We start from the raw sequence: 55,375 nt of genomic DNA, 5'->3' as shown, positions 1-55,375 counted from the left end.
TTCAGCTGTGGCACTGAGGATGGCTCGCACGGCTTGGAGGTTGCGCCCTCCGCGCCCCAAAATCCGAGGCATGCTGGTGTCGGCTGCAGCCAAACGCAACAGAACCCGCTGGCCCGCTTGCGTCACTTCGCAATCCAAGCGCAACGACTCCCCCGGCTCTAAGAGAGGCTCTAGCAAATGGCGAACAAGCCCGACGTAGTCCGGTCGATCGGCAGAAGCCTGCGACAAAACCTTAGGCCTTCAGCTGTTCAAAAATTTGGGCTTTGGTCAAGATGCTGCGCACCGTCTCGGTGGGTTGAGCCCCTTGTTGCAGACGACGAACGATCGCCGGCACATCCAGACGAGTTTCGTTGGTGCGGGGGTTGTAGAAACCGAGTTCTTCCAAAGGTGCACCATCACGACGAGAGGTGCTGTTGGTCGCCACGATACGGTAGCTGACTTCCCGTTTCTTACCGAAGCGCTTGAGACGCAGTTTGATCATGCGAATGCTCTGATGAGTGACATCAACTGAGGATGGCTAGAGATAGCCGACAATCTCTCAAATTACCATGGCTGGCAACCAAGAGCCAAAGGACAATCGCGGACTACAGGCCAAAGCCCTTTTTCTTTTTGCCGCCTTTCTTTTGCTTTTTCGGAGGGCCATAGCCCCGGAAACCGGGCTGAGGTGCAGGCGCACCGCCACCCAATCCGGGCATGCCACCGCCAAAACCGGGCATTCCCATGCCACCGCCGGGGAAGCCGCCTTGGCTCATCTGCTGCATCATCGTACGCATCTGTTGGAATTGCTGGATGATTTGGCGGATTTCGGCTTCGGTTTGACCGCAACCTTTAGCAATGCGGTGGCGGCGGCTGGGGGAATTTGCCAACAGGTCTGGATCGCGACGCTCCTGCGGCGTCATCGAGCCGATCATCGCTTCAACGCGCTTGAGTTGACGCTCGCCCTGACGCAGTTGCTCGTCGTTGATTTTGCCGCCAAGACCCGGAATCAATTTGACGAAGCCCGCCAATGACCCCATGTTCTTCAGCAAGCGCATTTGCTTAAGGAAGTCAGTGAAGTCGAATTTGGCCGCCAGGATTTTCTCCTGCATTTTTTCGACATCGGCCAAGTCGATTTCTTCTTGGGCTTTTTCGACCAAGGTCAGCACGTCGCCCATGCCGAGGATGCGCGAGGCCATCCGCTCAGGATGGAAAGGCTGCAGGGCTTCAACTTTTTCGCCCAGACCGACAAATTTGATCGGCTGACCGGAAACGCGGCGAATCGAGAGGGCTGCCCCACCGCGGCTATCACCATCCAACTTGGTCAGGATGGCGCCGGTGATCCCAATCCGTTCGTGGAAGCTGCGGGTCAGGCTAGCGGCTTCTTGGCCAATCATCGAGTCGACGACCAGCAGCACTTCGTGGGGCGCGATCGCCTCTTTAACTTGGGCCAGCTCCTCCATCATTTCCGTGTCGATCTGGAGTCGGCCTGCCGTATCGACGATGACGGTGTCAATGCCCTCTTGCCGCGCTTTTTCGACACCTTGGCGAGCAATCTCAACCGGATTGGCGTCGCTGCCGAGTTCAAATACGGGCACATCGATCTGTTTGCCCAGTGTGATCAACTGGTCGATCGCTGCCGGACGATAGACGTCCGTGGCCACCAACAGGGTCGATCGCCCTTCCTTGCGCAGATGTAGTGCCAGCTTCGCCGTGGCGGTCGTTTTACCCGCACCCTGGAGACCGGCCATCAGAATGACGGTTGGGGCTTTGGCGGCTTGGGCCAGCGGGACATGGGTTTCGCCCATGACCTGCACCAGCTCGTCGTAGACGACCTTGATGAACTGTTGGTCGGGCCGAATCCCGCTGATGACCTGCGTCCCGACCGCTTTTTCTTGGACTTGAGCAATAAATTCTTTGACAACGCCGAGGTTGACGTCCGCTTCGAGCAGGGCGCGCCGGACTTCTTTGAGCGCCTCTTGGACGTTTGATTCGCTGATTTTGTCCTGGCCCCGGAGCTTAGTCCAGGCTTGTTCTAGGCGTTCGGCAAGAGCGTCAAACATGAATGAGCGATCGCGTGGCGGTAACCTTCCCATCTTACGGCGGGGCTGAAAAGCACGGCTGAGCGGTGTTAGACGGTAGCTTCAGCCGCCGATCGCTGCGGTTGGACTATGGCAAAGTGAACCCAAGCGTTTGCTAAGTTGCCCCAATGCGCAGCCAACTGCTCCTTGCTGGGGGGCTGATTTTAAGCCTCCAATCGGCCATTGCGGCAGAGACTCTCCTGGATCTGCCAGAAGAGGTACTGCGCCAAGAAATCATTTTGGACGGGCGATCGCCTCTCGATGGTCGCCCCCTGACGCCAGAGGAATACACCATCTTGCAGCAGCGCTTGCAGACTGACCCCGACCCCGTCAGAGGACTCAACCCATCAGTGCGAGAACTGGCGTTCTTCCTCGGGGTTCTCAAAGCGGCGAAAAGTCTGTTTCCGTTTCTGCCATTGCCCTAGCAAACAGAGACGTCAACGGCTGCAGACTGCCAGTCCAAACCTGAAATTGCTCATTGAGCATCTGCCGGAAAATCTCGAGCACCAGCTCAAAATCGCCGCTGATCGTCACCTCACGATCGCTGCTGTAGTCGGCATAAAAACACTCGGCGCTGTCGGGGCGATCGTCCACAGCATCCAACAGCAGGACGAACTCTGCTTCAGTCAGGGTGCGATCGCTTTCCAGCACAGCATGAATCCGAATTTGTTCGTCGTCTTGATAGCGCTGTACTTCCCAGCCCGGATAGTCGTAGGAGCGGAGTTCCTTCTCAATTTCCACTAGTCGGGCACGAAGAAGAGCAGACATCAGCGAACAGCCTTGGGATTAACGGCAGGAGGTGCAAACAGAACTTGGGACTGGGGACGGTGCTGAAGGTGCCAAGGTCCATCGGGAAGACGCTGCCCGAGGTACCAGAGCGGTTGGCTGGGATGTGCCTGGATTTGCAGCGGAGCCTCAACTTGCTGCCGAGTTGGCGATGGCCAAGGGTCTCCGGGCCGGCGCGATCGCTCGGTCTCCCAGTGACTGAGCCAGAAGCGGCGATCGCGCCCACAGGCGATCTGCAGTTGGGTGGTGCGCCAGCTCCACTGTTGCGAAGCGGTTTTTCCCTCTACCTGAAAGCGCTGCCCCAACCAAGACAACTTCAGCGCAGCTCTTACAGCTTCTGACTGCCAGGGATACTGGCGCCATTGCTGGTGTAAGCCTGCCATCGGTTGTGATAGTCCCAGCTTCAGGCTGCCCAGAAAGGGGCGATCGTCCACGAGGCCAACTGGAATTGAGCTGCTTGAAGCTCGCCTCAATTGTGCGATCGCGGTTTGCCAGTTGCTCCAGAGCTGCAACTCCTCGCAGAGCTGGCGATCGCTTCCCAATGGCAGCAGCAACCAAGGGCGATCGCTAGGCCAAACCATGAGAACCGCACTGACGGTTTCTGGATCCGTCGCTGTCACCAGCCCTTCGACTGCTGAGTGTGATCGGATTAGAGCTGAAATCTCGTGCGGCTCCCGACAGCGAGGCAGCAGCACTTCAAATCCTTGGGCCTGCAAAGCTTCGCGCACCTGTCGCCGCGATCGCGCGGCAATCAACGCACTGGGTAAGACCACCAAGAGACGGTGCAGCGTCACAGCCCAGCCGCCTCGGGATGTTCAAGGTTGGGGCGATCGCTTGGACTGAGGCAGGAGGTCAGGGAATGCAGATTTTCTAGAACTCCAGAGAAAAATATCGTCACAATGGGGGCACGATCGCCCCCCAGCCTTATGTCTTGGCTTGCCGACACCGCCACGCTCTCTCGATTGCAGTTTGCTGTCACCGCCATTTTTCACATGCTCTGGCCGGTATTGACGACAGGCTTGGCCATTTTTTTGGTGATTGTGGAGGGTCTGTGGCTACGGACGCGCAACCCGGATTATTACCATCACGCTCGTTTTTGGGCCAAACTCTACGTCCTCAACTTTGGGATTGGTGTTGCCTCGGGGCTGCCGATGGAATTTCAGTTTGGAACCAACTGGGCGCCCTTCTCAGAAGCGGTCGGTGATTTCTTCGGCAGCATTCTCGGCTTTGAAGGTGCGATGGCCTTCATGTTGGAAGCGGGCTTCTTGGGGATCATGCTGTTTGGCTGGAATCGCGTGCCGCCTGTGATCCACTACCTCGCCACGATCATGGTGGCGTTTGGGGCAAACCTCTCGACCTTCTGGATTTTGGCGGCCAACTCTTGGATGCAAACACCGGCTGGAACCGTGCTTCAGGATGGTCACTTCCAGGTGCTCGACTACTTCCGGATCATCTTCAATCCCTTCATGGCGGTCAGCGTCTCCCATATGTTCCTCGCAACTTTGGAGACTTCGCTGTTTATGGTCGGTGGCATCAGCGCTTGGTACCTGCTGCGCGATCGCGAAAGTGACTTTTTCCGTCGCTCCTTTGTGATCGTCCTTTCAGCATTGATCGCGATCGCCCCACTCCAAATCTGGGTCGGTCACCTCAGTGGCGAGCAAGTCTGGGAATATCAGCCGACAAAACTGGCAGCAATGGAAGCGCAGTGGGAAACGATCCCTGCCGGTGAAGCTGCACCGTGGAGCATCTTGGCTTGGCCGGATACCAAGGCTGAAACCAATCGCTGGTCACTAGAAGTTCCGCAGGCGTTAGGCTGGATTCTGGAATTTCAGCCACGCCTCAGCCGTCCGCTCAAGGGCTTATCAGAGTGGGAGCCGCGCGATCGCCCCAGCATGGTCGGCCTAGTTTTTTACGCCTTTCGGGCCATGGTCGGCATTGGCTTTGCCCTCGCTGGCTTGATGTTTCTGACCATTACCCAATGGTTGCGCGGCAATCTCACCAACCAACGCTGGCTGCTCTGGGGCTGGGTGTTGGCTGCGCCCTTGGGCTACATTGCTGTTGAATCGGGCTGGATTGTCCGTTGTGTGGGTCGTCAGCCTTGGCTCGTCTACGGCCAGTTGCGAACGCTGGATGCTGCCTCCAATGTTCCTGCCGGAGCCGTTGCCTCTTCTCTCGGAACCTTTTTGCTGCTCTACAGCGTGCTCTTTGTGACGGCGCTCTATTTCGGTCGCCGTATTTTGATCAAGGGACCAAACCGCCAATTACCGCTTCCTGAAACTGCAGCACCAGTGACGGCTGCCGCCGAGTCTTAGTTTTCAGTCATTTGCTGTTGGTTGTGAGCGATCGCCCATGGATGCCCTGCTGCATTTTCTTCCTCAGGTTTGGTTTGTCATTCTGGCGCTATTCCTGTTTCTCTATGTTGTTCTTGATGGCTTTGACCTAGGCGTTGGCATTCTCTCGCTGACGGCCAGCAGTGAGAACCGCCGCACAATTTTGATGACCAGTCTTGGCAACATCTGGGATGCCAATGAAACTTGGCTAGTTTTGATGGGCGGTGCCTTGTTTGGAGCTTTCCCGTTGGCCTATGGCACGATTCTCAACGCGCTTTATCTGCCGATTTTCCTAATGATTTTTGGCTTGATTCTGCGGGCGGTTGCCTTTGAATTTCGGGAAAATGCCGAGAATAAGCGCTTCTGGAATGTGGCCTTTGGGAGTGGTAGTTTTCTGGCTGCTCTTGCTCAAGGCTTCGCGCTGGGCAGTGTCTTGACAGGCATCCAAACAGATGTCAGTGGCCATTATATCGGTGGTCTTTGGGACTGGCTGAACTGGCATAGCTTGCTGGTTAGCCTGACGTTGATTCAAGCCTATGTACTGATTGGCTCGACCTACTTAATTATGCGAACAGCAGGCAGTCTACAGGAGACACACTTCAAGACAGCCAAGCTAGCTGCCATTACCACTCTTATCGGTGCGATCGCAATTACTGCGACTACACCATTTATCTCGGAAAGTGCCCGCGATCGCCTTTTTCAAGTGCCATTCATCTATGGCTTTACACTCATTCCCATTCTCGGTGTCCTTCTGATTATTGCGCTGTGGCAAAGTCTCCAAAAACGGAAAGAAGTCGCTCCCTTTGTTTGGACTGTTTTATTGTTTATCTTGACTTTTATTGGTCTGGGTTTGCTTGTTTTTCCCTATGTAATCCCGCCCAGTATCACTATCTATGAAGCAGCTGCTTCGCCGAGTGCTCTAGTCTTCATGATTGTTTTTATTGGTTTTTTGATTCCTATCATGTTGTTCTATAACATCTACAACTACGTTGTCTTTCGGGGCAAAGTAGAGGTTGAGCATTCAGAAGTAACCGGACTGCCCCAAGATGCTTAGCTGGTGGTTGCTTGTCGGATTGTCAAAGGTCGATTGAAGTGCTAGGCTCTTGCCCCATGTTGAATCATCACGCTCCCAGTCCACAGCCGAAGTCTGATGCTGGGGAGCGAGACTAGGCATAAAAGATGTCATTCATTTTGTTCGCTCAACTTTCCTAAGAGATTGGCTGTTATGACGCTGTTGCCTAACCGTCGGCAGCCCTCCATGCTGAGTCCTCGTCAAGCAATTAGCTGGGCGATCGCGATGATTGGGGCGGCGGCTCTGATGCTCCCTACGGTGCTGCGAATTCAGCAACAGGCTCAGATGGATCAAGCCATTTCAACCACTGAGCAAATACTGCGGATACTTCGACAAAGTGCTCAACTGCGCGATCGCGATTGCCGCTTTTCCCTGACGGGATCAGTAGTCACCATTCAGCCTAGCGATTGCTGGGCAGGCGGTTCCTTGAACTTTGCCACTATCTCCTCCGCACTGCGGATCGATCCCGATAGCACTTTGGTTGGCGACAACGTGGCGATTTTTCAGATCAGCGGCAATGTGGATCTGCAGAATGCGCCTCAAGGACGACGGGTGTTGATCCTAGAACATGCTCAGCTCCCTGGTCGTCGTTGTGTTGAGGTCATACACAGCGGCGGCATCAACAGCGGCACTTGGGATGGCCGCAAGTGTGATTAAGGGCTCTTGCGGACAGCGACTCAGTGAGGACAAAAACGGAAGCATTCCCTCCAAAGTCAGCCCTGTCTGCGATAGAACATGGCCATAAGTTCAGGACTGTGTGCAAAAATCCAGCTCGGTTAAGTGATCTGATCGCATGATTTTAGTTTTCAGCTTCTCTCATACAGTCCGCCTTTAGAGTTTTTGTATCTTTGCGTTGATAGCTATAAAAATAATTGGTTTGCAAGATTCTCAGTCAAAAATCGCTGATTTTTACCTTTATTCCTATCGCTATCGTTAATTTAATAGTGAATTCATCTGTAGTCATTATGCTTGAGAGACTTGGGTGAAGTCAGCGATTGCTATCAGTAGTGATGTTTAAACTGCTGAAACATTTTCAATTTTTTGGCGTCAGACGCATTGGAATCATCGTCACTCTTGTAGAAGTCTGCGATCGCAAGGTGGACGAGTGCACTGAGTGATGTGTGCTAGCGCACTTGCTTTGCTCCGACATCTGCTTGTCTCATGCAGACTGTAAAGAGATTTTGCAAGTCTGTGTCTCCCATCCTTCTCACCCTGTCCTCATGACCGTTTTTGCTCACTCCCGTTCTCGTCTTGGGCTGGCCTGCTTGCTGGTGGCCCTCACTACGTCAGGCTGTCGGCTACTGCCGCCGGGATCTGCACAAACCAGTCGGGATCAACTGCGATCGCCTGTGACAGCAGTGGATGCGGTGGTGGTGGAACGGCAGCCCTTGCAGGAGGCGACACGCTACACCGGGACGACGGAGCCTTTTCAGTCTGTGTCGCTGCGCGCGCAGGTGGAAGGACAGGTAATCGGTCTGTCGGTGGATGTGGGAGATGCTGTTCAAGCGGGACAGTTGCTGGCTCGCCTTGATGATCGCTTGCAGAGTACGGCGGTGGTCGCAGCGGCAGCAGAGGTAGCGGCTCGTCAATCAGAAGTTGCAAGTCAGCGAGCAGAAGTGATCGCTGCGAACGCAGCGGTTGAACAAGCTCGACTCCAGCTCCAGCAGGCCCGCTCGGATGCAGCCCGCCTGACGCGGCTCTTTCAGGCAGGTGCGATTTCGGCTCAGGAAGCAGAGACTGCCCAGACTGCAGTCCTAACTGCTGAACAAGCTGTCCGTACCGCGCAACAGCAGGTGCAAACTCGCCAGCAAGCCGTGGCAGCCGCAGAGCGGCGCGTGGTCGCGCAACAGGCGATCGCCAGCCAAGAGCAAGCCCGTCGCAACTTCACACAGCTGATCGCACCGGTGACGGGTTTGGTGCTGGAACGCAGCACAGAAACGGGAAACTTGGCTCGGGCGGGTGATGAAATTCTCACCATCGGCGACTTTAGCCGCATCAAAGTGGTGGTGCGGGTCTCGGAGCTAGAGCTGGCAAACCTGCGAGCTGGGCAGCCAGTGCAAGTGCGGCTGGATGCCTTCCCGAAACAGACTTTCACGGGGCAAATCAGCCGAATTGCGCCTGTCGCCGATCCGCGATCGCGCCTGATTCCGGTGGAAATCACCATGCCCAATCCCAACGGCCGGATCGGTAGCGGCCTGCTGGCACGGGTATCCCTCGCAACGACCGCTCCCGACCCAATCGTGGTGCCAGAAACGGCTCTTTCGACTGGTGAGGCTTCACCGACGGGCGATCGCGGCACGGTCTTTGTCCTCAAGAAGCAAGGCGATCGCACGACTACGGAAGCGCGATCGGTGCAGTTGGGGGCTCGTGCGGATGGCCGCATCGTGATTCAAAGCGGCTTACAAGCGGGTGAAACAATCGTTGTCCGCAGCGCCAATCCGCTCAAAGCGGGCCAGCCAGTGCGTCTCAGCATTCTGTCCAATCCCGGAGACCTCGACGGATGAGCCAAACTCCCCCTCCAAAGCTCAGCCTCAGCGGCCTCTCGATTCGTCGCCACATTGGCACCTTGATGCTGACCGTGGCCACCATTGTCGTGGCGCTCTTCTTGGTCAGCCGGCTGCAGGTAGATCTGCTGCCTTCAATCACCTATCCCCGCGTTGGGGTGCGTCTCAGTGCACCGGGTCTCGCACCGGAAATTGCTGTCGAGGAGGTCACCAAGCCCTTAGAAGAATCCCTCTCGGCTACTGAAGGCGTGGTGCAAATCTTTTCGCGCACGAGGGAAGGGGATGTCAGCATTGACCTCTTCTTTGAGCCGGGTGGCAATATTGACCAAGCCCTCAACGACGCGACGGCTACTTTTAACCGAGCGCGATCGCGCCTGCCTGAAGGCATTGAAGATGCGCGACTGTTCAAGTTCGATCCGTCCCAGTTGCCGGTTTATGAATTTGCGCTCTCTTCCACCGAGCGATCGCCGCAAGAGTTACGCCTCCTCGCTGAAGAAGAACTCGCGCGCGAGCTAACCTTAGTGCCCGGGGTGGCGGCGGTTGATGTTACCGGCGGTCTCGAAGAGGAAGTGCGGGTCTTGATCGATCCCGATCGCCTGCAAGCCTTAGGGTTGGGTCTTGATAACGTCCTCAATGAACTGCAAGAGAGTAACCAAGATGTTTCGGGTGGGCGACTGCTGGGCAGCGCGGAGCCTCTGACTCGGACGACGGGGCGCTTTCAAAATGCGCAAGACATTCTGGATCTGACTTTTGAACGGGCTGGCAGCGAAGCCGATCCGTCTCAACAGCTGCTGCTGCGTGATTTTGCGCGGGTGGTTGATGGCAGTGCCGAACAGCGTATTTTCGTCAGCTTGAATGGCGAGCCAGCCGTCAAAGTGAGCGTTCAGAAGCAGCCGGATGCCAACACGATCGCGGTGGTGGATGCAGTTAAGCAGCGCTTGAGTCAGCTCCAATCCAATCAAGTCCTCGGTCAAGGCATTCAGGTGTTACCGACGCTGGACGAGTCGATTTTTATTCAAAACGCGATCGGCAACGTCACCAGCTCTGGGTTAGCGGGTGCAGTCCTTGCAGCCCTCGCAGTCTTGCTGTTCCTCGGATCGTGGCGACAAACCCTGATCATCGTGATCTCGATCCCGCTGGCAACTCTGGCGGCGATCGTGATGATGCGCTTGGCGGGCTTTTCGCTCAACATCTTTAGCTTGGGTGGGTTAGCGCTGGGGGTCGGCATCGTCGTCGATAACTCGATCGTGATGCTGGAAACGATCGCAGACGGCGTTGGGATCACGCCAGGGCGAGATAGCCGCAGCCTGCTTTCACCACGTCAAGTGATTAAGCGGGCGATCGAGAGTAGCCAGAAGGTGGAATCGGCGCTGATTGCCTCGACGACAACCAACTTGGTGGCGGTGCTGCCCTTTTTGATGCTGGGCGGCTTCATCTCTTTGCTCTTCAGTGAACTAATTCTGACGATCAGTTTTGCGGTTGCTGCTTCGATTCTGGTGGCGCTGACCGTGGTGCCAGCGCTGGCCTCACGCCTCTTGGCGCGTAAGGAAACCAGCGGTCTCGATCGCTGGCCGCCGTTGTTGGCCTTTCAGCATCAGTTTGCGCGGCTCCAAACAGCCTATGGTCAGTTCCTCCGGCGGGTGATCGCCCGACCACTGCGTACGATCGCGATCGCCTTTCTGATCTTGGGGCTGAGTGGTGCTTCGTTGCTGGGGCAGCTCTCGCAGGAGATTTTGCCGCGAATCAATACAGGCCAAGCGCAACTGTTTGTGCAATTTCCACCCGGAACGCCGCTCGCGGATAACCAGCGGGTGATGACAGCGATCGAAGAGTTGCTCCTCGAACAACCAGAAACGGACTATGCCTTCACCACCATTGGTGGGTCGCTATTTGGTGCCAACACCACAACCAATGTCCTGCGTAGTTCCAGCACGATCACTTTGAAGCCGGGAAGCGATGTCGATCGCTTTGTGGAACGGCTGACCCCCGCTTTCAATCAACTCAATCTGGTTGATACGCTGGTGCGCGTCACGCCCGGCGCGGTACGGGGTCTGATCACTAACAACTCACCCCTGCGTGGGGCTGATATTGACATCATTCTCCAGAGTGATGACCGCGAGCAGCTGGCGATCGCAGGGGAACAAGTCATGCAGGCTCTGGGGCAATCGCAACTGGCCCGCTATCGTCCGGATAGCGATCGCCGCGAGCCAGAATTGCGCATCCAGCTCGATCGCGAACGAGCCGCAGCCTTGGGGCTTAATCCCAGTCGCGTCGGCAGCACGATTCAGACGGCGATCGAGGGGTCAATTCCCACACGCCTACAGCGAGGCGATCGCCTAGTGGATGTGCGGGTGGAAGTGGCTGACACGGCACTCAATACGCCAGCTCAGTTGCTGCAACTACCGCTATTTGGCAATACGGGCTCCTTGATTCGCCTGAATGATATTGCCCGCGTGGAAACGGGAACAGCGCCCGCGGAAATTCAGCGGATTAATCAGCGGCAGGTCTTCCAAATTGCCGGCAACCTTAGCCAAGGCGCTAGCCTGAGTGCTGCCCTTGCCGAAGCAGAACGCTTGATTGCCACAGTGGATCTGCCCGCGAATGTCAGTCTGTTACCCAGTAGTGCCGCCGAGAGCAACCGCCAGTTGCAGGCGAGTCTACCGATTCTGGGAGCGTTGGCGGCCTTCTTGGTCTATGTGGTCATGGCGGTGCAGTACAACTCCCTGATTGACCCGCTGGTGATTATGTTCACATTGCCCTTGGCCTTAGCTGGCGGGATTCTGGGACTGTATTTCACGAACACTGCGATCGGGGCGACCGTGGTAGTTGGGGTGGTGCTGCTGGTCGGGATCGTCGTCAACAACGCAATCATCTTGGTGGAACTGGCCAACCAACTACGGGAAGAGCAAGGTTGTGATCGCCGCTCAGCCATGCTGCAAGCCGCACCCCAACGGTTGCGCCCAGTGCTGATGACGACCTTGACGACGGTGCTGGGGATGCTGCCTTTGGCACTAGGCATGGGACAGGGCAGTGAGTTCCTGCAGCCCTTGGGCATTGTGGTCTTTTCGGGACTGTCACTGGCGACGGTGCTGACGCTGCTGATCATTCCCTGCTTCTACGTGCTGCTCCATGCGATCGCCGATCGTTGGACTGAGCAACACCCAGTCTGGCGGAGCTTGCCGCTCTTATCCGATCGCCAGTCACGGCCTTCTGTCGGGGCGACGCCTAACAAGTCCAAGGTAGATTCGTAGGAACTGACAATAACCTTGGCGATCGCTGGTTAGTGGTCCCTGCTCGTTGGTTCAAACGCCCACTGCTGAGCTGTTTTCCAGTAGCGGGAGAAGCGTTTGAGATCGACATAGCCCTCGATTGCAGCGAACTCAGGGCCATCGCAGATTTCTAGATCCAAGTCTGCTTCGATCGCATCGGCGATCTGGTTGAACCGCGGGCTGGGGCTATCGGTTGTGGCGAGGCGATCGGCCCCGTGCGTTTGGGCAAAGCGCTGGAGTTCTTGGACAGGATCACCGCGCCGAATGGTGACCGGCAGCTCCAGCAGGCACTCGTAGATGAAGACGATGCGTTTCAAGCTGATCTGCCACTCCTGGAGCAGCTGATCATCCCAGACCCACAAGGCTGGAGCTTGGGGATAGCGCAGAAGGGCAGGGTTTTGGGGACTGAGATCATCCCCATGGATCCAAACAATGGGCTGGCTCATGCTTTAGCGCTGGCGTGAGTGGGAGCGATCGCGGTGCCAACGTCCGCCTTGGCGGGGTTGGTCGCGGAATTCAGCATTAGGAAAGAGTTGGTCGGCAAGATCGTCATAGCTGCCATCAAAAGGACAGCGATCGCGACTCGGGCAATCCTGACAGTCGCGATCGCCGTTGTATCGTTGTAAGTTCTCGCGATTGAACCAGTAGGGCTTAGTGCTAAAGGTGCTGGCTACCCATTGCCAGGACAGGTTGTTGCTAGCCGGATCGCCATCGAGCAAATGCTGGAGAAACCAGCGCGCACCAGCCTGCCAGCGAATCCGTCGCCAATGAACCAGATAGGCCGCCAGCCACATGCGGGCATGGTTATGCAAGTAGCCGGTTGCTTGCAGTTCGCGACTGAAGCGATCCATGCAGGCTAAGCCTGTCGCAGCAGCTTGCAGATCAGTTGGCAGCGACTCGCCGTACTGTTCGAGATTCCATCCCGTCTTGTAGGGTTCGCGATCGCGCCAAATGCGATCGCCCCATTCCCAGTAGAGACGCTGCCAGTAGTCGCGCCAAGCCAGTTCGGTAATCAGTTTCTCGCCATCACTGCGCTGGCGAATTTGACTGAGGACGCGATCGCGCACTATTGCCAGGCTGAGGACACCGTGGCGGATGTAAGGTGACAGGCGCGTCACTGCTCCATCTAAAAAGTTGCGAGTTTTGCCATAGCGCAGTGGATTGATCGCGTCGAGCTGAGCGATCGCGGCCTGATAGCCGCCCCGCATGGTGCTGACCTGGGGGGCGACGGCCGCAGCCTCGGGGAATTGCTGACGCAGGTAGTCGATCAGCTCCTCGCGATCCCGAAACGATCGCCGCAGATCATGTCCGTCGCTGGACTCTGGGCTCATGCAAACAGCAGCTTTACAATTCTTCACTTTTAGCATGCTGGCCGAGCAGGACTCCGCGGCGTTGATTAAGTGATGCAGGTTTTTTTCATCAAAAAAAGGAGCCCCAATGACTGGAGCTCCAAATGCTTGCCTTAATCAATCGATTGAAGTTGTGAAGAGGAACCGTGCCAATTAGACAGCAGCGAAGAACTCTTTCGACTTGACAGGGTCGGGGTTCATCGTCGCGGCGCCAGGCTGCCAGTTAGCCGGGCAAACTTCATCGGGGTGGCTTTGAACGTACTGGATTGCTTGCAGCACGCGCAGGGTTTCATCCACGCTGCGACCAAATCCCAAGTTGTTGATGGTGGCGTGCTGGACAACACCGTCTTTGTCGATGATGAACAGGCCGCGCAGAGCAATGCCTTCAGCAGGATCAAGCACGTTGTAAGCGGTGCTGATTTCTTTCTTGAGATCAGCAACCAGTGGGTAAGCCAAGTCGCCCAGACCACCTTCTTTACGGCTGGTTTGAATCCAAGCCAAGTGGCTGAATTGGCTATCGACCGACACACCCAAGATTTCGGTGTTCAGGGCCGAAAATTCTGCGTAGCGATCGCTAAAGGCAGTGATTTCGGTCGGGCAAACAAAGGTGAAGTCGAGGGGATAGAAGAACAGAACGACGTATTTGCCCCGGTAATTGGACAGCTTGATCGTTTGGAATTCCTGATCAACGACTGCAGTCGCTTCAAAATCGGGGGCCAATTGGCCGACGCGCAGGGCTCCTTCGGTCATGAGTCTCACGGCTCCGGGTAAATATCAATGGGTACTCGTTCGATTGAGTTCCCTGTAAACATTTATATCATACTCATAACGACTGTGAGTAAGTGATCCCGTTATCTTGACTTTGGGGCTCGGGCTGGATCTGGCGATCGCGGCAAAAGGCGTCAATCACGCCAAATAGTTGTCGCACATGCTCATGGGTCGTGAAGGGATTGACCAGCACCGCCTTCAGCCACAGGCGATCGCGGAAGCGAGGTAGTGATAAGAAGAAGTGCTGATCCAATAGGGATTTCTGGAGTTCAGCCGTGAGACGATCGCTCTCCAATCGGAAGCAGAGGATGTTCAGATCCGGTGGGGTTGCCACTTGAATCTGAGGACGCTGGCGTAATTCAGCGACGAAGCTGCGACCCAGCCGCATCCCGTGGTCAACCAAGGCTTCACAGCCGCGATCGCCAAAATGTTGAAGCGTCAGCCAGAGCTTGAGAATGTCTGCTGGTCGAGTGCCTTGGACAGAAACTTCACCAAGGTTGATCAAGTCGTCCGCTTCGCCCATGTAGGGTGCCGCGATGCGGAAATGCTCCGTTAAGACTGACCAGTCGCGCAACAGAAGTGAAGCACTGGTTTTCGCGACACAGAGCCACTTCTGCGGGTTGAAAGTGACGGAATCGGCTTGCTCAATCCCCTGCAGCTTTTGGCGATATCGCGGCGAAAAGATCACAGCTCCGCCATAGGAGGCATCAACGTGGAACCAAAGCCCTTCAGCGCGGGCGATCGCGCCTAGTTCCGGTAACGGATCAATGCTGCCCGTCACTGTTGTTCCAGCTGTGGCAACCAAGCAGAAAGGACGCTGACTTTGACGGCGGGCAGAGGCGATCGCTTCTGTTAGGGCTGCAACCTGCATCCGACCGCGGCGATCGGTGGGGATTGGGATGACGGCTTGGCTCCCCAAACCCAGCAACATTGCCGCCTTTTGTAGCGAGGTATGAGCGGCTTCGGACGCAAACAGCACTGGCTTTTGAGCCAAACCAGCTAGCCCTGTTTCTTGCACTTGCAAGGCCCAGTTCCGTGCTAAGGCGATCGCCTGTAAATTGGCAAGGCTACCGCCACTCAGCAGCAATCCTCCAGCCTTATCCCCCAAGCCAAAGCGTTGGGCCAACTCCCGCAGAACTGTTGTTTCTAAGCGCGAGAGACTCGGCGACATCTCGACGCTGAGCAGATTGTTGTTGAGTAAGGCCGCGATCGCGTCGCCAATGACTGACGCAGTGCTGGCTGCCGGATCCATATGCCCCAAGTAGCCGGGGTTAGCCGGATTCATAGCCTGAGCCAACAGCGGTTCTAGCTGGCTGAGCAAGTCTGGCAGAGGTACAGACTGCGCTGAAATTCCCACATTCTGCTCAAGGCCCTGCCAAGTGGGGAGGGGCGATCGCTGAGCCGCTTGGCTACCGTGATTCAAAAGTTGGGTAAGCGCCTGTTGAGCCACAGCCGCGATCGCTTCGCGGTTACTCCCATCCGGGCGCAAAAAAGCCGTTTCCGGCAAAGGCGCAGAAGAATTCAAGCGTCGGCTCTCAAGTCGCAGAAAACTTCGCAGGCGTTGGGCAGTCTGCCAAGGACAAAACGTGGGCAGAGCCTCAAGTCAGCCACGGCTGCAAAGACAGCCTTATGATCTCACATCCGGCGATCGCTCCGGCGGCATCTCGGTAGCCAGCAGCTGCCTGAAACAAAAGCCTGCCTGAGACATTGCTCAGACAGGCTCTTGCGCGACGGGTTTGGAGGGATTCGAACCCCCGACCCTTTGATCCGTAGTCAAATGCTCTAATCCACTGAGCTACAAACCCGCGTCGATTTATTAATGTAGTTGAAGTGACAGCTTTTGTCAAACCCCTCTACACATTTCATCCGCTAGCGATTGGGACGGGTGCGATCAACTACTCGCAGGCGTTCGCTGACGACGGTGAGACCATCCCGACGGATGACCAACGCCGAAATCCAAAAGTTGCCGGGACGCTGGGGCGCCCGTGCTTGCTTGTAGACACCGCCTGCTGTTAGGGCTTGGAGCCGAAAGTCTGTTGGATTAAGCAGCCGTTGCAGTTCAATTGGGTCTTCAGTGACGCCACCGACGAGTAGGTCGTCATTGAGAGGTGCATCGACGTAGGCATCAAAGGAAAAGTTTTCGCCAGTCAGTACCGTGGCTGGCGCGTTCACCGTCAGCTCTGGCGGATTGCTACCACTGCTGAGGCGACTGCGCTCGCTCAAAATTTCCTCGCGCTGCAGGCGACCGTCCTGTAGCAGCCAACGACTCTTGATCTCCGAGGCCAAATTGAAGGTGCGATCGCCTTGCTTCCGTTGACCCTCAATCTTGGTTAGGGTTTCGACTTGCAAGCCAGAACCGCTGGGCTGGCTATTGAGGACTTGAACGGTGTAGCGAGCGCCCGGAAATTGCTTCCAAAAGCGCTGCATCGCGGAGTCGTAGCCAATGCGATCGAGACCGTCGGGCGGCTGAAAACTGGGGGAATAGAGGTTGGCGATCGCCTTCGCATCTTGGCGAGTTGCCGCTGCGGCCAAGCTTTGAAACACCGTATTGGCTGCGGCTGGGGTTTGGGCACGACCAGGAGTGAGTGTTGCTCCAAGCAAGAGTGTTGCGAAGAGTGCCAACGAGAACGGACGAATAGATCGCAGCATAGGAACCCTAGTCGCAAGGAGGGCAGTTGGCCTGACGGTATTCTAGTCGCTGATTCTCTGACGTCAGGGTGGCTTGTGTCTGTTGCTGAACCGCGCCTGCTCTTTGCTGCCAGTGGTACTGGTGGCCATGTCTTTCCAGCTTTGGCCGTGGCAGAAGCCTTACCTGAAGCCAAGATTGATTGGTTGGGGGTACCTGATCGCTTGGAGACGCAGTTGGTCGGCGATCGCTATCCGCTGCATACGATCCGCGTTGGTGGCTTTCAGGGCTCGTGGATTCAGCGACCTGTAACAGCGTTGCGCTTAATTGGCGCGATTTTTCAAGTACGACGACTGCTGAAGCAACAACAGATCGAAGCCGTCTTTACGACGGGTGGCTACATCGCGGGGCCTGCGATCGCCGCAGCTTGGAGTTTGGGAATTCCCGTGGTCCTGCATGAGTCCAATGCGCTGCCCGGGAAGACAACCCGTCTACTCAGCCGTTTTTGCCGACGCGTTGCCCTTGGCTTTGCGGAAGCAGGGAAATATCTGCCGGGGCGACCGCTGCAAGTCGTGGGAACGCCCCTGCGATCGCAGTTTTATCAGCCTAGTCAGCATGGCCTACCGATTCCGGATGATGTGCCCGTGGTGCTGGTGATGGGCGGTAGCCAAGGCGCGGTGGCAGTTAATCGTCTTGTTCGTGCAGCCGCTCCCGCTTGGTTTACAGCAGGTCTGTGGGTTGTGCATCTAACCGGCCAACAAGACCCCGATCGCGGTCAGCTGCAACATCCGCAATACATCGAACTACCGTTTGTCGATAACGTCGCGCCGCTCCTGAATCGAGCGGATTTTTCGATCAGTCGTGCCGGTGCTGGCAGCTTGGCGGAGCTAGCCGCCGCCGGACTGCCCAGCTTGCTGATTCCCTATCCATTTGCAGCCGAAGATCACCAAACCTTCAATGCCCGAATTTTTGCGGAGGCCGGAGCAGCAATCTTGGTGCCTCAGTCAGACCTGACGGTGGAGCAGCTTCAGCAGCAGGTCTTGGATCTTTTGCAGGCTCGCTTGGGGGCTGCGATCGCCAATCCCTTGCCGAAGATGGCAGCTGCCGCTGGCAAACTCCACGTTGCAGACAGTGCTGAACAGGTCGCCGATCTGTTGCGATCGCTGCTGTAACCAACAAGAAGCTCCCCAGAGCAAACCCTGAGGAGCGATCGCAAGCGGAGGAGAACCCTCCGCCTGTCTTAAAACTGGGAGACTTAGTAGTCGAAGTCGCCCATGCCGCCGCCAGCACCAGCCGGAGCTTTTTCCTTCGGTTCGGGCTTGTCGACCACGATGCACTCGGTGGTCAGCACCATAGCTGCGATCGAAGCCGCGTTTTGCAGGGCGCTACGGGTCACTTTGGCGGGGTCAACGATACCAGCCGTGAACATGTTCACGAATTGGTTGTTGGCCGCGTCGTAACCTTCATCGAAGGGCAGCGACTTGACGCGCTCAGCAATCACAGCGCCGTTGAGGCCAGCGTTTTCAGCAATCCGCTTCAGCGGAGCCGTCAGGGCACGAGCCACAATCTGAGCACCGGTCAGCTCTTCACCGCTGAGGTTGGCAGTTGCCCACTCTTCCAGTTGAGGAGCGAGGTGCGCCAAGGTGGTGCCGCCGCCAGGAACGATGCCTTCTTCAACCGCCGCTTTGGTGGCGTTGATCGCATCTTCCAGACGCAGTTTGCGGTCTTTCATTTCGGTTTCGGTTGCAGCGCCAACTTTGACGACAGCAACGCCACCGGAGAGCTTGGCAAGACGCTCTTGCAGCTTCTCTTTGTCGTAGGACGACTCAGTTTCTTCGATTTGGCGACGGATTTGGTCAACGCGTGCTTTGACAGCAGCTTCGTTGCCTTCAGCCACGATCGTGGTGTTGTCTTTGGTGATCGTGATCCGGCGGGCTTTACCCAGCTGGTCGATCTTGGTGGTGTCCAGTTTCAGACCTGCGTCTTCGGTGATCAGTTGACCGCCGGTCAAGACAGCGATGTCTTCCAGCATGGCTTTACGGCGATCGCCAAAACCAGGTGCTTTGACCGCAGCAACGTTCAGAACACCGCGCAGACGGTTGACGACCAAGGTTGCCAGCGCTTCTTTCTCGATGTCCTCAGCGATGATCACCAGCGGACGACCAGCGCGAGCGACTTGCTCGAGCACGGGCACCAAGTCTTGGACCAGACCGATTTTCTTATCGGTGATCAAGATGAAGGGCTCGTCGAAGACGGCTTCCATCCGCTCGGTGTCGGTGGCGAAGTAGGGCGAGATGTAGCCCTTGTCGAAACGCATCCCTTCGGTGACCTCCAGTTCGGTGGTCATCGATTTGCCTTCTTCCAAGGAGATGACACCTTCTTTGCCCACTTTGTCCATGGCATCGGCGATCATCTGGCCAACTTCAAAGTCGTTGCCAGCCGAGATTGCACCGACTTGGGCGATCGACTTGGAGTCTTCGACCGGACGAGCGTGGGACTTGATTTGGTCAACCAAGAAGTTGGTGGCTTTGTCGATCCCGCGCTTCAGCAGGATGGCGTTGGCGCCAGCTGCCACGTTGCGCAGACCTTCTTTGACCACAGCGTGAGCCAAGACGGTTGCGGTGGTGGTGCCGTCACCGGCTGCGTCGTTGGTTTTGGAAGCGGCTTGACGAATCAGCGCCACACCAGTGTTTTCGATGTGGTCTTCCAGTTCGATTTCTTTGGCGATCGTCACACCGTCATTGATGATTTGCGGTGCGCCGAATTTTTTCTCAAGAACGACGTTGCGACCTTTGGGGCCGAGGGTGACTGCAACGGCTTCCGCCAGAATGTCGATGCCTTTTTCAAGGGCGCGACGGGCGTTTTCGTTGTAAATGATCCGTTTAGCCATGGTGATCTCTTAAGGAATGTCCTGAAGGGCAGTGAAAGGAAGAAAGCCTAGGCAACAACGGCCAAGATGTCTTTCTCGGACAGCAACACATAGTCGTCGTTGCCGAGTTTGATGTCGGTACCGGCGTACTTGGAGTAGAGAACTTTGTCGCCGATTTTGACTTCAGGCGCTTGGCGGCTGCCGTCGTCGTTGCGTTTGCCAGGGCCAACTGCCACGATTTCGCCGACTTGGGGCTTCTCTTTAGCGTTGTCGGGCAGAATGATGCCGCCAGCGGTTTTTTCTTCAGCTTCAGCGACTTTCACGAAAACGCGATCGCCCAAGGGCGTCACGGTCGAAACACTCAGAGATACAGCTGCCATAGTTTTGGATAAACGTCATCACAGGGAGATGGCAACCGGGATAATCCGCATGGATTAGCACTCCCAGTGCCTGAGTGCTAATGTACGGGCCGCCTTCTAGGAAGAGCAACTTGGGCTCAGTACGGGTTCCCGAACTCAATCCCCAAAACAACCGCAAAGCAATGGGGATCTTGCTGCGGGAAGGTGCGACCTTCGGTGATACGCTGGACAGTGGCAAAATCGCCCTCCTGCAGTTGTCGCGCTCGCGAAGCACTCATCTGGAAACGCGCAAGCATGGTCACCACCACTGAGAAGACAAATATTGGCTACATCCGTCAGGTCATCGGCCCTGTCGTCGACGTAGAGTTCCCTGCGGGCAAACTGCCGCAGATTTACAACGCCCTCGTTATCAAGGGCAAAAATGAAGCCGGTCAAGAACTGTCGGTGACCTGCGAAGTGCAACAGCTTCTGGGCGATCGCAAGGTTCGTGCCGTTTCGATGAGCACCACTGACGGCTTGGTGCGTGGCTTGGAAGTGATCGACACTGGCGCTCCGATCAGCGTGCCGGTGGGTGAAGCCACCCTTGGCCGTATCTTCAACGTCCTCGGTGAGCCCGTTGACGAACTGGGTCCTGTCAACGCTTCGACAACCTCGCCGATTCACCGCGATGCTCCGAAGCTGACCGACTTGGAAACCAAGCCTAAGGTCTTCGAAACCGGTATTAAGGTGATCGACTTGCTGGCTCCCTATCGTCAGGGCGGCAAAATCGGTCTGTTCGGTGGTGCTGGTGTCGGCAAAACCGTCTTGATCCAAGAGTTGATCAATAACATTGCTAAAGAGCACGGCGGTGTGTCCGTGTTTGGCGGTGTGGGCGAGCGTACCCGCGAAGGGAACGACCTCTACCAAGAGTTCAAAGAGTCCGGCGTTATCGACGAGAAAAATATCGCCAACTCGAAAGTGGCCTTGGTCTACGGTCAGATGAACGAGCCGCCGGGTGCTCGGATGCGCGTCGGTCTGTCGGCGTTGACCATGGCGGAGCACTTCCGTGACGTCAACAAGCAAGACGTGTTGTTGTTCATCGACAACATCTTCCGCTTCGTGCAAGCCGGTTCAGAAGTGTCGGCACTGCTAGGCCGGATGCCTTCGGCAGTGGGCTATCAGCCGACCTTGGGTACCGACGTGGGTCAGCTGCAAGAGCGGATTACCTCGACCCTCGAAGGTTCGATCACCTCGATCCAAGCAGTCTACGTCCCTGCGGATGACTTGACTGACCCCGCGCCGGCGACCACCTTTGCTCACTTGGACGCCACCACTGTGTTGTCACGGGGTCTGGCTTCGAAAGGGATCTATCCGGCGGTTGACCCGTTGGATTCGACCTCGACGATGCTGCAACCCTCGATCGTCGGTGAAGAGCACTATCGGACGGCGCGGGCGGTTCAGTCGACCCTGCAACGCTACAAAGAGCTGCAAGACATCATCGCGATCTTGGGCTTGGATGAGCTGTCAGAAGAAGACCGTCAGACTGTGGCACGGGCTCGCAAAATCGAGAAGTTCTTGTCGCAACCCTTCTTCGTGGCGGAAGTGTTCACCGGTTCGCCCGGCAAATACGTGAAGCTGGAAGACACGATCAAAGGCTTCAATCGCATCCTCGACGGTGAGTTGGATGACCTGCCTGAGCAGGCCTTCTACTTGGTCGGCGATATCGAAGAAGCGATCCAAAAAGGCGCCAAGCTGAAAGCCGAAGCCTAATTGCTGACTGACAGAGTGGGGTTGCGATCGCAGCCCTACTCGCTGTTTTTGTCCCTAAATCTCCGCGACCATGAGCCTGACTGTCCGCGTCATTGCTCCCGACCGAACGGTTTGGGACGCGCCTGCACAAGAAGTCATTCTGCCTAGTACCACTGGGCAGCTCGGCATTTTGCCGGGTCACGCACCGTTGCTTTCTGCCCTAGACACTGGTGTGTTGCGGGTGCGCTCTGACAAAGAATGGCTTTCGATCGCTGTTCTGGGCGGCTTCGCTGAAGTTGAAAACAACGAAGTTACGGTGTTGGTCAACGCTGCTGAGCGGGGCGACAAGATCGACCTTGAAGAAGCTCGTGCTGCCTTCAGTCAGGCGGATGAGCGCTTGAAAGCGGTCAAAGAAGACGATCGCCAAGGGAAGTTTCAAGCCACGCAAGCCTATCGTCGGGCCCGTGCTCGGTTGCAAGCTGCTGGTGGTCTGGTCAGCGTTTGATCCTGAACGCCTCCTTAAGTTTGTAGAGGCCGCGATCGCCGGGCACCTAAGCTAGGCGAGCAATACCTCCTTACTGCGTCTAAAACCGCTGGTTTCTAAGGGACTGGCGGTTTTCCTTATGGAGCGATCGCAGTCTGGAACAGCAGTCATCCAGCAATCAGCAAGCTAGTTGGGAAGATTCGGCTTGGGATGGATTGGTTTAGGGTCAAAAGCCTCTGTCTGTGGGGGTGATTGCGCACCCCCACACCCACGCACTGGGGGACTCGACTCCCCCAGCCCCCCCCGCAACAAGATTTCGAGTAGGACTCATCGGTGGAGAAGCGATCGCAACGGGTAAAACTAGCTGGTGTTGACCTCTGGTGAGGGGCAAGTCAGAGCTAGAAACGTTCTGGGGGATTCAGGCAGAAACTGAATGGTTGAGCGATCGCCGGAACCAATAGCGCAGCAGCAGCGAGTTACTAACAACTGCGAGAGAGCTGACCGCCATGCAAGCCCCTGCGATCGCGGGCGTCAGTGCTAGCCCGTAGGCAGGCAGGAAAGCACCCGCTGCTAGGGGCAGCATCACCAAGTTGTAGCCCAGTGCCCAAGTCAGGTTTTGGCGAATCGTTCGCAGACCCATTTGGCTGAGTTCCCAAGCCACCAGCACACTGTCGAGGCGATCGCGGCTGAGCAGTAAGCCCGCGCTGTCCTGCGCAATGTCGCTGCCGGCTGCCAGACTAATCCCCACGGCAGCTGTTGCCAGAGCGGGTGCGTCGTTGATACCGTCACCGATCATCGCGACTGCATCACCATCTGCTTGGAGGGTCGCGATCGCTTCTGCCTTGGCTTCAGGTAAAACTTCCGCCACCACACTGTTAGCTTCCAGCCCAAGTTGTTGGGCTAGTGCCGCAGTTGTGGTCTGGCGATCGCCACTGAGAATTTGTACAGTCGCACCCCGCGATCGCAGGGCTTGGACAACTTCTGCCGCCTCGGGACGCGGTTGATCCTGTAGCCAGAAACAACCGAGCAGTTGCTGATCATCGGCCAGCAAAATTGGCGTTGCGGCAGTGGAACCAGTCGGTAACTTTTCAGCAGTGAGCTGCACCCAAGCAGGACTCCCTAAGCGCAGCGATCGCCCTTCGCAAATACCACTGACTCCTAGACCCGGAACTTGTTGGCGATCGCTAGCGGTCAGAGCGGGTAAATTTGCGGATCGGGCAGCGGCTTGCAGCGCGATCGCGAGAGGATGACGACTATCGGCTTCCAAAGCTGCTGCCCACTGCAAGAGGCGATTGGGCTCAACATCCGCTAGCGGTCGGATCTCGATCAGCTCAAATTGGCCTTGGGTCAGGGTTCCAGTCTTGTCAAAGACAAAGTGCTTGATCCGCGCCAACTGTTCCAGTACATCGCCACCGCGCACCAAAATGCCCTGTTCAGCGGCGAGTCCTGTGGCTACCAGAATTGCGGTGGGTGTGGCTAAACCCAGTGCACAGGGGCATGCCACCACCAATACACTGATTGCCAAAGTCAGCGCTAGCAACAAGGGAGAATGACTGTGGTTGTGGGCCATCTCCATGCCGTGATGCGGCGCATGGATCAGCAAACCTGGCAAAGGCTGCTGCAGAACTTGCGGCCACCAACGGCTACCCAGTGTCCACCAGAACCCAAAGGTCAGCGCCGCGATCGCACAGACCCCATAGACGAAGCGCCCCGCGATCGCATCAGCAAACCGCTGCACCGGCGCTTTTCGTTGTTGCGCCTCCGCCACACAGCGCACGATCGCCGCCAGTCGAGTTTGGCCGCCGGTTTGCTCTGCTCGAATCACCAAACGATGGCTGAGGTTGAGCGTCCCCGCGCAAACGCGATCGCTGATCTGACAAGCTTGGGGCAGCGATTCTCCAGTCAGCATCGCCGTATCCAGACTGCTCTGCCCCGCGACAACACAGCCATCAACCGGAATGCGATCGCCGGGCAGCACTTGCACGTAGTCGCCGCTGCGGAGTTGCGCCACCAGCCAAGTCTGAGCCGGTGCTTCAAGGAGATCATCCGGCGCGATCGAACTCGGAGCTGTCAGTAACTGCGTCGTTTCTGGTTGCAAAGCCAAGAGCTTTTGGAGAGCCGCCTGACTGCGAAACCGCGCCTGCTCTTCTAAGGTTCGCCCTAGCAAAATGAAGCCCAGCAGCATCACGGGCTCATCAAAAAAACAGACCCAGCCGAGCTGTGGCCAAATTAATGCCGTCAGACTTGCCAGATAAGCGCTGCCTGTCCCCAGCATCACCAAGCTATTCATATTGGGCGCGCCGCAGCGAAGCCCCTGCCAACCCGCTTGCAGAATGGCACGCCCGGGACCCAGCAAGGCCCAAGTCGCCAACAGCGCATGGAACCACAGCTGATCAGCGCCCGGTAGAGGATGGTCGAGCCAGTGACCGAGGTGCCCCCAACTCGAAACCACAAGCAGGAACGCCGCGATCGCCAGTTGTAAGCGCTGTTGTTGCAACGGCGGAATCTCAGCAACTGGCAAAGTCAGCGGGTTACCGTCTTGCCGCAACTGCGCCTTAAATCCCAGCCCTGCGATCGCCGTAGTCAACGCGTCTGGATCTGCGATCGCCGCATCGTAATCGACCTTGGCGAGCCGCGTGATCAGGTTGACGCTGATTGCTTCGACACCATCCACCTGCTGCAGGCGCTGCTCCACGGCAGCCACACAGCCCGCACATTTCATCCCCTCCACTTCCAGCAGAACAGAAGTCGGGCTAGCCTCAACGGGCTGGGCGATCGTGGCGGGCATAGGCTGGAAAGAAGGGGCTTTTCCCTAAGCATAGGGAGCCAGCCCAAACAGCGTCTATCGATCAATTCCCACGCTGCGAGGTTGCCGAATGTCGATGCACGTAAATACGGCCCGAACCTCAGCTGTGATTGTGCACCCTGTGCCGACCCCCTACGCGGACTGCTACTTGGCGTGGCAGCAAGCTATCACCGCGACCGCCGCTCAGTTTGAGGGCTACCAAGGCACGGATGTTTATCCCCCCGAGAGCGATCGCAATCCCAACTGGATCGCCGTTCTGCATTTTGCGGATCCGGAAGCACTACAGCGATGGCTCGATTCCCCCCAACGGGCTGAAATGCTGGCGAAACTACCGCCCGAAATTGCCAGCTACTCCAAAACAGTGCTGATTCAAGGCTTTGCGCCTTGGTTTACTCAACTCCTCCACAAACCACCGAGTTGGAAAATGGCCCTGACCGTTTTGCTAGCCCTTTACCCGACTTCGCTGCTGGTTAACCTCTTGATCACGCCGCATCTACAAGGCTTAGGACGGGCTAGCACGATTTTGATCGGGAACGCGATCGGCATCGCGCTACTGCAATGGGGAATCATCCCCCGATTGACGCGAGTGCTCAAACCTTGGCTATCTGCCAATAACAGTCACGATCGCCATATCTCGGTACTGGGTGGTGCTGCGATCGTCAGCATCTTGCTGTTCTTGGCCTATTGCTTCGATCGCTGGTTGTTTTAGAGCGATCGCACTCACTATCAGACAATGCAGACTGACGTAGCCCCTTCAACGACTTGGCCATGAGCGAATCCAGCGGCAAGGATCAGGAACATCCTCTCTGGCGATCGGATCGCACCACGGTCGATAGCCTGTTGGTCGGTGAAGCGACGGACTTCAATCTCTGTGAACTGGCGCGCCTCAAAATTCGCTATCAAGGCTTCCCCGGTGCTCGCGACATCCAGCGTGACCTTGAAAAGGCGCTGCAGCGCTGGCAGTTGGATGAGGCCAGCCTGTTTGAGCGCACCCGCGAAATCCATCAACGCGGTGGGATATATCAAGGCCGTAACAAGGATCAGGATGATTGGAGTTGAAGACTACACTGAGTAAGTCTTCGATGACCCGGGCACCATGCCGAGAACCCAGCGCAACGACAACTTCATCGACAAGTCTTTTACGGTGATGGCAGACCTGATTCTCAAGGTGTTGCCGACCAACCGGAAGTCTAAGGAAGCGTTTGCCTACTACCGTGATGGCATGTCGGCCCAAGCCGATGGCGAATACGCCGAGGCGCTGGAGAACTATCAAGAGGCGCTGACGCTCGAAGAAGATCCGATTGATCGCAGCTTTATCCTCTACAACATTGCGCTGGTGCATACCAGCAATGGCGATCACCAAACAGCGCTGGATCATTATCTGCAAGCCTTGGATTTGAATCCCAAGATGCCGCAGGCGCTCAACAACATTGCGGTCATTCACCACTTCCTCGGTCAGCGATCGGAGGAAGCAGGCAATGATGATGAAGCCGAACGCCACTACGATCAAGCGGCAGAGTATTGGACGCAGGCGATTCGCCTTGCCCCAAACAACTACATCGAAGCCCAGAACTGGCTGAAAACCACTGGCCGTTCTAAAGTTGACGTTTACTTCTAGCTGCCTGCCCATGTCGATCGATCTGGCTCAAGTCCAAAAAGTTGCCCACTTGGCTCGCTTGGCGCTCACTCCCGAAGAAGAGCAGCAGTTCACGACGCAGCTCAATAGCATCTTGGAGTACGTCGAGCAGCTAAGCGAACTGCCGACGGATGACGTGCAGCCGACCACGCGGGCAATCGAGGTGGTCAATGTGACGCGGCCTGATGAAACGCAACTGGCCGATAACCGCGAGGAATTGCTGAGCATTGCGCCGGAGCAAGAAGGCGACTTCTTCCGTGTGCCGCAGATCCTGCAAGAGTAGACCGCGATCGCTCAATCTTTGAGTTCTCCTTCGCCCCTGTGGATCGTGCGATCGCAGGGGTTTTGTTTTGCCTCGACCGGCGATCGCGTCACCACAGTGAAAGCAGGAGTGGCAGAATTACAGGCCGAAGTGCTTACGATCGCTGTAGTAAAGGATCTGCATCTGTGGCCAACGTCGAAATTTACACTTGGAGCGCTTGCCCCTTCTGCATTCGGGCGAAAGCGCTGCTGACCCGCAAGGGTGTGGCTTTTCAGGAATACGCGATCGATGGCGATGAAGCCGCGCGGGCAGTGATGGCTGAGCGGGCCAATGGTCGCCGCAGCCTGCCGCAAATTTTCATCGATGACCAGCACATCGGCGGTTGCGATGATCTGCATGCCCTCGATCGCCAAGGTGGCCTTGATCCCTTACTGGGTCTAACCGCGTGAAACTGGCATTTTTAATTGACCCGATCGCGGCACTCGATCCCACCCACGACAGTACGGTCGCGTTGATGGAAGCGGCGCAGCTGCGCGGCCACGAGGTCTGGTTCGGCGAAATTTCGGACCTGTCTGTGCATGTGGGCGATCCGCTGGGATTGCTGCGACCGCTCAAAATCGAGCCGGTGCAGTGGCTGGGCGATCGCTGGCAGGTGGCTAGCCCTTGGTATACGGCAGGAGAATCAGAACGGCGATCGCTGCATGACTTTGATGCCGTGTTCATGCGCAAAGATCCGCCGGTGACGACCGCCTATCTCTACGCCACCTATCTGCTGGATTTGGTCGACCCGCAAAAGACTCGTGTGGTCAATTCGCCCGAAGGACTGCGCCACGCCAACGAAAAGATGTACGCGCTGCAGTTCAAGTCTGTAGTGCCGCGTACTTTGGTCAGCAGCAATAAAGCGGAAATTCGTGCCTTCTTGGACGAGCTAAATGCCGCCGTGCTCAAGCCACTCGGGGGTAAAGCTGGGGAGGGGATTCTCTTCCTCGATCCGGGCGATCGCAACTTCAATTCCTTGGTAGAAATCAGTACCCAGCAGGGTCAACTGCCGGTGATGGTGCAGCAGTATCTCCCGGAAGCCAAGGATGGCGATAAGCGAATCATTCTGGTCAATGGAGAACCCCTCGGCGCCGTCAATCGTGTGCCGACGGGACGGGAGTTTCGCGGCAACATGGCTGTGGGCGGACGGGTCGAAGCCGTGCCGATCACCGATCGCGATCGCGAGATCTGTGCCGCAGTAGCGCCGCGGCTCCAACGAGATGGTCTGTTCTTCGTTGGCATTGATGTGATCGGTGGCTACCTGACCGAAGTTAACGTCACCAGCCCGACGGGGATTCGCGAAATCGATCGCCTCAATGGTGTCTCGATCGGGGATCAGACGATCGCGGCACTAGAATCGATGCTCAACCGAGGCTAGGACTCGGTCGCACGGAGCCCTCAAGGACGGCAGCCACCACATGATGGTTGTCGTCTTGGCGCAGGGTTTGCAGGGTTTCACGGGCTTGGTGTTGGTCAAAGCAGTGCAGGGCTCGCGCCAGATGAGCCCGCAACTGCCAATGTTCCGATCGCGCTAGCGGCAGTAGTTTATCGAGGGCAAAGGTCTGCATGGGGCTACCCGCAAAGGTTGCTAGTAGATCGATCGCCGCTTCCCGGACGCTCAGATCCGCATCACCCAGTGCTAAAACGGCGCTGTCAAATAAAATTTGCGGCTGATTGAGTGCTTGCAAGGCTGACAAAATACTCAGTCGCACCAGCCAATGTTGGTCTTCACGGAATGATCGCGTCAGGTCTGGTAGAGCCGTTTCCCCAAAAGCAGCGATTGCATTGGCCGACTCAGCCCGCACATTGGCGTCGGCATCGTCATGCAGCAGTCCTTGCAAGATGGCAAAACTCTCGGGCGTACGCTTGTGGCCTAGCGTCATAGCCGCCAGCGATCGCACCACAAACTCACTGTCTTGGCAGCAATTCTGCAATAAGGGCACCGCGATCGCGGGTTCATAGGCTCGTAGCGCCGTCATTGCCCGAATCCGTTCTTGGACATCACTGCTGCGCAGTTTTGCTTCAATTTGCCCGAGGTCCATGCTGGCGCAGCTGAGTCTTTCGTCCTTTACGCTACCGCAGGGCTAGACCATTGCTGGTACCGCAGGCAACGAGGCGATCGCGATCGAACCTTCATCGATGACTGCCAGACCCAAAAGCTCCAGCTGTTCTGGCGATTGCTCAGTGTCGATCGAGTCTTAAGGGAATGCGATGGTTCGCCCCAATCCCATCTGAGCTTTGAAGAATGAAGACAGCATGGGGTGTGAGCGATGACTGAAACTCGCCATTGGACTGATCGACTATTGCATCCGCATCACTTCGTGGTCGGTCTTACCATCTTGACCTTAGGGTTAGCTTGGACTGGCAATACGGTTGTCAGTAATCTACGCCGAGGTAGCGATCGCCTCACAGTCACGGGTGCGAGTACGCAACGCGTCACCTCCGATCGCGTCACTTGGCGGATTACCGTCAACCGGCAGGCAGCGACTTTGGCTGCCGCCTACGAGGCCCTTCAGCCCGATTTGGATCGCACCATCCGTTTCTTGCAGGCTAATGGCGTCGAAGCAGCGGAAATTCAGCGTGGCGTAATCAACTCCTTCCCGATCTATCAAACCCTGCCCAACGGCAGCACCACCAACGAAGTTGCAGCGTATCGAGCCAGCCAAGTACTGACAATTGAGAGCGCTGAAGTTGCCCGCATTCAGACGCTGTCGCAGGAGATTGGACAGCTGCTCACCGAGGGGGTCAACTTGGAAATTGCACCGCCGGCCTATACCTTCAGCAAACTGCCAGAATATCGGGTCGAATTGCTGGCTAAAGCGACAGAAGATGCTAGAAAACGCGCCGCAGCGATCGCTCAGCAAGGCGGCAGTAACCTAGCAGCGATCGCCAGTGCTGAAACAGGTGTGTTTCAAATTACCGCTCCTAATTCAACCGATGTGGGTGATGGTGGTAGTTACGATACCAGCACAATTGAGAAGGATATGACTGCAGTAATTTCGGTCAGCTTCCGCTTGAATTAAAGAGTTATCTCATAACTGAATCAGTTGTCTTTTCTAGGGATGAGGATTGCGAGGTGGAGCCGATCGCACAATCCAGTAGCTAATTGCTAGGGCGAGCACTGCAAATCCCAGTCCAAATAACTCGCCTGTAGAGATTTTGTTGACATCAAGAATGATAAGTTTCCGCGCGATCGCGATTAATGAAGTGGCAACAACAAGTTCAACTTGAATGACGTTACGCCGAAGATAAGCCGTAATATTTTCAAGGATTTCTAGAGCGATCAAGACGCTTAGAAACATCCCAAATACTTCGAATAAGGCTGTCTTGAGAAAAAATGGATCAAAAATAAATAGATTTTTAATGAGAAAAATACCGAGGTCAATTGTCGAGACAATGATCACCACAATCATTGCCAGCGACAGGACCTTGGCGATGAATTTTTCGAGATTGCTAACGAGTTTCAGAAAACTTTCTGAGTCACTCCAAAATTGTCCGAGCCTCGCAATGCGGCGGGGTTGGGGCGCCATAAATCGCTTGCAGGAGTAACACCGCTGCCCATAATAAGCTGCAACGCTGTCTGCGCTCTATTCGTATATGTCTATACCGAACGGTGACTCTAATCAATCGCTAGAGGCTTTACTAGCGGCTTACGACTTACGTCTGCGCCATGAGCCGCGCAATTGCACCCTCTGGAATAACCGCGGCATTGTCCTAGAACGACTAAATCGCTGGACGGAGGCCTTGGCTAGCTACAACTGTGCTTTGGAGATCAATCCCCAACGTCCAGAGGCACTCAATAATCGAGCAATTGTTTTGGAGCATTTGGGGCGGCTGATCGAAGCGGTGGACTCCTACGAGCAAGCCCTTGCTGGCGATCGCCAGCAGCCGGAGGTTTGGAACAATCGCGGCATTGTTCTGCGCAAGCTGGGACGGTTGGAGGATGCGATCGCCAGTTATCAGCAAGCGATCGCCTTGGCAGAAGACTATGCCCAGGCTTGGGCGAACTGTGGCTTTGCCCTCTGGCAGCAGGGATGCTATCGCGAGGCGGTACGGCACTACGAGCAATCTGTGGCGATCGACCCCGATCAGAGTCCTGCTTGGCGGCAGTTAGGGCAGATTTACCTGAGCGTTGATCAGCCGGATCAGGCGTTGCGCTGTTTAGATCAAGCGATTGCCCTGCAACCGCAGCAGGCTACGGCTTGGACGTGGCGGGGTCATGCCCTCTACAACTTGGGTCAGTACGCTGCTGCTCTGACCTCCTATGAAAATGCAGAGCTACTCGGCGATCGCCCTTTACTGCTGCAAATCCAACGGGGTCATGCGCTGGCGCAACTCGAACGCTACGAGGAGGCGCTGGCGATTTATGCCGAGATTCTGCCGCAACTATCGGGAGAAGCCGCAGCGGAATTGTCCTATTACCAAGGCTTAGCATGGGCTTGCCTCCAGAACTGGACGGCAGCGTTAGCGGCATTTGATCAGGCGATCGCGGGCAATCCTGACTTGGCGGATGCTTGGTATAACCGTGCGGCCATCCAAGCTCGGCTGGACCAGCCCCTCGCTGCGATCGCAGATCTGCAACAGGCGATCGCCCTTGATCCCGACACCTATCGTTCGCTGGCTGCTGAGGATCCGGATTACCAAACGCTACGCGAACATCCTGACTGGATCCAACTCCAAACGGCTTAGACAGATTGGATTGCCTGCCACTGCTGCTTCAGTGGTGCTTCGATTGCCCGGGGGTAGATCAACCAAGCCTGACTGGGCGGTTCCAGCAGAGCGCGGATTAATGGCGATCGTTGACTGATTTCCAGCAGCCCCTGATCGGTGGCGAGACGAATCCCGCTCTGGTAGAGCGTGTAGCCGCGACTCTGGGTTTGGCAAAGTCCGGTGTAGCCATTCGGATCTTGTCCTTGGCTACGAATCAATTGCTGACTGTGCTCCAGTAAGGTCTGCTGCTGCTCAGCGGGGAGGTCGCGGAGATTGAGGGCTTTGAGCAGATCGCGATCGCGGTAGCGGCGACAGAGATCCGCTAAGAGAGGATCCGTACTGTCCTGCCAGCGCTGCAGATGGTAGAGACAGACGATGTCATCCACTGCCAGATACTCATCCAGACTGAGATCTGCTACCGATCGCTCAAACCAAGGTTGGAGGAGTGGATCGACAAACAGCGATCGCGGTTGGTTGTGCCAAAGCTGGCGTGCCTGCTCGAAAATCCTAACCAGCATCCAGCCAGCCACGATGTTTTTCGGATGGTTATAGACCTGGCTATACATGAACGATCGCACCACCAAGTAATGCTCGATCGCCGCCAGTCCTTTCTCTGCGACGGCTAACTCGCCGCTCTCGGGATCAAAGCGCAGTGCTGACAAGATGCGATCAAGATCGAGGCGTCCATAACTGGCCCTGCTGAAATAGCTATCGCGCAGCAGGTAATCCAAGCGATCGCAATCGAGCTGACTGGTGATCAACCGGCTGATCAGCAAGGGCTGGTATTGCTTGCGGTAAACCGCGAGGACTTGTTCGGGCAGCGCTGGGTCGTAGTCCGCTAAGGCTTGGCGAATTGGAGAATCCTCTGCGATCAGCCGCGCCGTCCAAGGCTCATGCTGACAGTGAAAAATTTCCTCGCCGGTATGGCTAAAGGCCGTGTGACCGATGTCGTGCAGCAGTGCGGCACAGAGCAACGCCGGACGGTGCACCGCCAATTCCGGCCAATTGGCTGCGATCGGGGCAAAAGCGCGGCGCGCCACCTGCATTACCCCAAGGGAATGGGTGAACCGCGAGGCTTCAGCTCCATGGAAGGTCAAACTAGCGGGACCCAACTGGCAGATCCGTCGCAGCCGCTGAAAGGGCGGCGTGTCGATCAAGCGGATCAACGTCGCTTCTAGCGGATCTTCAAATTGCAGGGCGATCGCCCCATGTAGGGGGTCGTGGTAGATGCGCTGGCGGCGGCTAGCCACGATCGCGCCTCAACTGCTCCGTCAGCGCCGTCACCGCTGCCTGATATTGGCGATCGGCTGCAGATGCGATTGCCTCGGCAAACAGTGGCTCGGGCTGCTCAACAGCGAGATCCGGCTGGATCCCTTGCTTATTGATGTCGTGATGGTTGGGCGTTTCGTATTTGGCCACGGTGACTGCTAAACCTGCCCCATCCGACAGCTCAAATAGAGACTGAATCAGGCCTTTGCCAAAGGTGCGATCGCCAACCAAGATGGCGCGTTCATTGTCCTGTAGCGCCCCCGCCAGAATCTCGCTGGCGCTAGCAGTACCGCGATTGACCAACAAAGCCAACGGTTTATCCGTCAGTGCCTGACCATTGGCCGCAAAGCTATCCAGCACCCCCTGCCGGTTAACGGTATAGACGATCGCGCCTTCATCCAGCCATTCCCGCGCAATCTCGATGCCCGCAGTCAGTAACCCGCCCGAGTTATTACGGAGGTCAAGGACAAAGGCCTCTGCCCCTTGCTGATCAAGCTGGGCGATCGCATGGGCTACCTCTACCGATGCATTGGCGTTGAACTGGCTGAGGCGAATGTAGCCAATCGTCGGATGATCGCCATCCCGATCGATCTGCGATCGCACTGGATTGAGGCTGATGCGATCGCGAACCAATTCAAAATCCAAAGTTTGTTGATCGCGAAGCACTTGCAGCGCGACTGTCGTGCCACGGGGACCCCGCATCCGAGCAGCGGCTTCATCCAGTTCTCGGCCTGAAATTGCCACGCCATCCACAGTCAAAATGCGATCGCCCGCCAATAGGCCGGCTTGGGCTGCCGGCGAACCTTCGATCGGGGCAATCACCACCACATCGCCGCTTTCAGCCTCAAAACCAATCTGCAAGCCGACGCCGGACAACTCACCTGCTGTCGAGACTTGGAGGTTGCGGTATTGATCCGGCCGTAGCAGTCGTGTGAACGGATCATCCAGCTTGGCTAACAACCCTTCGATCGCGGTATAGGTCTGTTCGCGATCGGCCAGCGGCTTCTTCAGAATCTTCTCGCGCAGCTGATACCAATTGGTGTGGTTGAAACCGGGATCCACATAGGACTGGTTGACGATGCGCCAAGCCTCGTTAAACAGTTTCTGCTCTTCTGTCAGGGCTAAGGCCGGAGCTGCCGTTGCCAACCAGAACAACAGCGCAAGCCAAAGGAGCGATCGCTTCAGAAATGGCTGGATCATTAACAGAACTTTACAAACCTTTCAGGATATTAAGCGTTAGAGCGTTCGGTCGCGCCAAGGAACAGACCTTGACAAAAACGAGTTCAGACCGCTGTTGATCGACGACTTCAACAGCTCAAACCTAGCCGGAGCTACGTCGTTTCGCCACGGATCCGCTCAGCTGACTGTGTTACATTTTTTCGTAAGCATCACTAGGAACTTGCGGATTCATGTCGAAGGTCTACGACTGGTTCGAGGAGCGTCTAGAGATCCAAGCGATCGCTGAAGACGTTTCCAGCAAGTACGTTCCTCCCCACGTCAACATCTTCTATTGCCTGGGCGGGATTACGTTAACTTGTTTTCTCATTCAGTTTGCCACCGGCTTTGCAATGACGTTTTATTACAAGCCGACGGTCGCTGAAGCTTATAGCTCCGTGCAATTCATCATGAACCAAGTCAACTTCGGTTGGCTGATCCGCTCCATCCACCGCTGGTCGGCCAGCATGATGGTGCTGATGATGATCCTGCACGTTTTCCGTGTGTATCTGACCGGTGGTTTCAAACGCCCCCGCGAATTGACCTGGGTCACTGGTGTCGTGATGGCAGTAATCACGGTCACCTTCGGTGTGACCGGCTACTCGCTGCCTTGGGACCAAGTCGGCTACTGGGCGGTCAAAATCGTCTCCGGTGTGCCTGAAGCGATTCCCGTGGTTGGTTCTGCCATGGTTGAACTGCTGCGGGGTGGCCAAAGCGTTGGTCAAGCAACCTTGACCCGCTTCTACAGTCTCCACACCTTTGTCTTGCCTTGGTTGATTGCAGTCTTTATGCTGCTGCACTTCCTGATGATCCGGAAGCAAGGCATCTCCGGTCCCCTCTAAGGGCAAACAAGCTTGGGTTTGGCGCTGGTTACAACGGTCAGCGCCTTTCTCCTCTCTACTGACTCGAACGAGACCTTCCCAAGGAGAGCACGCATCATGTCTATCTTGAAGAAGCCGGATCTCAGCGATCCGATTCTGCGCCAAAAGCTGGCCAAAGGCATGGGCCATAACTACTATGGCGAGCCCGCTTGGCCCAATGATTTGCTTTACATGTTCCCGGTGGTGATTCTGGGAACGATCGCCTGCCTGACCGGCTTGGCGGTTCTAGATCCCGCTTTGGTGGGTGAACCCGCTGATCCGTTCGCAACGCCGCTGGAAATTCTGCCGGAGTGGTATCTCTACCCCGTCTTCCAAATCCTGCGGATCGTCCCCAATAAACTGCTGGGTATTGTCCTGCAGTCCATGATTCCTTTGGGCTTGATCGCAATTCCGTTCATCGAAAGCGTTAACAAGTTCCAAAATCCCTTCCGTCGCCCGATCGCAACGGCAGTCTTCCTGTTTGGTACGGTCTTCACCCTCTACCTCGGAATTGGCGCTGCCCTGCCGATCGACAAATCGCTGACCCTCGGCTTGTTCTAAGCTTCGACGGTTAACGCTCATTCACTGACAGTAAAAAGGGGACTGCGATCGCAGTCCCCTTTTTTGTGCCTCAAAACATAAGAATTGGCGCGCCGTACTTTTCCTTTAGGCGTCTGTGCGTTGGCGCAGTGCTGCTGCAATGACCGCCAGACTTTCTTCGTAGAGGGCATCCCGTCCCCAACGTTGCATTTGCATTGCCAGCAAAGACTCTGAGGTTTCGTTAGAAGGTGGTGCAACCTGCTCGGTTCGGCAAGATTGGGCGCTACCACCTGCTTCCATCCGCATACAACCCGTCGTCTCCGAACAGAGAATCGTGCAGCAGTCAGCGTCAGGATTCTCAGAGGTGAGGCGCAGGGCAATCAGGTCGCCCAAGACCAGCCCCGGATCCCCAACAGGGATTCCCGCCAGCTCGACTTTGACCGTGCGATCGTCCTCCGTGCGGAACTCAATCTCTCTGAGGTCGTACTCGCCGCCTTCGCAGCGGTAGGTGACTGGTTGCCACCCCAAACGGCTGGCAATCCAGCCCATGTACATCAGCGCTTGAGCTGGATTCCCTTTTTCGTAGTCGATCACTAGTTGATCCACTTCCAGTAGTCCATCGCGACGCTCTGGGGGATCGAAGGCAGCAGCGGTGAGCTCCTGCCAAGCAGCTAAGCGGTGCCAGTTCAGATCGGCGATGTAGGTTTCCTGATCGATCAGATCTTGGAAACGGAGAAATTCAGCTTCAGGATCGCTGAAGTAGGACGAGTCAAAAATCATGCAGTTGCAGGAGCTCGCTAACTGCTGAAAGAGGACTTGCTCAGGATTGGGTGTCGCTTTCCACCAGACGTAGCGGGGTAGCCCCGGCAGCAGCAGCTCACTAACAAAAGAGCCGATCGCCTCCATCTCTTCCCGAGAGCCTCGCAGGGTCACGGCTTCGCAGCAAATCAGTGAGGCTTGCTTGGCTGAAGTAATCGGGCAGTAAGCCGAGACTTCAGCGCTGATTGGGCGATCGCTTTCAAGCGTGGGACAGAGGCTAACGATCCGACAGGGGTTTTGTGTGGCAATGACATTGCTGAGCACGGCGCCGCGCAAGTCTTGATTCGTCAAGCTCGGCGGATGCTGTAGCGCTTGATAGGCCTGTCGGAGCGCTTTGAGCGTGGCACTGTCGGGACGGCCAGTTGCCGGCAAGCCCAATTGTGTCTGGGCTTGGGCGATCGCAGCACGGGTAACGGGTCCATGCAAGCCATCGAGGTGCCCATGGTACAAACCAAGAGCCGCCAAAATCTGTTGGAACTCCTCAGGTTCATAGACCACGATGCTGAAGGTCGTGGCTCGAGAGACGAGGGTGCCAGCCCCACTATGTTGTTGGTTGGCCCAGAGCTGACTCAGGGATTCTTCAATTTCGGCAAGGGCGATCGGCGTTGGTTTTTGCAGCGAGAGCAGAGGGGTAGCGGTCGTCATTCAGAATCTCCAGAAGGGTCCATCACTACGGCGAGGCGGCTAGAGACGACGCCAGCGGCGACCATCGCGGTTGATCAACTGCTCAGCTTCTGCCGGCTCCCAAGTACCCGCTTCATAGAAGGAGATCCCAGCCGCTTGACGGGGATCGTCCCAAGTCTCGAGTAGAGGCGTTACCACCCGCCAGGATGCCTCGACCTCATCGGCGCGGGTGAATAGGGTCTGATCGCCGAGCATACAGTCCACCAACAGACGGCTGTAGGCTTCTTGGGTCGGCGACCCAAAAGCCGTGTCGTAGCGGAAGTCCATGTCTACCGATCGCGTTCGTTGCGAGGATCCCGGCGTTTTCACCTCAAAGCGCAACGACACCCCTTCATTCGGCTGAATCCGCAGGACTAAGACGTTGGGACTGTTCACCTTTTGAGTAGCCGACTGAAACATCAGGTGCGGCACCGTTTTGAACTGAATCGCAATCTCCGTCACCTTTTTAGGCATCCGCTTGCCCGTCCGTAAATAGAAAGGCACGCCTTGCCAGCGCCAGTTATCGACCATCAATTTCATGGCGACATAGGTGGGAGTAAAGGACTGAGGATCCGCCCCTTCCTCATCCCGATAGGCAGGCACTTGACGGCCATTCATCCAGCCTGCGGTGTACTGCCCACGAACTGCTGACAGACTCAAGTCTTCGATGTCTGCCAGTCGCGTTGCTTGCACCACCTTGACCTTTTCATTGCGGATGCCGTCAGCACCTAAGGAGTTTGGCGGCTCCATCGCCGTCAAACTGAACAGTTGCATCAAGTGGTTTTGCACCATATCTCGCAGGGCCCCAGCTGTTTCGTAGTAGCCAGCTCGGCCTTCTAGCCCAACGGTTTCGGCCACCGTGATTTGGACATGGTCGATGTATTGCCGGTTCCAGAGCGGTTCAAAAATGGCATTGGCAAAGCGGAAGACTAAGAGGTTTTGGACTGTTTCTTTACCGAGGTAGTGATCAATGCGATAGATCTGACTTTCGCGGCAAACGTTCTGCAAGATGGCGTTCAGAACCTGCGCGGAGCTGAGGTCGCGGCCAAAGGGTTTTTCCACCACCAACCGGGTCTTAGCTGGATCGGCGAGCATCCCTGCTGCTCCCAGTTGTTTTGCCGCCTCACCGAAGAAGCGCGGCGCAACTGACAAGTAGAAGGTGCGATTGCCCCGCGTACCGCGCAGCTCATCCAGACTTGCCAGGCGATCGCGGAGGGTCTGATAAAACTGGGGATCATCAATATTGCCTGGGGCAAAGAAAAGACCTTGGGCAAACGTGTTCCAAACTTCTTCTGCTTGAATACCGCCACCAAATTCTTCAACCCCTTGGCGAAGGTGCTCGCGGAAATAGTCATCGCTCCAGTCGCGCCGCGCCACCCCCACGATCGTTAGTTCCGGTGGTAGCCGCCGTTCGAGGTGCATCTCGTAGATGGCGGGCACCAGTTTGCGCTGGGTTAAATCGCCTGTGGCCCCAAAGATGACGAGGATTTGCGGCTCAGGGACTTTATCTTGGCGGAGTCCAACGCGGAGCGGATTTTCAAGCAGTTTGGGAGTCATCAGGATCAATTGATTGGGGGAAAGGACGAGAGGCGAGCTAGCCTCAGTTACGGCACCGACTCAGCCAAGCAAGCTTCGACAAAGTCAACATCAGTTGCACTGCCAATGATCAACGGGCAGCGATCGTGGAGGGCTTGGGGTTGTCGCGCAAGAATGGGTTGCCTGCCATCGCTGGCTTTGCCCCCAGCTTGTTCGGCTAGAAAAGCCATGGGAGCAGCTTCGTAGAGTAGCCGCAATTTGCCAGCGGGATTTTTGACCGTTTCGGGATAGAGGAAGACGCCGCCCTGCATCAAGATGCGGTGAAAGTCCGCCACCAGTGCTCCGCTGTAGCGGCCGCTGTAGCCTTCGCGGCGATGCATTTCCCGAATGTACTGGCGATAGCCTTCAGGCCATTGCCAAAAATTGCCTTCATTGACGCTGTAAATCTGTCCAGAATCGGGTATTTGCACGTTGGACTGAGCCAGGACAAACTCACCGAGGCTTGGGTCTAGGACAAAGACATGGACGCCCTGACCCATGCTGTAGACCAGCAGCGTACTGGCACCATAAAGGACATAGCCAGCTGCAATTTGGCGATCGCCAGGCTGTAGTAAATCGCGGGCTTCGTGGGACTCGTCATAGAACTCTTGGCGTCTAACGGCAAAAATCGAGCCGACATTGAGATCGACATCGACATTGGCCGAGCCATCCAAGGGGTCATAGAGCAGCGTGTAGCGGCCGATCGGGCAGTTTTCGGGGATGTAGTAGGGCTTCTCCATTTCCTCGGAAGCCAGCCGACAGACCAAGCCACTCTGCCGAAAGACTGAGATAAAGACTTGGTTAGCGTAGACATCCATCCGTTTGACGGCTTCGCCTTGGACGTTGATCTCTCCGGTGAAACCCAGGGCATCGTCCACCAGCCCTGCATGGCTGAGGCGACGGGCAATCAGTTTGGCGGCAAGACCAATCCGTTGCATCAAGGCTGCAAGGTCTTGGGCTTCGGGGCCAAAACTTTGCAACTGTTCGAGAACATGTCGCGACAGAGTGGTGCAATCCCGATCGAGATCTCGCGTATGGGTCTCAGAAATCGTGGCTTGTGCCATGAAGACATCCCCGCAATGACTGCGCGAATTTCTCCTTCAGCGTAGAAAGATCCCCATGAATCGACAGCCTTCTTCAGATAAACTCAAGGGCTGTTTATGGGGATCAGTCCTCTTTCATCCCCATAGCTTTAAGCCTCTCCAGCAACAGGCATGAAGAGGCTTACGGATGTAGACATCTAGAGTCAGCTCATTACAACAAGGCTCAGTGAGCTGTTAAACCAAGGCTGGCTCAAGCTGCTGGTTGAGCCAAACTTCGGCTTGGCGAGAGGTTTCCAGCTCTGTGCGTCCACTGACTACTGCAAGCAAGCGATCGCCTTGGAAAATATGACCGAGGTAGCTAGGCTGCTGACCTTTTTGATGCCGAATACGAACACGAACGGAGGTCATATGCCCCTCCCATACAAGTGAGGTGAATCGTCGTAGCAAACTGAAGCGAATGCTAAGGTTCTGCATTTAGGCTAGCGATCGCTGGTGCCCTGTTGGCCAACCTCACCAACTGATTTAATGAATGATGAAAAGCTTTACAAAATAATTATTCAGCCCAGTCGTTTTATTTCTGCACAGATGCAGTCCTAGTTAGTGCTGTTCCTAGAGCGATCGTCCAAATCCACTCAGTGATTCACAACGAGGAGCCTGCTCCTACATCGGGATCAGCACAGCCGGGAATTGTCCCTTCATTGAGAAGTTGCAGCCGCTGCGCTAACCGCTGCCATTGGAAACTTCTGGGGTCCATCCGTGATCCACTCTGATCAACTGCAGCATGAGTGGTAATGCGATCGCCTGGAATCGTGTAACCCGTCATCCACTGCTGCACAATCAGAGCCAAAGAATCATACTGTCGAGCTGTGTAGCCGCTGTGCCGCCGTCGATTGTCGCGACCGTCCCGCGGCGACTCCAGACTGACATGGAGTGCAAAGTTGTTGACGGAGCCCGGTAGTTTGGGATTAAAGCGTACCGATTCACCGCGGAAGCTGGAGGAGCCTGCCCCAAAGGCGCGCTTATCGGGTGGCACCGTGTAGACAATCGTGCCATTACGACGAATCAGCGCATGGTAGCTGGCCTGATCCTCATCGCGTGGATGTGGGGTTTGGAAGAAGTTGATCGCAGAATCTGCTGAAGCCACCGTCTCATGTAGGACGATCAAGCTGATGCGGTTATCGACTGGCTGGCCGTTGCGATCGACAGCGGCGCGATCGCCAAAATTGGTGGGATGGGCCCAAGCTGATCGAATCTCGGGCCGAAAGTTAGCCATGCTGTAGGCTTCACGGCCGATCGCTGGCTGCATGGCTTGACAGACTGGGCCAACAGCGGTTGCTCGTGTCGGTGGCAGGTTGCGTGGCACCGGCGGTGTCTTAAAAGGATTGGGGCCACCTGTGAGAGGTGCCGGATCCGGTAATTGCGCCAAGATGGCCGCCAGTTCGGCTTCGCTGGCATCAGCACTCGGGGTGGCTGTACAGGCCGTCAGAACAAGTAGCAGGCAGCCTGTTACCAACAGCTGGCCCCAGCCACGCCATCGACTGTTAAACAGTTGCAGAATCCTCGGGAAACCAGACATCACTGACGGTACCAACCGGTTACATCATCACTCACGAGTCAGTTACTCATCTCCAATTCAGCCTGCAGAGTGTGCGAGCGAGATGATCAACAAGTGGATTGATTATCACTGCTCCCTTGCCATTTGCTGAGTTTTGCCTGTGACATTTCGAACCTCAGCGCCTAGCCACTGGAGTCGATCGCACAATCCACTCCCAGAACTGTCCTATCGTGATCCTGCAGACCAACAGCCCTCTCCATCCTCGGGATAGGATTGGCGCACTGCCTCCTCTGCGATCGCCTTTTCGACTGGCCTATGACTGCTGCGCCGTCTCGTCCCTTGGAGACCGCTCCTCTGCCTCAGCCTGAACCTCGGCATTGGCTGCGCAATCCGTTTGCGATCGCTCTTCTGATCTCGGTTGGTGCCCATGGCATCTTTTTCGCGGTCTTCCCCTACTTGTCCGATCCCGCACCGACCAAGCCCAAACGAGAACCAGTGCAAACACGGGCTTTGACTGCGGATGAATTTGCGCGGCTCCCAGAATCACTCCGTGGCGCGGCTCCCAATCCCGTTAGTACGCCTGCAGTGCCCTTTAGCGGCATGCCCGATCTATCGGCGCTGATGTCGCCGATGGTGTTGCCACCACCGCCTGAACCCCTCGTTCTGCCAGAACTCAATCTCCCCGTTCCAACGTCGCCTCCCCCCCAGTTGCCACCACCTCCAGTCCCTGAGGCTAGCGATATTGCTCCGCCGGCACCGCCGGTAAGCGACACGCCACCTGCGGCTCAAACTGAATCGACGCCTCAGGCGTCACCCACAGGCACGGAAACGGCGGTGGTCGATGAATCGCTCTATGCGTTCACTGTCGAAGGCACTGATCCCAGCCTTGGGTTTGGCAAGCTCGGTGAGTTTGTCGCTGCGCTCCAGACCGACTATCCCGACCTCAAAATCCCCAATCAAGCGATCGCGATCAAACTGCCTCTGCCCGAGGGCGATCGCTGTTTTGAGCAGGTGAAACCAGCGCAACTTGCCGTGCTAGTTGGTGCGAATGGGAAGGCATTAGAGCCGCCGCAGGTCTTGGTCAGCAGTGGCTATCCGATTCTCAATCAACAGGCGATCGCTGCGCTAGCAAAACAGCCCTATCCCCTTGGTAGTCGCACCGAGCTAAAACTGATCAACCTTGAATTTGTGCGATCGGAATCCTCCAACTGCCCGACTCCGCCCGCTACCACCGGTTGAGAGGACCATTCTCCGCCACAATAGTTAGCCAGCATGGAAGGCGGCGATGCGTCTGGACCCGACATTTCAGTCTCAGTTATTGCGTGAGCGCGATCGCTTGATCACGCTTGTGCAGAGTTTTCGCCAAGCCAAGGTGATGGTGGTCGGCGATCTGACACTGGATGAATTCCTGACCGGTCGGGTTGAGCGGCTGTCTCGAGAAGCACCCGTCGCGATTCTGCGCCACGAAGAAACCCGCCGCATTCCTGGTGGGGGTGCCAACGCGATCTACAACTGCGCCAGTCTCGGCGCTCAGGTTCTAGCCGTGGGGTTGGTGGGGGATGACGAGCAGGGTCGTGCCCTACGATCAATTTTTGAAGCAGTTCAGATCAATACCCAGGGCATTTTGGTCGAAGAAGAACGGCCAACGGTGACCAAAACGCGGATTTCTGGCCACGCTCGCCAATCCGTGACGCAGCAAATCGTGCGGCTCGATCGCAAGTCGGATGAGCCACCATCGCAACACCATCAGCAGGCGTTAGCGCGCTACATCACTGAGCAGATCGATCGCGTTGATGCGGTGATTGGCTCCGACTACGGCGACGGCGTCCTCTCCGATCCGGTGATTCATGCGATCGCGGCAGCCCCGCGTCTGGTCGTCGATGCTCAGGTCGATCTCGATCGCTTTCGGGGGGCGACCCTGTTCACACCTAACTTGCCAGAAGCAGAGTTAGCGGTTGGCTATGCAATTGCCAATGCGGCAGATCTCCAACGCGCTGGGCAAGATTTGCTCCAGAAAACCGGCGCCAAGGCCGTCTTGATCACTCGAGGTGAAGAGGGCATGAGCTTATTTGCCGCCAATGGGGAGCAGCACCACATTCCTGCCTTCAATCGCACGGATGTTTTTGATGTGACTGGAGCAGGCGATACGGTCGTCGCCGCTCTAACGCTTGCGTTGGTGTCCGGCGCGAATTTCTGGGAAGCGGCTGTGCTTGGTAATCTGGCCGCCAGCCTTGTGGTGCGCGTGTTTGGGACAGCAACCACCACTGTGGAAGCAATGGAGACTGCCCTCATGCAACTTACCGAGCCCGGAGCGGGATGACTAGAATGAAGGTTTGCATGTAAGTAAGACTGTTATGCCGCTGCCGATTGTCGCCATTCTTGGCCGACCAAATGTTGGGAAGTCTACGTTAGTCAATCGTTTGGCCGGCAGCCGCGAAGCGATCGTCCACGATGAACCCGGTGTCACCCGCGATCGCACGTATCAAGAAGCCTTCTGGTGCGATCGCGATTTTACGGTAGTTGACACTGGTGGTTTGGTTTTTGACGACGACACCGAGTTTTTACCACTGATTCGTGAACAGGCTGAGTTGGCTTTAGCAGAAGCAGTTCTGGCTGTTTTAGTCGTCGATGGACAGGCAGGTCTAACGGCAGCCGACAGTGAAATTGCCGACTGGCTGCGCCATCAAAATCGACCGATCGTAGTGGCTGTCAACAAATGCGAGTCGCCCGACAAAGGTGCTGCCCAAGCAGCGGAATTTTGGGGCTTAGGTTTTGGTGAACCACTGCCGATTTCCAGCATTCATGGCAGTGGTACAGGTGAGTTGCTCGATCGCGTTGTCGAGCTGTTGCCACCTGCAGATAAATCAGCTGAGGAAGAAACGGAAATTGGTGTAGCGATCGTCGGTCGTCCCAATGTCGGTAAATCTAGTCTGCTCAATTCCTTCTTGGGTGAACAAAGGGCAATCGTCAGCCCGATCGCGGGTACAACTCGTGATGCGATCGACACAGTGATTGAGCGCAACGATCAGCGCTATCGCTTGGTGGATACAGCAGGGATTCGCCGTAAACGCGGGGTTGACTACGGCCCTGAGTTTTTCGGAATTAATCGCTCCTTCAAAGCGATCCGTCGGGCAGATGTCTGCTTACTGGTGATCGATGTGCTGGATGGCGTCACCGATCAAGATCAAAAACTGGCAGGTCGGATCGAAGAAGATGGCCGTGCTTGCGTGATCGTCGTCAACAAGTGGGATGCCCACGAAAAAGACTCCAGCACCATCTACGAGGTGGAACGGCAACTGCGCGATCGCCTCTACTTCCTCGACTGGGCACCGATGATTTTTGTCAGTGCGCTGACTGGTCAGCGGGTTGAGAAGATTCTCGACCAAGTCAACACCGTGGTAGAGCAGCACCGTCGCCGCGTCGGCACTTCCGTAATCAATGAAGTCTTGGGTGATGCGATCGCTTGGCGAACACCACCAACCACACGTCAAGGTCGTCAGGGTCGGATTTACTACGGCACCCAAGTCACCACCCAGCCGCCTAGCTTCACGCTGTTTGTCAACGATCCCAAGCTGTTTGGCGAATCCTATCGCCGCTACATTGAGCGCCAATTCCGGGAAAGCCTCGGCTTCAGCGGCACCCCAATCCGCCTCTTCTGGCGTGGTAAAAAATCACGGGAATTGGAGCGCGGCGCCAATCGAGCCACCCGCGTTTAAACTGCTCCAATGGATTTACTGCGATCGCTGCCGTTGGGGCTATATCTCGAGCAGCCGGTGACTTGGCTGCATCGACTAGATCCGCGAGTGAAATTGGGTTGGCTGATGCTGTTCTTGCTCAGCCCAATTTTGGCTAGTCCGCTCTGGCGCATTGGTCTGGTGGTTGCACTGTTGCTCCTGACCTTCAGCGCCCGCATTCCCCTGCGCGTTTGGCGGCAGCAAATGGGCTGGCTGCTGATGCTTGCGGGGTTGCTGTTCGTGCTGACGGCGGTACTGCCCGATGGTCAGCTCCTGACTCAGCAGTCCTATCGACCCGATTCGGGTCTGACGCTGCCGCCAGCGAGCGACTACCGCTTTGACCTTTGGAGTTGGGGCAATCTACGAGTCACTCAGCGATCGCTCAACCTTGCGATCCGCACCAGCACACTAATTTTCACGCTGCTCTACAGCACAACCCTTTATCTACTGACCACTACGCCAGAAGAAATTACGGCGGCGATCGAGGATTGTCTGGCACCGCTACGGCGTTGGGGCATTCCCGTCACGGAAATTTCGCTGGCACTCACTCTTGGATTGCGCTTCTTGCCGCTGGTACTGGAAGAGATCCAAAGTCTCTATCGATCGGTGACGACTCGGGCGATCGACTGGAAGCAGTTGGGTTGGCGGCGAGGGCTGCAAATCTGGCTATTAGTCGCTGAACGCGTTTTGCAAAATCTCTTGCTGCGGGCGGAGCAAATTGCGGCCAGCATGCAGGTGCGCGGCTTTACCAGCCCCAGCCGACATCGTGTCCCTTGGCATGATCTGCAACTGCAACGCCGCGATCGCTGGGCAATTGCGATCGGAATTGGTGCGGTTGGTGTGCGCTGTCTATGGGGGCAAGGTAGCTTGTAACGCGATTCAAGACTGCTCCTGATCATCAGCTCACTGCCAGCGATGTTCACTAGGGATGAAGAGCGATCGCGCACCCAGAAAAAACGAGTCCTCAATTGAGGACTCGCTGCATCTTGTCAGGAACGAGGTGGATTCGGTCGTAACGGACTTAGTGCACCGACCAAACGCCAGCGGCAATTTTGACCAACGGTTGCACGTAGGGCGTCGAGGCGAGGTAGAACGCAAAGAACGCGCCACCCAAGCCACCCAGGATGAAGCCGCTGGTGAATTCACTCCAGCCTTCTTTCGTGAACAGTTCTTGCGGAGGATTGGGTGTGGTCACCGTGCTTTCTGCCGGAGCCGGACCAGAACCCGCATTGCCGTAGAGCGAGAGGCAAACGGTCAAAATCACAACCAGACCAACGGTTGCCAGCAAGCCAGCAGAACCCGCGGTTTCGGTATTGCGCAGAGGGCCCAAAATGCTGAACGGCCCATAGAGCAAGAAGCCATGAGCCATGCCGATTTCGAGACCACGGCGATTGGAGCTAAGGCCGCGACGATAGATCGGCAGCGCGTTGATAAAGGTTCGGGTAAACGGGGAAGAGTTGATCGGCGTTGCTAGGTTGCCAATCTCAGGCGTGCCGCCATTCGCAATCACGTCTTGGGCCATTGCAGAACTCCGAATAGGACAATAGTGCGGTTAAAGCCAGAGCCTCTAGGCTTCCGACTCAATGTAGGTGAACAGCAAGCTCATCAGGACTGCAGGGAAGCCCAGACCTACGAGCGGTACAAAAATAGTCGGCAAGAAGGCAGCAGCAAAGTCACCAGACATTGCAATCTCCTGTAGAGAACCAATCAGGCAGAAAGAGCCGCAAGTATTGTAGAAGCGTCGCTGCTGCACGATCGCAACGCCTCGAAGTGCCGTTATAAAAGTTCATTGAATTGACCCAGCTTGCCCCTGATTCTGTTGCAAAAATTCACGGCTAATGGGCGTAATCCAGTCTGAGGAGAGTGTCATTTCGTTTGCAATTAAGCGCTTCATGCTGTCTGAACAAGTCGCCCAACTGCTATGGGACGATCGCGTTTGCAACTGTCATTGGCAGCCCTGCAATCGCTCGCTATTGGGTCGGCGATCACCCTAGTCGCATAATTGGGGCAGACCCTTGATGTCACAGAAGAGGCTGCGCGGATGAATGCGATCGCAGGAGTTGTGGGACTCGCTATTGGTGCAGGTGGAGCCTACGCGATTCTCTGGCCACGGCTGAAGAAGGCAGAAACCAGCCGTCAGCAGCTCAGCCAAGACCTGCAACGCCAAGACAAGCGGTTGAACGATGAACTGAACGCACAAGGGCAGCGTCATCACGAAGCGGTCCAAGATCTAAAAGCGCAAATCAGCAACTTAGAGTCAGCTTTAGCGACCGCTCAAGGCGATCTCAGTACTCTTGAGACGCAGAAGCGGGAGCTCGAGGCGCAACTCAGTGGCCTACAAACCAGCTTGGCTGCGGCTGAAAGTCAGCATCAAACCGAGCTCGCGAGCCGCACTGCCACTATTCACGCCCTCGAAACTCAGATCAGCCAGCAACGCGAGCAAATCCTCGCCCTGCAGCAATGCACGCACAACCTTGAGCAGCGGCTGGCGCAAACCCTCAATGCAGGGGTACGGACACAGCCCCCAACGACTGCAGCAGAACCATCCACTATCGTTGAATCCACCTCTTCTGGTGGAACTACACTTCTGACTTCCGAGAGCAGCATCTTGCCCAGTACCTCGGGTATTGTCTTGGAAGACCTACTCCAGCAGGCTCGCGATCGCGATGAACAGACACGGGCGAATACTGCATTCGCTCTGGGTGCGATCGCTAGTGCCAGTGCAGCTAGTCAAGTTGCGGCAATTGTGCGGGTCCTTGCGGAATTAGGACGCGATCCCAGCGCCACGGTCCGCCTCGCTGTGGTTGAAGCCTTGAGTGACTGGCGATCGCCTAAAGTGCTGCCGCTGCTGCGACAAGCCCTGCGAGACACGGATCCTACCGTTGTCAAAGCCGCCAATGCAGGACTGACCCCTTTCCGCGGTGCCCTGCGCAAGGCCAAAGCCACGAAGAAAAAATCGCGATCGCGGCGATCTGCTCGCTAGCAGCTACTGCACCCACTACTGGAGTTCTGAAACTAGGAATCCAGTGGTGGGTTATGTTCCCCCGATCGCAAAAGGGTCTTGGATCAATGACCCAAGACCCTTTTATCAGCTACAGCTGGATTGCTGACTAGTTACTGCCGGTGAAGACCAGTTCTGGGAAACGAGCCTGCGCTTGTGCCAACGGCTTGCCTTTCCCTTCTTCTTGCCAGTAGTTGATCACTTCGGTTGCTTGGTTGAGCAATTCAACCCGTTCTGCTTCCGTGATCCAGCTTTTGCTTTCGAGCTCGGTTTTCAGTTGTTCCCAAGCATCATGACGCGGCCAGAAATAATAGGCCGTCAACGGGCTGGTTGCTTTACCAACGACTTGATCGACTGCGATCGCAACGTTTTCGTTCAGCCAAAGAATTTTGATCGTAAACCTGGACAATCCGACCTCCCAGCCATGCCTGGCTGACGTACCTATCACCTTGAGCCTGCACCGGATCAAGCCTGATCAGGGCGCAGCGTTGACTCAGATTTTCCGAGTCTTTTCCCACTACCGCAGGAGTTCAGGAGCCATTGAGCGGACTCAGGCGATCCTGAATTGAGCATGCAGCAGGCATCGACAACTACCCGTTGCCCATGGGCCAGGGAATGAATTGCTCAGCAAGAATGGTTGATCCTTGCAAATCACCTTGAGCAGTAGTTCTAGGGGGATTGCGAGGCAGACGAGCTGACTGGCAATAATGCACCCGAGATAGAACTCACTTGGTGACTGGGCATTCCCCAGATCGGCTCACCTTGACATCTAAGAGCCAATGGGCCGTCTTTTATCCTATCAAAAAGGTTGTGACTGTCCAGATCAACGATAAGAGTCTGCCGCCCGATCGCGCACCATAGAAACATGCATGGAGAGCAATCCTGTGTCACAGCCTTGGGCGATCGCAGTCTTTGATATTGATGGCGTAGTGCGTGATGTCAGCCGTTCCTACCGACGGGCACTAGCGGATACTGTCGATCACTTTACGGATGGGGGCTATCGGCCAACACCAGCCGATATCGATCGCCTTAAGGGTGAAGGTCAGTGGAACAACGACTGGAAAGCTTCGGAAGAACTGATCTATCGCTACTACGAAGCACAAGGACGCGATCGCAATACCTTGGCTTTGGACTACGAGACGATCGTGGCTTTCTTCCAAGTGCGCTATCGCGGCCAGCAACCGGACGTTCCATCTGCGTGGGATGGCTACATTTGCGATGAGCCGTTGTTGATGTCCGCCGACTATCTGCAAGCTTTAAGTGCAGATGGCGTAGCTTGGGGCTTTTTTAGTGGTGCGACGCCAGCCTCAGCCCGCTTTGTTTTGGAACAGCGTGTTGGCATCAATCCTCCTGTGCTAATTGCTATGGGCGATGCTCCGGATAAGCCCAACCCAACCGGATTGATTACGGCAGCTCAGCGCCTTGCGTCCGATCCCCAGCTCCCAACGATCTATGCTGGCGACACCGTTGCCGATATGTTGACAGTGTGGCGGGCTCGCTATGAAGCGAGCGATCGCCCTTGGTATGCCGTGGGAGTTTTGCCACCGCATCTGGAGACTGCCAGCGATCGCGATCGCTACGCCCAACAGCTGACAGAAGCTGGCGCAGACTGCGTAGTCGAGGGTGTGGAAGCTCTGACGAGCGATCGCGTCAAAGCGCTGCTAAGCTAAGCTGCCTCATCCGAGATCTGGCCATTACTGCGGGCGAACAGAATATCGAGCGTCCGCAGATAGGTGTGTAAACCAGCATCTTGAATCGGCAGCAAATGGGCTTCATGGCCCGACTCGTTGTAGTGGGCATGCCAGTAACCCGGCGGCGTTACAAACACCGAGTAGGGCCGCCAGTCAACACGGACGGGGTTGCGAATTTGACCGCGCTCATCCAGCTGTGTGCCCACCAAGGTGTAGCAACCGGGCTGACAATCCAAAATCAAATCCAGCGCCACGGATTGGTGACGGTGGGGAGCTTGCACAACGTCGGGCGGCAGCAATCCAAACATCGCCCAAATCGTATGGGTGATCGTGCGCGTCTGGGGAAAGTTCTGATTGGCGAGTAGGACGCTAAGACGATTCGCCTTTTTGGACTTGGGATCCGCAGCGATCGCAGCGAGGGTCTGCTCCAGGTCTTGGCGGCGGTAGAGCGTTGGCTGGAAGCGGGCGCGATCGGGTTTGACGCCGAGGTAGCGTAGCAACGGTGCATCGTGAACCCAATAGAAGGCGCTATCCGTCTGGGCATAGTGGGTCGCGATCGCATCGGTGGGCAGCGCCAGGCAGCAGCCTTCCGTCCAAGCAATTTCCTGATCGGCGACACGGGTCACGCCCTGTCCGCGCAACACGTAGAAAATCTGGCTAGTAGCGATCGCGGTGGTTTCGATCGCTTGATTTGGCAAAATGTGAACGAAGTTCGCTAGGAGGGAGGGCGAGGTGGCCGGCCCTTCGCAACCCAGGGCTTCACTCAGGTCAAGCGGAATAATCGCCGTTGCTGGCGCTTGGTGCAGCTCTGCACCCCAGTCTTGATAGGGAACTCGCGAAATCAGGCGTTGCCCGAGGGGATTGGCAGCTTCACGATAGTCGTAGAGCAGGGCCTCAGCCGTTACACCGATCGAGTTAGAAGCAATCACCATATCAACGCAGGCCAGCAGCGATGGCACGATTGTAACGAGCGCACCTCTCAGATCTGTCATCTGGGACACGGGATCGTGATTGCGATCGCTCATCGCTGTGATTCACTTCGCTAACCTCATTCTTTCGAGCTTCTGTCTGTGAACGAGTCTTCTCCCTCGGATTGGCAACTGGATGCCTACGACTACGAGTTACCAGCGGATCGGATTGCCCAAACGGCCGTTGAGCCCCGCGATCATGCCCGCCTCTTGGTTTTTCCCGATCGCGAGCAGCTGTGGCATCGGAACTTCTACGACCTGCCGCAACTGCTCAATCCTGGCGACTTGCTGATCATCAATGACACCCGCGTTATCCCTGCTCGCTTGTATGGCCAAAAAATCGACACGGGCGTGCCAGTCGAGGTGCTGCTGGTGGAGGAGCACGGTCCAGGTTATTGGCTGACCCTAGTCAAACCGGGGAAACGGCTGAAGCCTGGAGCGGCGATCACCTTTGGGCCAAATCCTGAAGATCCACTGTTAGTCGCTGATGTGGAAGCGAGCGATCCAGCCACAGGGGGCCGGTGGTTGCGCTTCCGAGGTGAACCAGAAGCTTTTTGGTCACGGCTGGCGACTCTGGGAGAAATGCCACTCCCGCCCTATATCCACACCAGCAGCAGCGATCCTGAGCGCTACCAGACGGTCTACAGCCGGGAGATGGGCGCAGTGGCGGCACCAACGGCGGGCTTGCACTTTACGCCGGAACTGCTGACAACGTTGGCTGACATGGGCGTTGCCACAGCTCCCGTGACCCTGCATGTCGGCATTGGTACCTTTCGCTCAGTGGATGTTGAGGATATTCGCCAGCACCAAATGCACAGCGAACGGATGGTCGTTCCAGCCGCGACTGTCGAGAAAATTCAGGCGACCAAAGCGGCGGGCGGTCGTGTGATTGCAGTCGGCACGACCAGTGTGCGGGCGATCGAAGGGGCCGCTGCTTCGGGCGAGCTCAAGCCAGGCAGCGATCGCGTCAACTTATTCATCTATCCGGGCTATCGCTGGCGGATTATCGATGGCTTGATCACAAACTTCCACCTACCGCGATCGAGCCTGATGATGCTGGTCAGCTCCCTGATAGGCCGCGATCGCCTCTTGTCGGCCTATGCAACGGCGATCGCCGAGCAATATCGCTTCTACTCCTTTGGCGATGCCATGCTGATTTTGCCCGACGCCAAGCTTTCCTGAGGCTGTCATCTGCCGCATTTAACTGGGGCAAGCTGGGTATAGATTGCTTTTATCCGGCTTTCGGGCTTTTCCGCATGACTGATGCCTCGCGCCTACCGCTACCCCCGCCTCCCCCTCCTTTTGGGGGGGGTGGAGCCTCAGCGGTTCCTGCACCGAAGCCAAACCCTATGCCTGCGCCTGCCCCGGCCGCATCTCCCCAGCCTGCGGCCAGTAAGCAGCCGAGCTTGGCAGAAATTGTCCGACAAGCCTACGAGCACGACTACTCGGATGTGCACGTGGGGGTTGGAGAAGTACCGCGCTTCCGCGATCGCGGCGAGATTGTACAAACGACCTATCCGGTTACGGATAGCGCCACGTTTAATGCTTGGCTGCGCGAAGTACTGACGGAAGAACAGGTGCGCGAGTTTGAGCAGGGCTTAGACTTCGACGGCGCAACCCAATACGACTTTGCGCGGGTTCGGATCAATATCTTTGGGTCGCTGCGGGGCCCTTCCATGGTGTTGCGGTTAATTCCGCTGCGCATTCTCAGCCTCGATGAGTTGAGCCTCCCGCCGGTCTTCCGCGATGTTTGCTACTACCCCAAAGGACTGGTGCTCGTCACGGGTCCTACGGGATCGGGGAAATCAACGACTCTCGCTGCCATGATTGACTTCATCAATCAGGAAATGGCGAAAAATATCATCACGATTGAGGATCCCATCGAGTTTGTTCACCAGAGCCAGCGATCGCTGATTAAGCAACGCGAAGTCGGTGTCCATACGCTGAAGTTTGAGGCGGCTTTGCGAGCTTCGTTGCGGGAAGACCCTGACATTATCCTCGTTGGTGAGTTACGTGATCGCGAAACGATTAATACGGCACTCAAAGCGGCTCAAACGGGCCATTTGGTGATGGCAACCCTGCACACCAACAGTGCTGTTAAAACGATTGAGCGAGTGCTCAACATGTTTGAACCCGCTGAGCAGCCACCTGTGCGGGTTGCTCTTGCTGAATCTCTGGTGGCGATTATTGCCCAAGGACTCTGCCGCACCATTCAAGGCAAACGGGCTGCCTATCACGAGATTTTGATTAACACGGATGCCATTAAGGACTACATCATTCGCGGTGAACTGGAAGAGGTGGAGCAGTTAATTCCCAAATGTACTTTTGACGGAATGTGCACTAGTAATCAGTCTCTCTTCCGACTCTTTAATGAAGGCAGAATTAGTGAGGAGACGGCGCTCTCGCAATCGAGTAAGCCTAATGAAATGTCGCAGATGCTGCGCGGACGCGTTTAAGTGGGCGATCGCTTCAGCATTGCTGATGGCCTAGGCTTCCACTAACAAGCCCAAGGGCTCTAACGCCTCCCAGCCCAGACCTCGACGCAGCACGAGGGGTAAGTCATCTGTCAGATCCAGCACGGTAGAGACCTGATAGCCCGGATCAGCGCCTAGAATTCGCATTTCCTGGCGTTCAACTTCAATCGTGATGTCAACAAGGCGATCGAGTTCACCAAAGAGTTCAGCAGGGGCGATCGGACAGTGGGGGCCTTGCTCGTAAGCGAGAGGGGCTTTGCGATCGTTGGGTTGAAGATGCGCAGAGGTGGAAATAATGGGGCCATCCAAAGCCCGCAAGAGAGCTTGGCAGATTGGGCTGTTGGGAATGCGAATCCCAGCGGTGCGCCGTTTGGGGTTCATGACCACGCGCGGGACTTCTGGGGTCGCTGGCAACAGGAACGTGTAAGGGCCGGGCACCAGTTCCCGCATTAAGCGGAAGGCGCGATCGCTAATACATCCATATTGTGCGGCTACCGACAGCGACGGACAGATGAAGGTCAGCGGTTTATCGTTGTCGATGTCCTTGATGCGCCGCACCCGTTGCACCGCCGCACGATCTTTGACGTCACAGCCAATCGCGTAGACTGAATCGGTCGGATACAAAATGATAGCCCCCTGACGCAAGGCTTCAGCAATCGCGGCGATCTGCTGGGGTTGTGGGTTGTCTGGATGAATGCGGTAGTGCTTTGCCATGCTCCCTTCCCTCGTATGACTCCAATCGCTTACTTTGACTGCCCGAGTGGCATTGCCGGCAACATGTGCCTTGGCGCCTTGGTGGATGCAGGGGTTCCCCTCAGCTACCTCGAGCAGCAGTTGCAGCGACTGTCCTTGAGCGAGCCCTATCAGCTGGTGGCGACACCCGTCTTACGACAGGGAATGGCCGCAACCCACGTCGAGGTTCAGATCGAGGCGGCCCCGCACGCCCATCGACATCTCTCTCATATTGTCGCTCTGATTGAAGCGGCTGGTTTGCCCGATCGCGTCCGCGACTGGAGTATTGCCATTTTTCAACAGTTGGCGATCGCGGAAGCCGCCGTCCATGGGGTCACACCTGAGCAAGTCCATTTCCATGAAGTCGGCGCCACCGACGCGATCGTGGATATCGTCGGTACCTGTCTAGGACTGGACTACCTCGGGATTGAAGCCGTCTATTGTTCTGCGTTGCCCACCGGAGGGGGCACGGTGAAGGCAGCCCACGGACAGCTCTCGGTACCTGTTCCTGCAGTGCTACGACTCTGGCAAATGCGGCAAGTACCGGTCTACAGCAATGGAATCGAGCGAGAGCTTGTCACACCCACGGGTGCCGCGATCGCCGTCACCCTAGCCAAATCTTTTGGACCACCACCCCCTCTACAACTGCAAAAAACAGGCTGGGGGGCAGGGAGCCAAGATCTTCCTATTCCCAATCTGCTCAAACTTTGGATTGGCACTGCTAGCGATTTACCAGGCGCACCCCAGCATCTAGAAGGCAGTCTCGAAACAGTTCAAGTCCTCGAAACTCAGGTCGATGACTGTAGCCCGCAGGTTTTGGCCTACGTCAGTGAGCAGCTCTTAACCGAAGGTGCACTGGAGGTGTTCAGTCAGGCCATCACGATGAAGAAGGGACGACTCGGTACCCTTCTAACTGTCATTTGTCGAGCCGAGCAGCAAGCTGCTTGTGAAGCAATTCTGTTCCGTGAAACCACTACGATCGGCCTGCGCTTCCGCAGCGAGCAGCGCCGGGTTTTACCGCGCCGCAGCGATCGCATTCAAACCCCTTGGGGAGAAGTACGGGTCAAAGTGGCAGGGGATCCGCAATCGCCCCTGACGATTCAACCCGAGTATGAAGACTGCCGTGCCATTGCCGAGCGTCACCATGTAGCTCTGCAAGATGTGCAGGCAGTAGCTCGCCAGCAATGGCAACAAGAAAACGCCTGACACAATGGCCAGGCGCAGATTGTCGGAGAGTGAGAGAAGGGTTGATGACCCAGAGCCTAGAGCGCAGCTTCAGTGCGAGCAACTGCAACCTTCTCAGCGTTTCCTTCGGGACGCGGTTGAATCACCCCGTAGCCGCCGTGATTCCGTTCGTAAATCACGTTGATCTCGCCCGTTGCCGCATTGCGGAACATGTAGAAATCATGGTCGACGAGTTGAAGTTGTGCCAGAGCATCTTCTACCGTCATCGCGGGCATGGCGAAGTATTTGGACCGCACAATGTCTTGGGGCAGTTCTGGCTGCCGACCGTTGAGCAAATCGGTGACTAAGGCACCATCAGATAGCTGCTCAGCGGTTTCGGCAGTGGAAACCTGACCTC

The 55,375-nt window shown here is 56.3% G+C and carries 57 protein-coding genes and 1 tRNA gene (2 of these 58 running past the window's edge); 28 read left to right on the top strand and 30 right to left on the bottom strand.

Features of this window, described 5'->3' with window-relative positions; all coding sequences use genetic code 11:
- The 3 genes from DOP62_RS07085 to ffh form a co-directional block, all read right to left on the bottom strand.
- On the bottom strand, positions 1-228 hold the 5' portion of the coding sequence (locus DOP62_RS07085) for a KH domain-containing protein (RefSeq protein WP_370538759.1). The gene continues 90 nt to the left of window position 1, outside the view; the window shows 228 of its 318 coding nt (coding positions 1-228); it begins with the start codon at positions 226-228; its stop codon lies off the left edge, out of view.
- A 4-nt stretch (positions 229-232) separates the two neighbouring features.
- Positions 233-481 carry a 30S ribosomal protein S16 gene (gene rpsP / locus DOP62_RS07080; protein WP_208676080.1) on the bottom strand — a complete coding sequence of 83 codons (249 nt, stop codon included), beginning with the start codon at positions 479-481 and terminating at the stop codon, positions 233-235.
- A gap of 103 nt (positions 482-584) precedes the next feature.
- The gene (ffh, locus tag DOP62_RS07075; RefSeq protein ID WP_208676082.1) at positions 585-2,039 is read right to left on the bottom strand and encodes a signal recognition particle protein; all 1,455 of its coding nucleotides are present in this window, start codon (positions 2,037-2,039) and stop codon (positions 585-587) included.
- Between the two features lie 146 nt (positions 2,040-2,185).
- Here ffh and DOP62_RS07070 point away from each other — a divergent pair, with 146 nt between their 5' ends.
- Positions 2,186-2,482, top strand: a complete 297-nt coding sequence (locus DOP62_RS07070; protein ID WP_208676084.1) for a hypothetical protein — start codon at positions 2,186-2,188, stop codon at positions 2,480-2,482.
- On the opposite strand, the gene DOP62_RS07065 is transcribed toward DOP62_RS07070, so the two are convergent.
- Together DOP62_RS07065 and DOP62_RS07060 are read right to left on the bottom strand one after the other, a co-directional pair.
- A complete protein-coding gene (locus DOP62_RS07065; protein WP_208676086.1) occupies positions 2,439-2,825 on the bottom strand; it encodes a hypothetical protein in 387 nt (128 codons plus the stop codon). The two genes, DOP62_RS07070 and DOP62_RS07065, sit on opposite strands and share 44 nt — an antisense overlap.
- On the bottom strand, positions 2,825-3,637 hold the full coding sequence (locus DOP62_RS07060) for a hypothetical protein (RefSeq protein ID WP_208676088.1): 813 nt from the start codon (positions 3,635-3,637) through the stop codon (positions 2,825-2,827). Before DOP62_RS07060 ends, DOP62_RS07065 begins: the two co-directional genes overlap by 1 nt.
- A gap of 132 nt (positions 3,638-3,769) precedes the next feature.
- Here DOP62_RS07060 and DOP62_RS07055 point away from each other — a divergent pair, with 132 nt between their 5' ends.
- From DOP62_RS07055 to DOP62_RS07035, 5 genes are all read left to right on the top strand, one after another.
- On the top strand, positions 3,770-5,155 hold the full coding sequence (locus tag DOP62_RS07055) for a cytochrome ubiquinol oxidase subunit I (RefSeq protein WP_208676090.1): 1,386 nt from the start codon (positions 3,770-3,772) through the stop codon (positions 5,153-5,155).
- Positions 5,156-5,192: 37 nt separating this feature from the next.
- Positions 5,193-6,227 (top strand): cytochrome d ubiquinol oxidase subunit II, encoded by a 1,035-nt coding sequence (gene cydB / locus DOP62_RS07050; protein ID WP_208676092.1) that lies wholly within the window; start codon positions 5,193-5,195, stop codon positions 6,225-6,227.
- A gap of 171 nt (positions 6,228-6,398) precedes the next feature.
- Positions 6,399-6,902, top strand: coding sequence for a hypothetical protein (locus DOP62_RS07045; RefSeq protein ID WP_208676094.1), 504 nt, complete (start codon positions 6,399-6,401; stop codon positions 6,900-6,902).
- Positions 6,903-7,465: 563 nt separating this feature from the next.
- Positions 7,466-8,749: an efflux RND transporter periplasmic adaptor subunit gene (locus DOP62_RS07040; RefSeq protein ID WP_208676096.1), complete on the top strand. Its 1,284-nt coding sequence runs from the start codon at positions 7,466-7,468 to the stop codon at positions 8,747-8,749.
- On the top strand, positions 8,746-12,000 hold the full coding sequence (locus tag DOP62_RS07035; protein WP_208676098.1) for an efflux RND transporter permease subunit: 3,255 nt from the start codon (positions 8,746-8,748) through the stop codon (positions 11,998-12,000). The genes DOP62_RS07040 and DOP62_RS07035 overlap by 4 nt, the downstream gene beginning before the upstream one ends.
- 29 nt (positions 12,001-12,029) lie before the next feature.
- Here the strand turns inward: DOP62_RS07035 and DOP62_RS07030 are convergent, their stop codons facing one another.
- From DOP62_RS07030 to DOP62_RS07005, 6 genes are all read right to left on the bottom strand, one after another.
- Entirely contained in the window at positions 12,030-12,464 is a 435-nt protein-coding gene (locus tag DOP62_RS07030) for a hypothetical protein (protein WP_208676100.1), read from the bottom strand.
- Positions 12,465-12,467: 3 nt separating this feature from the next.
- On the bottom strand, positions 12,468-13,349 hold the full coding sequence (locus DOP62_RS07025; RefSeq protein ID WP_208676102.1) for an FAD-binding domain-containing protein: 882 nt from the start codon (positions 13,347-13,349) through the stop codon (positions 12,468-12,470).
- A 171-nt stretch (positions 13,350-13,520) separates the two neighbouring features.
- Positions 13,521-14,117, bottom strand: a complete 597-nt coding sequence (locus DOP62_RS07020) for a peroxiredoxin (RefSeq protein WP_208676104.1) — start codon at positions 14,115-14,117, stop codon at positions 13,521-13,523.
- Positions 14,118-14,190: 73 nt separating this feature from the next.
- On the bottom strand, positions 14,191-15,660 hold the full coding sequence (locus DOP62_RS07015) for a pyridoxal phosphate-dependent decarboxylase family protein (protein ID WP_208676106.1): 1,470 nt from the start codon (positions 15,658-15,660) through the stop codon (positions 14,191-14,193).
- Positions 15,661-15,866: 206 nt separating this feature from the next.
- A tRNA-Arg gene (locus DOP62_RS07010) sits at positions 15,867-15,940 on the bottom strand.
- Between the two features lie 64 nt (positions 15,941-16,004).
- Complete coding sequence (locus tag DOP62_RS07005; RefSeq protein ID WP_208676108.1) at positions 16,005-16,784, bottom strand: hypothetical protein; 780 nt, start codon at positions 16,782-16,784, stop codon at positions 16,005-16,007.
- A 75-nt stretch (positions 16,785-16,859) separates the two neighbouring features.
- Between DOP62_RS07005 and murG the strand changes: the two genes are divergently transcribed.
- On the top strand, positions 16,860-17,933 hold the full coding sequence (murG, locus tag DOP62_RS07000) for an undecaprenyldiphospho-muramoylpentapeptide beta-N-acetylglucosaminyltransferase (RefSeq protein ID WP_208676110.1): 1,074 nt from the start codon (positions 16,860-16,862) through the stop codon (positions 17,931-17,933).
- 83 nt (positions 17,934-18,016) lie between these two features.
- Here murG and groL read toward each other — a convergent pair whose 3' ends face one another.
- The 3 genes from groL to DOP62_RS06985 form a co-directional block, all read right to left on the bottom strand.
- Positions 18,017-19,651 carry a chaperonin GroEL gene (gene groL / locus DOP62_RS06995; RefSeq protein WP_208676112.1) on the bottom strand — a complete coding sequence of 545 codons (1,635 nt, stop codon included), beginning with the start codon at positions 19,649-19,651 and terminating at the stop codon, positions 18,017-18,019.
- 47 nt (positions 19,652-19,698) lie between these two features.
- Entirely contained in the window at positions 19,699-20,010 is a 312-nt protein-coding gene (groES, locus tag DOP62_RS06990; RefSeq protein WP_011244098.1) for a co-chaperone GroES, read from the bottom strand.
- A gap of 116 nt (positions 20,011-20,126) precedes the next feature.
- Entirely contained in the window at positions 20,127-20,267 is a 141-nt protein-coding gene (locus DOP62_RS06985) for a hypothetical protein (protein WP_208676114.1), read from the bottom strand.
- A 16-nt stretch (positions 20,268-20,283) separates the two neighbouring features.
- Between DOP62_RS06985 and atpD the strand changes: the two genes are divergently transcribed.
- Both atpD and atpC read left to right on the top strand, forming a co-directional pair.
- Positions 20,284-21,738 (top strand): F0F1 ATP synthase subunit beta, encoded by a 1,455-nt coding sequence (atpD, locus tag DOP62_RS06980; protein WP_208676116.1) that lies wholly within the window; start codon positions 20,284-20,286, stop codon positions 21,736-21,738.
- Between the two features lie 70 nt (positions 21,739-21,808).
- Positions 21,809-22,222 (top strand): ATP synthase F1 subunit epsilon, encoded by a 414-nt coding sequence (gene atpC / locus DOP62_RS06975; RefSeq protein WP_208676119.1) that lies wholly within the window; start codon positions 21,809-21,811, stop codon positions 22,220-22,222.
- A 397-nt stretch (positions 22,223-22,619) separates the two neighbouring features.
- Here atpC and DOP62_RS06970 read toward each other — a convergent pair whose 3' ends face one another.
- Positions 22,620-24,989, bottom strand: coding sequence for a heavy metal translocating P-type ATPase (locus DOP62_RS06970; RefSeq protein ID WP_208676121.1), 2,370 nt, complete (start codon positions 24,987-24,989; stop codon positions 22,620-22,622).
- A gap of 94 nt (positions 24,990-25,083) precedes the next feature.
- On the opposite strand from DOP62_RS06970, the gene DOP62_RS06965 reads away from it, so the two are divergent.
- From DOP62_RS06965 to gshB, 6 genes are all read left to right on the top strand, one after another.
- Positions 25,084-25,716, top strand: coding sequence for a hypothetical protein (locus DOP62_RS06965; RefSeq protein ID WP_208676879.1), 633 nt, complete (start codon positions 25,084-25,086; stop codon positions 25,714-25,716).
- A gap of 59 nt (positions 25,717-25,775) precedes the next feature.
- A complete protein-coding gene (locus tag DOP62_RS06960; RefSeq protein ID WP_208676124.1) occupies positions 25,776-26,066 on the top strand; it encodes a DUF3288 family protein in 291 nt (96 codons plus the stop codon).
- 37 nt (positions 26,067-26,103) lie between these two features.
- Entirely contained in the window at positions 26,104-26,625 is a 522-nt protein-coding gene (locus DOP62_RS06955) for a photosystem I assembly protein Ycf3 (protein WP_208676126.1), read from the top strand.
- Positions 26,626-26,635: 10 nt separating this feature from the next.
- A complete protein-coding gene (gene gatC, locus DOP62_RS06950; RefSeq protein WP_208676128.1) occupies positions 26,636-26,926 on the top strand; it encodes an Asp-tRNA(Asn)/Glu-tRNA(Gln) amidotransferase subunit GatC in 291 nt (96 codons plus the stop codon).
- A 164-nt stretch (positions 26,927-27,090) separates the two neighbouring features.
- On the top strand, positions 27,091-27,354 hold the full coding sequence (grxC, locus tag DOP62_RS06945) for a glutaredoxin 3 (RefSeq protein ID WP_208676130.1): 264 nt from the start codon (positions 27,091-27,093) through the stop codon (positions 27,352-27,354).
- A complete protein-coding gene (gene gshB, locus DOP62_RS06940; protein ID WP_208676132.1) occupies positions 27,351-28,322 on the top strand; it encodes a glutathione synthase in 972 nt (323 codons plus the stop codon). Before grxC ends, gshB begins: the two co-directional genes overlap by 4 nt.
- Here the strand turns inward: gshB and DOP62_RS06935 are convergent.
- A complete protein-coding gene (locus DOP62_RS06935; RefSeq protein WP_208676134.1) occupies positions 28,309-28,986 on the bottom strand; it encodes a HEAT repeat domain-containing protein in 678 nt (225 codons plus the stop codon). The two genes, gshB and DOP62_RS06935, sit on opposite strands and share 14 nt — an antisense overlap.
- A gap of 228 nt (positions 28,987-29,214) precedes the next feature.
- Between DOP62_RS06935 and DOP62_RS06930 the strand changes: the two genes are divergently transcribed.
- A complete protein-coding gene (locus DOP62_RS06930) occupies positions 29,215-29,967 on the top strand; it encodes an SIMPL domain-containing protein (RefSeq protein WP_208676136.1) in 753 nt (250 codons plus the stop codon).
- A 33-nt stretch (positions 29,968-30,000) separates the two neighbouring features.
- Here DOP62_RS06930 and DOP62_RS06925 read toward each other — a convergent pair whose 3' ends face one another.
- Positions 30,001-30,474, bottom strand: a complete 474-nt coding sequence (locus DOP62_RS06925) for a phosphate-starvation-inducible PsiE family protein (RefSeq protein ID WP_208676138.1) — start codon at positions 30,472-30,474, stop codon at positions 30,001-30,003.
- A 67-nt stretch (positions 30,475-30,541) separates the two neighbouring features.
- Between DOP62_RS06925 and DOP62_RS06920 the strand changes: the two genes are divergently transcribed.
- Positions 30,542-31,633, top strand: a complete 1,092-nt coding sequence (locus DOP62_RS06920; RefSeq protein ID WP_208676140.1) for a tetratricopeptide repeat protein — start codon at positions 30,542-30,544, stop codon at positions 31,631-31,633.
- On the opposite strand, the gene DOP62_RS06915 is transcribed toward DOP62_RS06920, so the two are convergent.
- On the bottom strand, positions 31,630-32,904 hold the full coding sequence (locus DOP62_RS06915; RefSeq protein WP_208676142.1) for an HD domain-containing protein: 1,275 nt from the start codon (positions 32,902-32,904) through the stop codon (positions 31,630-31,632). The two genes, DOP62_RS06920 and DOP62_RS06915, sit on opposite strands and share 4 nt — an antisense overlap.
- On the bottom strand, positions 32,897-34,123 hold the full coding sequence (gene ctpA / locus DOP62_RS06910) for a carboxyl-terminal processing protease CtpA (RefSeq protein WP_208676144.1): 1,227 nt from the start codon (positions 34,121-34,123) through the stop codon (positions 32,897-32,899). The genes DOP62_RS06915 and ctpA overlap by 8 nt, the downstream gene beginning before the upstream one ends.
- Before the next feature lie 209 nt (positions 34,124-34,332).
- Here ctpA and petB point away from each other — a divergent pair, with 209 nt between their 5' ends.
- Together petB and petD are read left to right on the top strand one after the other, a co-directional pair.
- Positions 34,333-34,980: a cytochrome b6 gene (gene petB / locus DOP62_RS06905; protein WP_011244081.1), complete on the top strand. Its 648-nt coding sequence runs from the start codon at positions 34,333-34,335 to the stop codon at positions 34,978-34,980.
- A 96-nt stretch (positions 34,981-35,076) separates the two neighbouring features.
- Positions 35,077-35,559: a cytochrome b6-f complex subunit IV gene (gene petD, locus DOP62_RS06900; protein ID WP_011244080.1), complete on the top strand. Its 483-nt coding sequence runs from the start codon at positions 35,077-35,079 to the stop codon at positions 35,557-35,559.
- Between the two features lie 105 nt (positions 35,560-35,664).
- Here the strand turns inward: petD and opcA are convergent, their stop codons facing one another.
- The 5 genes from opcA to DOP62_RS06875 all read right to left on the bottom strand — a co-directional run bounded on the left by opcA (position 35,665) and on the right by DOP62_RS06875 (position 41,214).
- The gene (opcA, locus tag DOP62_RS06895) at positions 35,665-37,002 is read right to left on the bottom strand and encodes a glucose-6-phosphate dehydrogenase assembly protein OpcA (RefSeq protein WP_370538758.1); all 1,338 of its coding nucleotides are present in this window, start codon (positions 37,000-37,002) and stop codon (positions 35,665-35,667) included.
- 39 nt (positions 37,003-37,041) lie between these two features.
- Positions 37,042-38,577, bottom strand: a complete 1,536-nt coding sequence (zwf, locus tag DOP62_RS06890; RefSeq protein WP_208676147.1) for a glucose-6-phosphate dehydrogenase — start codon at positions 38,575-38,577, stop codon at positions 37,042-37,044.
- A 47-nt stretch (positions 38,578-38,624) separates the two neighbouring features.
- Positions 38,625-39,659, bottom strand: a complete 1,035-nt coding sequence (gene fbp / locus DOP62_RS06885; RefSeq protein WP_208676149.1) for a class 1 fructose-bisphosphatase — start codon at positions 39,657-39,659, stop codon at positions 38,625-38,627.
- 213 nt (positions 39,660-39,872) lie between these two features.
- Complete coding sequence (locus DOP62_RS06880; RefSeq protein WP_208676151.1) at positions 39,873-40,046, bottom strand: hypothetical protein; 174 nt, start codon at positions 40,044-40,046, stop codon at positions 39,873-39,875.
- Positions 40,047-40,278: 232 nt separating this feature from the next.
- Positions 40,279-41,214, bottom strand: coding sequence for an N-acetylmuramoyl-L-alanine amidase (locus DOP62_RS06875; protein WP_208676153.1), 936 nt, complete (start codon positions 41,212-41,214; stop codon positions 40,279-40,281).
- Between the two features lie 294 nt (positions 41,215-41,508).
- On the opposite strand from DOP62_RS06875, the gene DOP62_RS06870 reads away from it, so the two are divergent.
- The 4 genes from DOP62_RS06870 to DOP62_RS06855 are packed head-to-tail and all read left to right on the top strand — an operon-like array spanning position 41,509 to position 45,800.
- Positions 41,509-42,432 (top strand): hypothetical protein, encoded by a 924-nt coding sequence (locus DOP62_RS06870; RefSeq protein WP_208676155.1) that lies wholly within the window; start codon positions 41,509-41,511, stop codon positions 42,430-42,432.
- Positions 42,433-42,478: 46 nt separating this feature from the next.
- Complete coding sequence (locus DOP62_RS06865; RefSeq protein ID WP_208676157.1) at positions 42,479-43,513, top strand: bifunctional heptose 7-phosphate kinase/heptose 1-phosphate adenyltransferase; 1,035 nt, start codon at positions 42,479-42,481, stop codon at positions 43,511-43,513.
- Positions 43,514-43,547: 34 nt separating this feature from the next.
- Positions 43,548-44,909 carry a ribosome biogenesis GTPase Der gene (gene der, locus DOP62_RS06860; protein WP_208676159.1) on the top strand — a complete coding sequence of 454 codons (1,362 nt, stop codon included), beginning with the start codon at positions 43,548-43,550 and terminating at the stop codon, positions 44,907-44,909.
- A gap of 9 nt (positions 44,910-44,918) precedes the next feature.
- The gene (locus tag DOP62_RS06855) at positions 44,919-45,800 is read left to right on the top strand and encodes a CbiQ family ECF transporter T component (RefSeq protein WP_208676161.1); all 882 of its coding nucleotides are present in this window, start codon (positions 44,919-44,921) and stop codon (positions 45,798-45,800) included.
- Between the two features lie 148 nt (positions 45,801-45,948).
- Here DOP62_RS06855 and DOP62_RS06850 read toward each other — a convergent pair whose 3' ends face one another.
- Entirely contained in the window at positions 45,949-46,449 is a 501-nt protein-coding gene (locus DOP62_RS06850; protein ID WP_208676163.1) for a photosystem I reaction center protein subunit XI, read from the bottom strand.
- A 45-nt stretch (positions 46,450-46,494) separates the two neighbouring features.
- Positions 46,495-46,611 (bottom strand): photosystem I reaction center subunit VIII, encoded by a 117-nt coding sequence (locus DOP62_RS06845; protein WP_208676165.1) that lies wholly within the window; start codon positions 46,609-46,611, stop codon positions 46,495-46,497.
- Between the two features lie 357 nt (positions 46,612-46,968).
- Here DOP62_RS06845 and DOP62_RS06840 point away from each other — a divergent pair, with 357 nt between their 5' ends.
- Positions 46,969-47,910: a HEAT repeat domain-containing protein gene (locus tag DOP62_RS06840; RefSeq protein WP_208676881.1), complete on the top strand. Its 942-nt coding sequence runs from the start codon at positions 46,969-46,971 to the stop codon at positions 47,908-47,910.
- 127 nt (positions 47,911-48,037) lie between these two features.
- On the opposite strand, the gene DOP62_RS06835 is transcribed toward DOP62_RS06840, so the two are convergent.
- A complete protein-coding gene (locus tag DOP62_RS06835; protein WP_208676167.1) occupies positions 48,038-48,376 on the bottom strand; it encodes a 30S ribosomal protein PSRP-3 in 339 nt (112 codons plus the stop codon).
- Between the two features lie 421 nt (positions 48,377-48,797).
- Between DOP62_RS06835 and DOP62_RS06830 the strand changes: the two genes are divergently transcribed.
- Entirely contained in the window at positions 48,798-49,598 is an 801-nt protein-coding gene (locus DOP62_RS06830) for a TIGR01548 family HAD-type hydrolase (RefSeq protein ID WP_429614746.1), read from the top strand.
- Here DOP62_RS06830 and DOP62_RS06825 read toward each other — a convergent pair.
- Complete coding sequence (locus DOP62_RS06825) at positions 49,595-50,551, bottom strand: cupin (protein WP_208676169.1); 957 nt, start codon at positions 50,549-50,551, stop codon at positions 49,595-49,597. The genes DOP62_RS06830 and DOP62_RS06825 overlap by 4 nt on opposite strands.
- A 138-nt stretch (positions 50,552-50,689) precedes the next feature.
- Between DOP62_RS06825 and queA the strand changes: the two genes are divergently transcribed.
- Both queA and DOP62_RS06815 read left to right on the top strand, forming a co-directional pair.
- Positions 50,690-51,769 carry a tRNA preQ1(34) S-adenosylmethionine ribosyltransferase-isomerase QueA gene (queA, locus tag DOP62_RS06820; RefSeq protein WP_208676171.1) on the top strand — a complete coding sequence of 360 codons (1,080 nt, stop codon included), beginning with the start codon at positions 50,690-50,692 and terminating at the stop codon, positions 51,767-51,769.
- Between the two features lie 74 nt (positions 51,770-51,843).
- A complete protein-coding gene (locus DOP62_RS06815) occupies positions 51,844-53,043 on the top strand; it encodes a type IV pilus twitching motility protein PilT (RefSeq protein WP_208676173.1) in 1,200 nt (399 codons plus the stop codon).
- A 30-nt stretch (positions 53,044-53,073) separates the two neighbouring features.
- On the opposite strand, the gene DOP62_RS06810 is transcribed toward DOP62_RS06815, so the two are convergent.
- Positions 53,074-53,775 (bottom strand): L-threonylcarbamoyladenylate synthase, encoded by a 702-nt coding sequence (locus tag DOP62_RS06810; protein ID WP_208676175.1) that lies wholly within the window; start codon positions 53,773-53,775, stop codon positions 53,074-53,076.
- Between the two features lie 15 nt (positions 53,776-53,790).
- On the opposite strand from DOP62_RS06810, the gene larC reads away from it, so the two are divergent.
- The gene (larC, locus tag DOP62_RS06805) at positions 53,791-54,999 is read left to right on the top strand and encodes a nickel pincer cofactor biosynthesis protein LarC (RefSeq protein ID WP_208676177.1); all 1,209 of its coding nucleotides are present in this window, start codon (positions 53,791-53,793) and stop codon (positions 54,997-54,999) included.
- A gap of 56 nt (positions 55,000-55,055) precedes the next feature.
- Here the strand turns inward: larC and hpf are convergent, their stop codons facing one another.
- A protein-coding gene (gene hpf, locus DOP62_RS06800) for a ribosome hibernation-promoting factor, HPF/YfiA family (protein ID WP_208676179.1) crosses the window boundary here: on the bottom strand, positions 55,056-55,375 show its 3' portion. The gene runs 304 nt beyond the window's last position; the window shows 320 of its 624 coding nt (coding positions 305-624); its start codon lies beyond the right edge, outside the window; the stop codon is at positions 55,056-55,058.

It is taken from the genome of Synechococcus elongatus PCC 11801, from assembly GCF_003846445.2.
Lineage (GTDB): Bacteria > Cyanobacteriota > Cyanobacteriia > Synechococcales > Synechococcaceae > Synechococcus > Synechococcus elongatus_A.
The sequence above is the reverse complement of the archived record's forward strand: the minus strand, read 5'-3'. Positions and strand labels throughout refer to the sequence as shown.

What these genes read in the sequence shown, in the direction of transcription:
- rpsP (WP_208676080.1), bottom strand. Translation starts at nt 481, where the DNA reads ATGATCAAACTGCGTCTCAAGCGCTTCGGTAAGAAACGGGAAGTCAGC.
- ffh (WP_208676082.1), bottom strand. Translation starts at nt 2,039, where the DNA reads ATGTTTGACGCTCTTGCCGAACGCCTAGAACAAGCCTGGACTAAGCTC.
- DOP62_RS07070 (WP_208676084.1), top strand. Translation starts at nt 2,186, where the DNA reads ATGCGCAGCCAACTGCTCCTTGCTGGGGGGCTGATTTTAAGCCTCCAA.
- DOP62_RS07065 (WP_208676086.1), bottom strand. Translation starts at nt 2,825, where the DNA reads ATGTCTGCTCTTCTTCGTGCCCGACTAGTGGAAATTGAGAAGGAACTC.
- DOP62_RS07055 (WP_208676090.1), top strand. Translation starts at nt 3,770, where the DNA reads ATGTCTTGGCTTGCCGACACCGCCACGCTCTCTCGATTGCAGTTTGCT.
- cydB (WP_208676092.1), top strand. Translation starts at nt 5,193, where the DNA reads ATGGATGCCCTGCTGCATTTTCTTCCTCAGGTTTGGTTTGTCATTCTG.
- DOP62_RS07045 (WP_208676094.1), top strand. Translation starts at nt 6,399, where the DNA reads ATGACGCTGTTGCCTAACCGTCGGCAGCCCTCCATGCTGAGTCCTCGT.
- DOP62_RS07040 (WP_208676096.1), top strand. Translation starts at nt 7,466, where the DNA reads ATGACCGTTTTTGCTCACTCCCGTTCTCGTCTTGGGCTGGCCTGCTTG.
- DOP62_RS07035 (WP_208676098.1), top strand. Translation starts at nt 8,746, where the DNA reads ATGAGCCAAACTCCCCCTCCAAAGCTCAGCCTCAGCGGCCTCTCGATT.
- DOP62_RS07030 (WP_208676100.1), bottom strand. Translation starts at nt 12,464, where the DNA reads ATGAGCCAGCCCATTGTTTGGATCCATGGGGATGATCTCAGTCCCCAA.
- DOP62_RS07025 (WP_208676102.1), bottom strand. Translation starts at nt 13,349, where the DNA reads ATGAGCCCAGAGTCCAGCGACGGACATGATCTGCGGCGATCGTTTCGG.
- DOP62_RS07020 (WP_208676104.1), bottom strand. Translation starts at nt 14,117, where the DNA reads ATGACCGAAGGAGCCCTGCGCGTCGGCCAATTGGCCCCCGATTTTGAA.
- DOP62_RS07005 (WP_208676108.1), bottom strand. Translation starts at nt 16,784, where the DNA reads ATGCTGCGATCTATTCGTCCGTTCTCGTTGGCACTCTTCGCAACACTC.
- groL (WP_208676112.1), bottom strand. Translation starts at nt 19,651, where the DNA reads ATGGCTAAACGGATCATTTACAACGAAAACGCCCGTCGCGCCCTTGAA.
- groES (WP_011244098.1), bottom strand. Translation starts at nt 20,010, where the DNA reads ATGGCAGCTGTATCTCTGAGTGTTTCGACCGTGACGCCCTTGGGCGAT.
- DOP62_RS06985 (WP_208676114.1), bottom strand. Translation starts at nt 20,267, where the DNA reads ATGAGTGCTTCGCGAGCGCGACAACTGCAGGAGGGCGATTTTGCCACT.
- atpD (WP_208676116.1), top strand. Translation starts at nt 20,284, where the DNA reads ATGGTCACCACCACTGAGAAGACAAATATTGGCTACATCCGTCAGGTC.
- atpC (WP_208676119.1), top strand. Translation starts at nt 21,809, where the DNA reads ATGAGCCTGACTGTCCGCGTCATTGCTCCCGACCGAACGGTTTGGGAC.
- DOP62_RS06970 (WP_208676121.1), bottom strand. Translation starts at nt 24,989, where the DNA reads ATGCCCGCCACGATCGCCCAGCCCGTTGAGGCTAGCCCGACTTCTGTT.
- DOP62_RS06965 (WP_208676879.1), top strand. Translation starts at nt 25,084, where the DNA reads ATGCACGTAAATACGGCCCGAACCTCAGCTGTGATTGTGCACCCTGTG.
- DOP62_RS06960 (WP_208676124.1), top strand. Translation starts at nt 25,776, where the DNA reads ATGAGCGAATCCAGCGGCAAGGATCAGGAACATCCTCTCTGGCGATCG.
- DOP62_RS06955 (WP_208676126.1), top strand. Translation starts at nt 26,104, where the DNA reads ATGCCGAGAACCCAGCGCAACGACAACTTCATCGACAAGTCTTTTACG.
- gatC (WP_208676128.1), top strand. Translation starts at nt 26,636, where the DNA reads ATGTCGATCGATCTGGCTCAAGTCCAAAAAGTTGCCCACTTGGCTCGC.
- DOP62_RS06935 (WP_208676134.1), bottom strand. Translation starts at nt 28,986, where the DNA reads ATGGACCTCGGGCAAATTGAAGCAAAACTGCGCAGCAGTGATGTCCAA.
- DOP62_RS06930 (WP_208676136.1), top strand. Translation starts at nt 29,215, where the DNA reads ATGACTGAAACTCGCCATTGGACTGATCGACTATTGCATCCGCATCAC.
- DOP62_RS06925 (WP_208676138.1), bottom strand. Translation starts at nt 30,474, where the DNA reads ATGGCGCCCCAACCCCGCCGCATTGCGAGGCTCGGACAATTTTGGAGT.
- DOP62_RS06920 (WP_208676140.1), top strand. Translation starts at nt 30,542, where the DNA reads ATGTCTATACCGAACGGTGACTCTAATCAATCGCTAGAGGCTTTACTA.
- ctpA (WP_208676144.1), bottom strand. Translation starts at nt 34,123, where the DNA reads ATGATCCAGCCATTTCTGAAGCGATCGCTCCTTTGGCTTGCGCTGTTG.
- petB (WP_011244081.1), top strand. Translation starts at nt 34,333, where the DNA reads ATGTCGAAGGTCTACGACTGGTTCGAGGAGCGTCTAGAGATCCAAGCG.
- petD (WP_011244080.1), top strand. Translation starts at nt 35,077, where the DNA reads ATGTCTATCTTGAAGAAGCCGGATCTCAGCGATCCGATTCTGCGCCAA.
- opcA (WP_370538758.1), bottom strand. Translation starts at nt 37,002, where the DNA reads ATGACGACCGCTACCCCTCTGCTCTCGCTGCAAAAACCAACGCCGATC.
- zwf (WP_208676147.1), bottom strand. Translation starts at nt 38,577, where the DNA reads ATGACTCCCAAACTGCTTGAAAATCCGCTCCGCGTTGGACTCCGCCAA.
- fbp (WP_208676149.1), bottom strand. Translation starts at nt 39,659, where the DNA reads ATGGCACAAGCCACGATTTCTGAGACCCATACGCGAGATCTCGATCGG.
- DOP62_RS06880 (WP_208676151.1), bottom strand. Translation starts at nt 40,046, where the DNA reads ATGACCTCCGTTCGTGTTCGTATTCGGCATCAAAAAGGTCAGCAGCCT.
- DOP62_RS06875 (WP_208676153.1), bottom strand. Translation starts at nt 41,214, where the DNA reads ATGTCTGGTTTCCCGAGGATTCTGCAACTGTTTAACAGTCGATGGCGT.
- DOP62_RS06870 (WP_208676155.1), top strand. Translation starts at nt 41,509, where the DNA reads ATGACTGCTGCGCCGTCTCGTCCCTTGGAGACCGCTCCTCTGCCTCAG.
- DOP62_RS06865 (WP_208676157.1), top strand. Translation starts at nt 42,479, where the DNA reads ATGCGTCTGGACCCGACATTTCAGTCTCAGTTATTGCGTGAGCGCGAT.
- der (WP_208676159.1), top strand. Translation starts at nt 43,548, where the DNA reads ATGCCGCTGCCGATTGTCGCCATTCTTGGCCGACCAAATGTTGGGAAG.
- DOP62_RS06855 (WP_208676161.1), top strand. Translation starts at nt 44,919, where the DNA reads ATGGATTTACTGCGATCGCTGCCGTTGGGGCTATATCTCGAGCAGCCG.
- DOP62_RS06850 (WP_208676163.1), bottom strand. Translation starts at nt 46,449, where the DNA reads ATGGCCCAAGACGTGATTGCGAATGGCGGCACGCCTGAGATTGGCAAC.
- DOP62_RS06845 (WP_208676165.1), bottom strand. Translation starts at nt 46,611, where the DNA reads ATGTCTGGTGACTTTGCTGCTGCCTTCTTGCCGACTATTTTTGTACCG.
- DOP62_RS06840 (WP_208676881.1), top strand. Translation starts at nt 46,969, where the DNA reads ATGAATGCGATCGCAGGAGTTGTGGGACTCGCTATTGGTGCAGGTGGA.
- DOP62_RS06830 (WP_429614746.1), top strand. Translation starts at nt 48,798, where the DNA reads ATGGAGAGCAATCCTGTGTCACAGCCTTGGGCGATCGCAGTCTTTGAT.
- DOP62_RS06825 (WP_208676169.1), bottom strand. Translation starts at nt 50,551, where the DNA reads ATGGTGATTGCTTCTAACTCGATCGGTGTAACGGCTGAGGCCCTGCTC.
- DOP62_RS06815 (WP_208676173.1), top strand. Translation starts at nt 51,844, where the DNA reads ATGACTGATGCCTCGCGCCTACCGCTACCCCCGCCTCCCCCTCCTTTT.
- DOP62_RS06810 (WP_208676175.1), bottom strand. Translation starts at nt 53,775, where the DNA reads ATGGCAAAGCACTACCGCATTCATCCAGACAACCCACAACCCCAGCAG.
- larC (WP_208676177.1), top strand. Translation starts at nt 53,791, where the DNA reads ATGACTCCAATCGCTTACTTTGACTGCCCGAGTGGCATTGCCGGCAAC.